At 33.0% G+C, this 57,671-nt stretch carries 64 protein-coding genes and 5 pseudogenes (1 of these 69 cut by a window edge); 28 read left to right on the forward strand and 41 right to left on the reverse strand.

From position 1 onward, the window contains the following. Positions 1–23: 23 nt before the first annotated feature. Positions 24–434 (reverse strand): annotated as a pseudogene (locus AAHN00_RS00980) (integrase core domain-containing protein); the annotation flags it as partial. Between the two features lie 190 nt (positions 435–624). Here AAHN00_RS00980 and AAHN00_RS00985 point away from each other — a divergent pair. Then, positions 625–825, forward strand: a complete 201-nt coding sequence (locus AAHN00_RS00985) for a hypothetical protein (RefSeq protein WP_342271840.1) — start codon at positions 625–627, stop codon at positions 823–825. Positions 826–893: 68 nt separating this feature from the next. Here AAHN00_RS00985 and AAHN00_RS00990 read toward each other — a convergent pair. Both AAHN00_RS00990 and AAHN00_RS00995 read right to left on the reverse strand, forming a co-directional pair. Beyond that, positions 894–1,010: pseudogene (locus AAHN00_RS00990) on the reverse strand (IS481 family transposase); the annotation flags it as partial. A 28-nt stretch (positions 1,011–1,038) separates the two neighbouring features. Then, positions 1,039–1,620: a transposase gene (locus tag AAHN00_RS00995; RefSeq protein ID WP_342271841.1), complete on the reverse strand. Its 582-nt coding sequence runs from the start codon at positions 1,618–1,620 to the stop codon at positions 1,039–1,041. Between AAHN00_RS00995 and AAHN00_RS01000 the strand changes: the two genes are divergently transcribed. Next, positions 1,606–2,790, forward strand: coding sequence for an IS3 family transposase (locus tag AAHN00_RS01000; RefSeq protein ID WP_342270912.1), 1,185 nt, complete (start codon positions 1,606–1,608; stop codon positions 2,788–2,790). The genes AAHN00_RS00995 and AAHN00_RS01000 overlap by 15 nt on opposite strands. A 62-nt stretch (positions 2,791–2,852) precedes the next feature. Here the strand turns inward: AAHN00_RS01000 and AAHN00_RS01005 are convergent, their stop codons facing one another. After that, complete coding sequence (locus AAHN00_RS01005; RefSeq protein ID WP_342271842.1) at positions 2,853–3,446, reverse strand: transposase; 594 nt, start codon at positions 3,444–3,446, stop codon at positions 2,853–2,855. 78 nt (positions 3,447–3,524) lie between these two features. Then, positions 3,525–4,106: pseudogene (locus AAHN00_RS01010) on the reverse strand (helix-turn-helix domain-containing protein); the annotation flags it as partial. A gap of 194 nt (positions 4,107–4,300) precedes the next feature. Here AAHN00_RS01010 and AAHN00_RS01015 point away from each other — a divergent pair. Further along, the gene (locus AAHN00_RS01015) at positions 4,301–4,474 is read left to right on the forward strand and encodes a hypothetical protein (RefSeq protein ID WP_342271843.1); all 174 of its coding nucleotides are present in this window, start codon (positions 4,301–4,303) and stop codon (positions 4,472–4,474) included. Here the strand turns inward: AAHN00_RS01015 and AAHN00_RS01020 are convergent. After that, positions 4,400–5,347: a DUF4158 domain-containing protein gene (locus AAHN00_RS01020; protein WP_342271844.1), complete on the reverse strand. Its 948-nt coding sequence runs from the start codon at positions 5,345–5,347 to the stop codon at positions 4,400–4,402. The genes AAHN00_RS01015 and AAHN00_RS01020 overlap by 75 nt on opposite strands. Before the next feature lie 27 nt (positions 5,348–5,374). Beyond that, positions 5,375–5,958, reverse strand: a pseudogene (locus AAHN00_RS01025) (plasmid pRiA4b ORF-3 family protein). A gap of 535 nt (positions 5,959–6,493) precedes the next feature. Between AAHN00_RS01025 and AAHN00_RS01030 the strand changes: the two are divergent. The 4 genes from AAHN00_RS01030 (at position 6,494) to AAHN00_RS01045 (ending at position 8,855) form a co-directional block, all read left to right on the forward strand. Then, positions 6,494–7,768, forward strand: coding sequence for an IS5 family transposase (locus tag AAHN00_RS01030; RefSeq protein WP_342271846.1), 1,275 nt, complete (start codon positions 6,494–6,496; stop codon positions 7,766–7,768). An 82-nt stretch (positions 7,769–7,850) separates the two neighbouring features. Beyond that, a complete protein-coding gene (locus tag AAHN00_RS01035) occupies positions 7,851–8,300 on the forward strand; it encodes a helix-turn-helix domain-containing protein (RefSeq protein WP_342271056.1) in 450 nt (149 codons plus the stop codon). Beyond that, a complete protein-coding gene (locus tag AAHN00_RS01040; RefSeq protein ID WP_342271847.1) occupies positions 8,294–8,479 on the forward strand; it encodes a hypothetical protein in 186 nt (61 codons plus the stop codon). The genes AAHN00_RS01035 and AAHN00_RS01040 overlap by 7 nt, the downstream gene beginning before the upstream one ends. After that, entirely contained in the window at positions 8,406–8,855 is a 450-nt protein-coding gene (locus tag AAHN00_RS01045; protein ID WP_342271848.1) for a transposase, read from the forward strand. Before AAHN00_RS01040 ends, AAHN00_RS01045 begins: the two co-directional genes overlap by 74 nt. A gap of 350 nt (positions 8,856–9,205) precedes the next feature. On the opposite strand, the gene AAHN00_RS01050 is transcribed toward AAHN00_RS01045, so the two are convergent. Further along, complete coding sequence (locus tag AAHN00_RS01050) at positions 9,206–10,468, reverse strand: IS256 family transposase (protein WP_342270914.1); 1,263 nt, start codon at positions 10,466–10,468, stop codon at positions 9,206–9,208. Between the two features lie 44 nt (positions 10,469–10,512). Further along, positions 10,513–11,415, reverse strand: a complete 903-nt coding sequence (locus AAHN00_RS01055; RefSeq protein ID WP_342271849.1) for a transposase — start codon at positions 11,413–11,415, stop codon at positions 10,513–10,515. Between the two features lie 181 nt (positions 11,416–11,596). On the opposite strand from AAHN00_RS01055, the gene AAHN00_RS01060 reads away from it, so the two are divergent. Continuing rightward, entirely contained in the window at positions 11,597–11,752 is a 156-nt protein-coding gene (locus tag AAHN00_RS01060) for a hypothetical protein (RefSeq protein WP_342271850.1), read from the forward strand. Here the strand turns inward: AAHN00_RS01060 and AAHN00_RS01065 are convergent. Continuing rightward, positions 11,721–12,983, reverse strand: a complete 1,263-nt coding sequence (locus AAHN00_RS01065; RefSeq protein WP_342270914.1) for an IS256 family transposase — start codon at positions 12,981–12,983, stop codon at positions 11,721–11,723. The two genes, AAHN00_RS01060 and AAHN00_RS01065, sit on opposite strands and share 32 nt — an antisense overlap. Before the next feature lie 99 nt (positions 12,984–13,082). Between AAHN00_RS01065 and AAHN00_RS01070 the strand changes: the two genes are divergently transcribed. Beyond that, positions 13,083–13,268, forward strand: coding sequence for a hypothetical protein (locus AAHN00_RS01070; protein WP_342271851.1), 186 nt, complete (start codon positions 13,083–13,085; stop codon positions 13,266–13,268). 89 nt (positions 13,269–13,357) lie between these two features. Here AAHN00_RS01070 and AAHN00_RS01075 read toward each other — a convergent pair whose 3' ends face one another. The 3 genes from AAHN00_RS01075 to AAHN00_RS01085 all read right to left on the reverse strand — a co-directional run bounded on the left by AAHN00_RS01075 (position 13,358) and on the right by AAHN00_RS01085 (position 15,474). Continuing rightward, positions 13,358–14,029: a hypothetical protein gene (locus AAHN00_RS01075; RefSeq protein ID WP_342271852.1), complete on the reverse strand. Its 672-nt coding sequence runs from the start codon at positions 14,027–14,029 to the stop codon at positions 13,358–13,360. Positions 14,030–14,075: 46 nt separating this feature from the next. After that, positions 14,076–14,966, reverse strand: coding sequence for an IS982 family transposase (locus AAHN00_RS01080; protein WP_342270981.1), 891 nt, complete (start codon positions 14,964–14,966; stop codon positions 14,076–14,078). A 187-nt stretch (positions 14,967–15,153) separates the two neighbouring features. Then, entirely contained in the window at positions 15,154–15,474 is a 321-nt protein-coding gene (locus tag AAHN00_RS01085; RefSeq protein ID WP_342271853.1) for a hypothetical protein, read from the reverse strand. 139 nt (positions 15,475–15,613) lie between these two features. Between AAHN00_RS01085 and AAHN00_RS01090 the strand changes: the two genes are divergently transcribed. The 3 genes and pseudogenes from AAHN00_RS01090 (at position 15,614) to AAHN00_RS01095 (ending at position 17,503) form a co-directional block, all read left to right on the forward strand. Next, positions 15,614–16,798, forward strand: a complete 1,185-nt coding sequence (locus AAHN00_RS01090; protein ID WP_342270888.1) for an IS3 family transposase — start codon at positions 15,614–15,616, stop codon at positions 16,796–16,798. Positions 16,799–17,203: 405 nt separating this feature from the next. Next, a pseudogene (locus AAHN00_RS14920) lies at positions 17,204–17,254 on the forward strand (hypothetical protein); the annotation flags it as partial. A gap of 3 nt (positions 17,255–17,257) precedes the next feature. Then, complete coding sequence (locus tag AAHN00_RS01095) at positions 17,258–17,503, forward strand: hypothetical protein (protein WP_410521401.1); 246 nt, start codon at positions 17,258–17,260, stop codon at positions 17,501–17,503. 21 nt (positions 17,504–17,524) lie between these two features. Here AAHN00_RS01095 and AAHN00_RS01100 read toward each other — a convergent pair whose 3' ends face one another. The 6 genes from AAHN00_RS01100 to rimP form a co-directional block, all read right to left on the reverse strand. Continuing rightward, positions 17,525–17,992 (reverse strand): GNAT family N-acetyltransferase, encoded by a 468-nt coding sequence (locus tag AAHN00_RS01100; protein WP_342271854.1) that lies wholly within the window; start codon positions 17,990–17,992, stop codon positions 17,525–17,527. 7 nt (positions 17,993–17,999) lie between these two features. Beyond that, the gene (rbfA, locus tag AAHN00_RS01105; RefSeq protein ID WP_341755660.1) at positions 18,000–18,395 is read right to left on the reverse strand and encodes a 30S ribosome-binding factor RbfA; all 396 of its coding nucleotides are present in this window, start codon (positions 18,393–18,395) and stop codon (positions 18,000–18,002) included. Further along, the gene (gene infB / locus AAHN00_RS01110) at positions 18,396–20,885 is read right to left on the reverse strand and encodes a translation initiation factor IF-2 (protein ID WP_342271855.1); all 2,490 of its coding nucleotides are present in this window, start codon (positions 20,883–20,885) and stop codon (positions 18,396–18,398) included. It lies immediately after the preceding gene. A gap of 143 nt (positions 20,886–21,028) precedes the next feature. Then, on the reverse strand, positions 21,029–21,187 hold the full coding sequence (locus AAHN00_RS01115) for a hypothetical protein (RefSeq protein ID WP_342271856.1): 159 nt from the start codon (positions 21,185–21,187) through the stop codon (positions 21,029–21,031). Between the two features lie 558 nt (positions 21,188–21,745). Next, entirely contained in the window at positions 21,746–23,242 is a 1,497-nt protein-coding gene (gene nusA / locus AAHN00_RS01125; protein WP_341747730.1) for a transcription termination factor NusA, read from the reverse strand. A gap of 649 nt (positions 23,243–23,891) precedes the next feature. After that, a complete protein-coding gene (gene rimP, locus AAHN00_RS01135) occupies positions 23,892–24,380 on the reverse strand; it encodes a ribosome maturation factor RimP (RefSeq protein ID WP_342272713.1) in 489 nt (162 codons plus the stop codon). Positions 24,381–24,690: 310 nt separating this feature from the next. Here rimP and AAHN00_RS01140 point away from each other — a divergent pair, with 310 nt between their 5' ends. The 4 genes from AAHN00_RS01140 to AAHN00_RS01155 all read left to right on the forward strand — a co-directional run bounded on the left by AAHN00_RS01140 (position 24,691) and on the right by AAHN00_RS01155 (position 27,785). After that, entirely contained in the window at positions 24,691–26,007 is a 1,317-nt protein-coding gene (locus AAHN00_RS01140) for a porin (protein ID WP_342271858.1), read from the forward strand. Between the two features lie 195 nt (positions 26,008–26,202). Continuing rightward, positions 26,203–26,382 carry a hypothetical protein gene (locus AAHN00_RS01145; protein ID WP_342271859.1) on the forward strand — a complete coding sequence of 60 codons (180 nt, stop codon included), beginning with the start codon at positions 26,203–26,205 and terminating at the stop codon, positions 26,380–26,382. Between the two features lie 36 nt (positions 26,383–26,418). Beyond that, positions 26,419–26,901 carry a transposase gene (locus AAHN00_RS01150; protein WP_342271860.1) on the forward strand — a complete coding sequence of 161 codons (483 nt, stop codon included), beginning with the start codon at positions 26,419–26,421 and terminating at the stop codon, positions 26,899–26,901. Further along, complete coding sequence (locus tag AAHN00_RS01155; protein ID WP_342271532.1) at positions 26,868–27,785, forward strand: transposase; 918 nt, start codon at positions 26,868–26,870, stop codon at positions 27,783–27,785. The genes AAHN00_RS01150 and AAHN00_RS01155 overlap by 34 nt, the downstream gene beginning before the upstream one ends. A 250-nt stretch (positions 27,786–28,035) precedes the next feature. Here AAHN00_RS01155 and AAHN00_RS01160 read toward each other — a convergent pair whose 3' ends face one another. The 12 genes from AAHN00_RS01160 to tnpA all read right to left on the reverse strand — a co-directional run bounded on the left by AAHN00_RS01160 (position 28,036) and on the right by tnpA (position 37,312). Next, a complete protein-coding gene (locus AAHN00_RS01160) occupies positions 28,036–28,179 on the reverse strand; it encodes a hypothetical protein (protein ID WP_342271861.1) in 144 nt (47 codons plus the stop codon). A 174-nt stretch (positions 28,180–28,353) separates the two neighbouring features. Beyond that, positions 28,354–29,085, reverse strand: coding sequence for an N-acetylmuramoyl-L-alanine amidase (locus AAHN00_RS01165; RefSeq protein ID WP_342271862.1), 732 nt, complete (start codon positions 29,083–29,085; stop codon positions 28,354–28,356). A gap of 10 nt (positions 29,086–29,095) precedes the next feature. Further along, positions 29,096–29,989 (reverse strand): FAD-dependent thymidylate synthase, encoded by an 894-nt coding sequence (gene thyX, locus AAHN00_RS01170; RefSeq protein ID WP_342271863.1) that lies wholly within the window; start codon positions 29,987–29,989, stop codon positions 29,096–29,098. 11 nt (positions 29,990–30,000) lie between these two features. Then, positions 30,001–30,999, reverse strand: a complete 999-nt coding sequence (locus tag AAHN00_RS01175; RefSeq protein WP_342271864.1) for an FKBP-type peptidyl-prolyl cis-trans isomerase — start codon at positions 30,997–30,999, stop codon at positions 30,001–30,003. A 195-nt stretch (positions 31,000–31,194) separates the two neighbouring features. Continuing rightward, the gene (locus AAHN00_RS01180; RefSeq protein ID WP_342270961.1) at positions 31,195–31,755 is read right to left on the reverse strand and encodes an IS630 family transposase; all 561 of its coding nucleotides are present in this window, start codon (positions 31,753–31,755) and stop codon (positions 31,195–31,197) included. Beyond that, the gene (locus tag AAHN00_RS01185) at positions 31,749–32,198 is read right to left on the reverse strand and encodes a helix-turn-helix domain-containing protein (RefSeq protein ID WP_342271865.1); all 450 of its coding nucleotides are present in this window, start codon (positions 32,196–32,198) and stop codon (positions 31,749–31,751) included. The genes AAHN00_RS01180 and AAHN00_RS01185 overlap by 7 nt, the downstream gene beginning before the upstream one ends. Positions 32,199–32,452: 254 nt before the next feature. Further along, positions 32,453–33,436 carry a Holliday junction branch migration DNA helicase RuvB gene (ruvB, locus tag AAHN00_RS01190; RefSeq protein WP_342271866.1) on the reverse strand — a complete coding sequence of 328 codons (984 nt, stop codon included), beginning with the start codon at positions 33,434–33,436 and terminating at the stop codon, positions 32,453–32,455. Then, entirely contained in the window at positions 33,429–34,031 is a 603-nt protein-coding gene (gene ruvA / locus AAHN00_RS01195; RefSeq protein ID WP_342271867.1) for a Holliday junction branch migration protein RuvA, read from the reverse strand. Before ruvA ends, ruvB begins: the two co-directional genes overlap by 8 nt. Positions 34,032–34,034: 3 nt before the next feature. Then, positions 34,035–34,277: a Holliday junction ATP-dependent DNA helicase RuvA gene (locus AAHN00_RS01200; RefSeq protein ID WP_342271868.1), complete on the reverse strand. Its 243-nt coding sequence runs from the start codon at positions 34,275–34,277 to the stop codon at positions 34,035–34,037. An 83-nt stretch (positions 34,278–34,360) separates the two neighbouring features. Beyond that, a complete protein-coding gene (locus AAHN00_RS01205) occupies positions 34,361–35,224 on the reverse strand; it encodes an Rpn family recombination-promoting nuclease/putative transposase (protein WP_342271869.1) in 864 nt (287 codons plus the stop codon). A 310-nt stretch (positions 35,225–35,534) separates the two neighbouring features. Continuing rightward, complete coding sequence (locus AAHN00_RS01215) at positions 35,535–36,425, reverse strand: IS982 family transposase (protein ID WP_342271500.1); 891 nt, start codon at positions 36,423–36,425, stop codon at positions 35,535–35,537. Between the two features lie 452 nt (positions 36,426–36,877). Beyond that, positions 36,878–37,312 carry an IS200/IS605 family transposase gene (gene tnpA / locus AAHN00_RS01220; RefSeq protein WP_342271870.1) on the reverse strand — a complete coding sequence of 145 codons (435 nt, stop codon included), beginning with the start codon at positions 37,310–37,312 and terminating at the stop codon, positions 36,878–36,880. Here tnpA and AAHN00_RS01225 point away from each other — a divergent pair. From AAHN00_RS01225 to AAHN00_RS01245, 5 genes are all read left to right on the forward strand, one after another. Next, on the forward strand, positions 37,286–37,471 hold the full coding sequence (locus AAHN00_RS01225) for a hypothetical protein (protein ID WP_342272734.1): 186 nt from the start codon (positions 37,286–37,288) through the stop codon (positions 37,469–37,471). The two genes, tnpA and AAHN00_RS01225, sit on opposite strands and share 27 nt — an antisense overlap. Positions 37,472–37,507: 36 nt before the next feature. After that, complete coding sequence (locus AAHN00_RS14925) at positions 37,508–37,897, forward strand: DUF2674 domain-containing protein (RefSeq protein WP_410521402.1); 390 nt, start codon at positions 37,508–37,510, stop codon at positions 37,895–37,897. A 2-nt stretch (positions 37,898–37,899) separates the two neighbouring features. Further along, a complete protein-coding gene (locus tag AAHN00_RS01235) occupies positions 37,900–38,880 on the forward strand; it encodes a transposase (protein ID WP_342271025.1) in 981 nt (326 codons plus the stop codon). Between the two features lie 286 nt (positions 38,881–39,166). After that, positions 39,167–40,717, forward strand: a complete 1,551-nt coding sequence (locus AAHN00_RS01240) for a DUF3857 domain-containing protein (protein ID WP_342271871.1) — start codon at positions 39,167–39,169, stop codon at positions 40,715–40,717. 17 nt (positions 40,718–40,734) lie between these two features. Further along, positions 40,735–40,908: a hypothetical protein gene (locus AAHN00_RS01245; RefSeq protein ID WP_342271872.1), complete on the forward strand. Its 174-nt coding sequence runs from the start codon at positions 40,735–40,737 to the stop codon at positions 40,906–40,908. A 529-nt stretch (positions 40,909–41,437) separates the two neighbouring features. Here AAHN00_RS01245 and AAHN00_RS01250 read toward each other — a convergent pair. Continuing rightward, positions 41,438–42,760: an IS5 family transposase gene (locus tag AAHN00_RS01250; RefSeq protein ID WP_342271031.1), complete on the reverse strand. Its 1,323-nt coding sequence runs from the start codon at positions 42,758–42,760 to the stop codon at positions 41,438–41,440. A 106-nt stretch (positions 42,761–42,866) separates the two neighbouring features. On the opposite strand from AAHN00_RS01250, the gene AAHN00_RS01255 reads away from it, so the two are divergent. Continuing rightward, complete coding sequence (locus tag AAHN00_RS01255) at positions 42,867–43,049, forward strand: hypothetical protein (RefSeq protein WP_342271873.1); 183 nt, start codon at positions 42,867–42,869, stop codon at positions 43,047–43,049. A gap of 419 nt (positions 43,050–43,468) precedes the next feature. Here the strand turns inward: AAHN00_RS01255 and AAHN00_RS01265 are convergent, their stop codons facing one another. After that, positions 43,469–43,624 (reverse strand): Sec-independent protein translocase subunit TatA, encoded by a 156-nt coding sequence (locus AAHN00_RS01265; RefSeq protein ID WP_341747719.1) that lies wholly within the window; start codon positions 43,622–43,624, stop codon positions 43,469–43,471. Positions 43,625–43,843: 219 nt separating this feature from the next. Between AAHN00_RS01265 and AAHN00_RS01270 the strand changes: the two genes are divergently transcribed. The 3 genes from AAHN00_RS01270 to AAHN00_RS01280 all read left to right on the forward strand — a co-directional run bounded on the left by AAHN00_RS01270 (position 43,844) and on the right by AAHN00_RS01280 (position 45,615). After that, positions 43,844–44,530, forward strand: coding sequence for an aminoglycoside phosphotransferase family protein (locus AAHN00_RS01270; protein WP_342271875.1), 687 nt, complete (start codon positions 43,844–43,846; stop codon positions 44,528–44,530). Positions 44,531–44,612: 82 nt separating this feature from the next. Then, a complete protein-coding gene (locus tag AAHN00_RS01275) occupies positions 44,613–45,089 on the forward strand; it encodes a helix-turn-helix domain-containing protein (RefSeq protein ID WP_342271876.1) in 477 nt (158 codons plus the stop codon). Next, on the forward strand, positions 45,055–45,615 hold the full coding sequence (locus AAHN00_RS01280; protein ID WP_342271877.1) for an IS630 family transposase: 561 nt from the start codon (positions 45,055–45,057) through the stop codon (positions 45,613–45,615). Before AAHN00_RS01275 ends, AAHN00_RS01280 begins: the two co-directional genes overlap by 35 nt. On the opposite strand, the gene AAHN00_RS01285 is transcribed toward AAHN00_RS01280, so the two are convergent. After that, the gene (locus AAHN00_RS01285; RefSeq protein WP_342271025.1) at positions 45,612–46,592 is read right to left on the reverse strand and encodes a transposase; all 981 of its coding nucleotides are present in this window, start codon (positions 46,590–46,592) and stop codon (positions 45,612–45,614) included. The two genes, AAHN00_RS01280 and AAHN00_RS01285, sit on opposite strands and share 4 nt — an antisense overlap. 76 nt (positions 46,593–46,668) lie before the next feature. Here AAHN00_RS01285 and AAHN00_RS01290 point away from each other — a divergent pair, with 76 nt between their 5' ends. Further along, complete coding sequence (locus AAHN00_RS01290) at positions 46,669–46,944, forward strand: aminoglycoside phosphotransferase family protein (RefSeq protein ID WP_342271878.1); 276 nt, start codon at positions 46,669–46,671, stop codon at positions 46,942–46,944. 129 nt (positions 46,945–47,073) lie between these two features. Here AAHN00_RS01290 and AAHN00_RS01295 read toward each other — a convergent pair whose 3' ends face one another. From AAHN00_RS01295 to AAHN00_RS01305, 3 genes are all read right to left on the reverse strand, one after another. Further along, a complete protein-coding gene (locus AAHN00_RS01295) occupies positions 47,074–48,822 on the reverse strand; it encodes a hypothetical protein (protein ID WP_342271879.1) in 1,749 nt (582 codons plus the stop codon). A 220-nt stretch (positions 48,823–49,042) separates the two neighbouring features. Next, positions 49,043–49,723: an IS982 family transposase gene (locus AAHN00_RS01300; protein WP_342271880.1), complete on the reverse strand. Its 681-nt coding sequence runs from the start codon at positions 49,721–49,723 to the stop codon at positions 49,043–49,045. 209 nt (positions 49,724–49,932) lie between these two features. Beyond that, a complete protein-coding gene (locus AAHN00_RS01305) occupies positions 49,933–50,778 on the reverse strand; it encodes a transposase (RefSeq protein ID WP_342271881.1) in 846 nt (281 codons plus the stop codon). Positions 50,779–50,817: 39 nt separating this feature from the next. Here AAHN00_RS01305 and AAHN00_RS01310 point away from each other — a divergent pair, with 39 nt between their 5' ends. Next, positions 50,818–51,798: a transposase gene (locus AAHN00_RS01310; RefSeq protein ID WP_342271025.1), complete on the forward strand. Its 981-nt coding sequence runs from the start codon at positions 50,818–50,820 to the stop codon at positions 51,796–51,798. A gap of 78 nt (positions 51,799–51,876) precedes the next feature. Here the strand turns inward: AAHN00_RS01310 and AAHN00_RS01315 are convergent, their stop codons facing one another. After that, on the reverse strand, positions 51,877–52,371 hold the full coding sequence (locus AAHN00_RS01315) for a transposase (RefSeq protein ID WP_342271882.1): 495 nt from the start codon (positions 52,369–52,371) through the stop codon (positions 51,877–51,879). Between the two features lie 287 nt (positions 52,372–52,658). After that, on the reverse strand, positions 52,659–52,883 hold the full coding sequence (locus AAHN00_RS01320) for a hypothetical protein (RefSeq protein ID WP_342271883.1): 225 nt from the start codon (positions 52,881–52,883) through the stop codon (positions 52,659–52,661). A 325-nt stretch (positions 52,884–53,208) separates the two neighbouring features. Here AAHN00_RS01320 and AAHN00_RS01325 point away from each other — a divergent pair, with 325 nt between their 5' ends. Continuing rightward, complete coding sequence (locus tag AAHN00_RS01325; protein ID WP_342271884.1) at positions 53,209–54,060, forward strand: DsbA family protein; 852 nt, start codon at positions 53,209–53,211, stop codon at positions 54,058–54,060. 482 nt (positions 54,061–54,542) lie between these two features. Here AAHN00_RS01325 and AAHN00_RS01330 read toward each other — a convergent pair whose 3' ends face one another. Both AAHN00_RS01330 and AAHN00_RS01335 read right to left on the reverse strand, forming a co-directional pair. Continuing rightward, positions 54,543–56,072 carry an HlyD family type I secretion periplasmic adaptor subunit gene (locus tag AAHN00_RS01330; protein WP_342271885.1) on the reverse strand — a complete coding sequence of 510 codons (1,530 nt, stop codon included), beginning with the start codon at positions 56,070–56,072 and terminating at the stop codon, positions 54,543–54,545. Between the two features lie 9 nt (positions 56,073–56,081). Beyond that, positions 56,082–57,671, reverse strand: the 3' portion of a protein-coding gene (locus AAHN00_RS01335; RefSeq protein ID WP_342271886.1) for a type I secretion system permease/ATPase. It continues 168 nt past the right edge of the window; 1,590 of the gene's 1,758 nt are visible here — the last part of the coding sequence; its start codon lies beyond the right edge, outside the window — the gene reads right to left on this strand; its stop codon occupies positions 56,082–56,084.

The raw sequence follows: 57,671 nt of genomic DNA on the forward strand, positions 1-57,671 counted from the left end.
TTTGATCTTACAGACCCCATAAATTAACTTATTAGATTGTCAGATAAATTTTGACTGTCAGATAAGTGTTCAAGATACAAGATATCATTATTTTTTTCAAACGCTAATTTTTTACTATCTTTAAAGGTTTGCATTGGAGTTTTACCATAGCAATACTTGCCGGAATGAGGGCGTTCGTTATTATAATAATGTAACCAGGTATCAAGATCTTTTTGCAATTCAAAAAGTGAATTGTAAATCTTTTTACGCATTGCAGTATCATAAAACTCATTTTTCATGGTTTTATGAAACCTCTCACATATCCCGTTAGTTTGAGGGGAATATGCTTTTGTAACGGTGTGTTCTATTCCTTCAATACTTAAAAACAATTCAAAGGCATGATGTTCTATATTTCCTTTATATTCAGTACCACGATCAGTTAATATACGTAGTATAACCCGAGTTGCCAATTAATTTATAAGAGCAGAGCTAGGTTTTATAAACGTTTGAGGTTAATTTGTAACATTAAAACACTCAGTTAACCACTCTGCACTGCAAGTGCAGAGCTTAATATTACGGCATGAATGCCTAATGTATGTACTAACTTAAAAGTTAGAAACTATTTGTATATGGCTCATTTAGAAAGTGTCACAACACAAAAAGAATATATCTGTGAAGTGTAAGATTTTGTTAAAAAATATCTGTATGATTCATTCTTATCTTTTCTTGATAAGATATTTAAAATTTATGTTGAAACGACGCACTGCAAGTGCGGGGTTTTTCTCCCAAAGTGGGACAATAAAAACTATATTTTTTAGAAATATGTTTGTATTGAAAATGTTTTAGTATCGAATCTCACATGGAATCAGCTTTAAATATAGCTTTTGCCAGTATAATTAATTGGCAACTCGGGTTAGTATAGGAATACCTTGTTCTTCGTACCAAGGTAGAACTCTATCATTTAACATATCAGCAGAGGTTATAGCTGTTTTGTCTGTGTATAATTTGGCATCCGTCACCCTGGAATAGCTATGAGTCAATCATTTAATTTGTGTAAGTTCATTTTTTATTTTCCAATAAATCATATTTAAAATCTCCACAAAGTATTTCAAATTGATTTAAAGCTAAAGACCAATCTTTAATAGGCATGGTCCATTTTTTGGCTGCATTTTGTAGGGATAAAAATATTATTTTTTGAATTGACTTATCATCTGGAAACACCCCCTTATTTTTGATAATTTTTCTAATTTGACGATTTACAGATTCTATAGTGTTAGTAGTATAAATTACCTTTCTGATCTCTTCAGGAAAGGCAAAAAACGGTATTATCCCAGACCAATTACGTTGCCAAATATCAGAAATTACCGGATATTTTTTATCCCATTTTACACCAAATTGCTGAAGTTTTAAACGTGCCATTTCGTCATTATTAGCTGTATAAATTTGTTTTAGATCTGATGTGACCTCTTTTAAATCTTTATATGACACATACTTTACTGAATTGCGAACCATATGTACAATACATAATTGTACTATAGTATAATGGACTGAAAAAATTAGACAAAGAAGCAGGTATTTTTGTTTCTCAATAAGTATAGAATAATAAATAAAATTAAAGAGAAACAAATGGGTAAAAAACAAATTAAAAATTTTAGTGCAGAAGCAAAAACTAAAATAGTATTAGAGATGTTAAAAGAAGAATCAACAATAGGTCAGTTATCGGTCAAATATGAAGTAACGGCTAAAACTATGCAAAACTGGAAACGACAATTTTTAGATAATGCGTCATTGGCATTTGAGCCAGCAAAAGCTGTTAGTGAGTACAAAGGGCAGATTAGTGAACTTAAGAATCAAAACGATGAACTTGCAAAAGCATTAGGTAAGGCTACAGTCGAGAGGGACTGGGCGGTGGGAAAGCTAAACAGCTTGGACTTATCAAATAAGAAAAGTCTTGTCGACCCCAAGCTGAGTACGTTAGCAAAGACAAGGCAATGTGAACTATTAAAGATAAGCAGATCTGGAGTATATTATAAAGCTAAAGTAATGAGCTTATATAATCTTGATATTTTAAATAGAATAGATGAAATATATACGGATAACCCTGAGTATGGTTATCGTTATATATACAAACAATTATTGGAAGACGGCTTTAATGTGGGCAGAGATAGGGTGCTTAAATATATGGGAATAATGGGTATAGAAGCTATTCATCCTCATAAAAAGCAATCTACTTCTGTGAAGGATGGTCAACATAAAATTTATAGCTATTTGCTTGAGCCGTACTGGCACAAATCAGGAACGAATAGAACTATTCATGTACCTTATGTTAATCAAGTGTGGAGTGGTGACATTACTTATATTAGAACTAACGGAGGATTTATGTATCTTGTGGCGATTATAGATTGGCATAGTAAGGCAATACTAAGTTATAAAGTATCTAATTCTATGGATGCATCACTTGTAACCGATGTATTAAAAGATGCACTGAATAAATACCCTGCACCACAAATATTCAATAGTGATCAGGGTAGTCAATATACTGGACATGAGCATACGGGAATTCTAAAAGAGAATAATATACAAATCTCAATGAACGGTAAGGGTAGAAGCATTGATAATATTGTGATTGAAAGATTTTTTAGAACTTTAAAATATAATTGTATATTTATAAATGATTTTAAAAATATCGCAGAACTTAAAGATGGTATTGATAAATACATGGATAAATATAACAATCAAAGATTCCATTCAAGTATTGGTTATAAAAAACCGATGAACGTGTATCTTGATTACTTACAAAATGCAGCTTAAAAATTATGTAAAATGGGAAACAAAATTAGTGAAAAATTTGTCTTGAAAAATCAGTCCAGTTTCTATACTGCTTTATTTATTACTATGTGATTGTCTCTAGATTTTACATAGATACAGTCCAAGTATAATATTGGATACACCCTATCTAAACAACGATTTTGCCACCTAGTTACTTCTTCTATCACCCCATCTGTTATGGTGGATATCAAGTCACCAGATACATCAGTTTGATATATTTCTTCTAAATGCCCTCGGATCTCGCTGACTGTCATACCGCGACCATAAAGGGATATCACTTTCTCATCAAATCCATTAAATCTCCTCAGCCCTTTTGGTATTAATTGAGGATTATACTCTCCTTCCCGATCTCTTGGTACTTCTACTGTCAGCTTACGACCATCCCCATCAATTACTGTCTTCTCATAGCTACCATTACGACGATTATTATCTACTTTTGGCATCTTGCTATGTTTTGAATATCCTAATTCATGATCCAACTCACTTGCTAATATTTTCTCAACTATTTGCTTCTTTAGCTGTTGAAATAAACCATCTCGACCAAATAACTCCGATGGATCTGCTTTTGATAATAATTCTTCTACTAGCTGATTACTGATGTCTAATGTATCTTTATCTGTATCTAATTTTTTAGCCATAATTCCTCCTTGCTTGCTTAAGTTACTTTTTTTACAGTAATCTCTTACTGCTTTCTTTGCAACTTACACAAACTATAGGACAGACTCATAGCTATCGATAAAAGTTTGACCATAAACCTTACCTATTCCTTTAAAGTTGCCAACATAGTAAACATCTTGACAACCAAGATAGCCTGGATGTTCTGTCTCTATTTCCCCATGTGCCTCTTTAAGATTCTTACGATTCTCCAAGACACGTAATTGAGCTTCCTTAAGTATAATGCCATCCTGAGCCATTTTAGTTTCTAAAGCTACTAGCCGTTTCTTAAGATTATTGAGATCGTTCCTAAGCCAGATAGATCTAATGCCGCCGGGAGATACTAAAATCCCATCTTTTTTTAATTCGTTCGATACACGAAGTTGACCATAAGCGGGGTACTCTATTGCCATGTCTAATACCGCTTTCTCTACAATAGGATCAACTCTATTAGCCAATATGGGTTTCTTACGGCTTATTTCATACAAGGCTTCATCGCCACCATTCTCATATAATTCCTTGAATCTATAATAACTATCTCTGCTATACCCCATTGTCTTACATGCACTAGATACATTTCCTAAGCTTTTTGCTAGTTCAAGTAATCCTATTTTTGGTCTTATTATTTTCTGATTTAAATTCATTTTAATCTCCATTTAATAATTTGTTTATTTTACTAAATGTAAGATTAAATCTCAACTATTTCAAATAATTATAACATTCTATTCCTTATGATATTGCACCTAGTTAACCACTCTGCACTGCAAGTGCAGAGCTTAATATTACGGCATGAATGCCTCATGTATGTACTAACTTAAAAGTTAGAAACTATTTGTGTATGGCTCATTTAGAAAGTGTCACAACACAAAAAAATATATCTGTGAAGTGTAAGATTTTGTTAAAAAATATCTTATCTTATCTTTTCTTGATAAGATATTTAAAATTTATGTTGAAACGACGCACTGCAAGTGCGGGGTTTTTCTCCCAAAGTGGGACAATAAACGGTTATTAATTCACAACGAACATGACAAAATATTGCCATAGTGGAATAACAAATTTGTGGCTGGTGTTTTCTAATCTCACTTGGCAATTCAGCACAAATCCTAGTGTAATATTTTTTCTTAAGTTTTCTTGGAACTGAGTTTAATTTCTCAGGTAAACTCAATCTTCTTAACCATTTAAGCTTATCTATTTCGTTACTGACATTTTTTAATTTAGCTCCGGCTATATCTTTCTTTAGACAGCTTAATGTTATTATTGCTAACCTACTTTCCTCACTATCCTCCTTGTTTTGCTCCTCATTATCACTGATTTCATCACTCTTAGGTAATAACTCATTTATTAACTTTATTGTGGCAATAGATAACTGCTTAGAAATGTCCAAGAAAAACTTTCGCTCAAATCTAGAACATGCCGTAGCAATATAACGATCTAACTGCCTTGGTTTAAATGGTTCTAATCTCTGATTGCCACAAAATTGATAGGCTTGCTCTAATATTTGCGGTAATGTTGGAACTTGTGGTAAGCTGTGTTCTATTAGCCAATCAATTAACTTTTTACTATCCTCTATATTAGCTTTTCGATAGTCTAATAATAACCGAATTTCTTGACGAAATCGTTTTGAACTTCTGTTATGCCAATCATAATTATCAAGATTCATATCACAGCAATCTAGTTGCATAGCCAGGCTATTAATCATCGTTTGCTGGATAACATCGCTAGGAGTTGGATATCGTCCTTCTACTTGAAAAAACTTGAGCATTACAGCAAATGCTAATCTATTTTCTTTAGTATTCTTACTACTAGCTAAAATAATTTCCTCACTATCTAACGTAAAAAAAACATCGCTACCAAGAATATTATTTTCGGATAAATTATTTTGCATTTATATATTTTCAATCCATACGTAAATTTATTTATGATCACCAAATTCAACTAATATGGGATCAAACTCTTCTGAATTAAAATCATCCCTTAGCCATTTCATACGTTCTTCGTATTCTTCATGATTGGGGTTGGAAATAATTCCCAGAAGATGCTCATAACCCCCAACCCCACCACAATCCTCCGGTGGGCAAGCCCGTTCACCAGCTATACATTGAGGATAATCAGTACCTACAACTGACGGTAAAATCTTTTCCAACATAACTTCATGTTGCCATCCATCACCAAAATCATATTCATAAATGGCTTTATCTTTAGGGGTCAGAAAATACTTAGCTATTTTTGCTTTATCCTCAGAAATCAGATCACAAAAACCTTCATCATCTGGCATACTAATAATATCTTTTTGCCCAGTCTTAGGATTGATCATTTCAAATTGATGCATATGAAATTTTCCCATCCCATAACATCTTGAATGGCTAAATGCAAATCTTTAAAACTGTATTTTTCCAGTACTTGGATGCGACGCCAAATTTTGGGTTTACTATATTTTAAGGTAATTTTAAACTGATAAATATTTGAGATTTTTGCTATCATATTTAGTTGTTCCATAAATTTTTAGAAAGTTCTTAGAATGGTCAATGTCGGTACTTAATGATCAAAATAGACTATAGCAAGTCTGTCCAGCAAAACTCTATAAGTCTTATAGATAATAGGGTTTAATGGCAGAAAATAATAAAGAAATCCATAAGAAAATGTTAAAATATGCTACTCAATAACAACCAGCTGAAGCTGGTGGGTTGATATCTAGACTAGAAGTCGCTATTACTCTAAAGAGATATTACTAATGCCTGTGCTATCTCTCTGATCCTAATTCTTATAAGTTACCCTGCAATACTTTGTAGCGATATTTAGTGATCCAAACAACATGAAAGCGATGGTAAAATACAGTGTGGCTAGTCTTGTTATAATCTGTCATATATGATATTTTAATATACATAAGAGCAAGCTCTTCATGTATATTAAAATATCATATATTCAAGTTATAGTGAATTGAAATATTAGAACAAGGACTGAAGTCTTTCCCAGCTGAAGCTGGGGGTTTTAACCAAAAAGGTGACTATAAACCTTATGGATTTCAGTCAATATGCCAATAGAAAATATTATCAAATCACAAAAACAAGGAAAACTTTTTGGTTATAAATTAAAAGAAGAATTAAACTCAAATAATAAGCTATATAAATTAAGAGAATTAATAAATTGGTCTGGTCTAGAAGAATGGTTATCAAAAAATGTTTCTATTAAGAGATTTGGTAGAAATAGAAAATGTCATAGAGTGATGCTTGGTGTAACGATGCTACAAGCAATGTATAATTTTTCAGATTCATTAGCAGAGGAAGAACTAAAAGAAAACATGTATTGGCAATATTTCTGTGGGTGGGAATATATAGAAACAGATATAGCGATGTCGGAAACTAGCATAAGAAGATTTCGTAATTTATTAGGTGAATCTGGATATAACGAGATATTAGCAGAGTTGATAAGAGTTGGAATAAGAACTAACACAATTAAAAAAAAAGATTTGGAATTGATAATTGCTGATACAACGGTACAAATTAAGAATATCAAGCACCCACATGATGTTTATTTAATGGATAAAGCTAGGCTTAGTATTGTGAAGCTTTGCCAAAGTTTGGGTATAAGTTTAAACGAAACCTACGCTAGAACCTATAAGCGAGATATAATAAAGCTCTGGAAGTATAAAGAGCATAGCAAAGCCAAGAAGCGTTGGAAAATAATGAAGCATTTAAAAACGTTACTTGGTCGTTTGGTTAGAATATGTGAGCGTGAGATAAAAAATCAGAAATTAAACTTATCTATCAGAGATCAAGAAGTATTGAAAAAAGTAAAACAAATACATAGCCAATCTGTTTTAAAAAGAGAAGAGAAAAAGCAATACAAAGAACAGAATAAAATATTGTATAGTTTTCATGCCCCTGAGGTAGAGTGTATAGGGAAGGGAAAACGAAACAAGCCATATGAGTTTGGCAATAAAGTTGCGGTAGTAGTCAGTGGTCGTAGAAATTTTGTACTGTCAGCAAAATCGTTTCATAATAATCCTTATGATGGTCATACATTGCAGCAGAGTTTTGAAGCGGTAGAAAATGTAACTGGAATAAAGATAAAAAAATCGTTTGTTGATCTTGGTTATACTGGCAGCAATGTTAAAGAGAAGAGTAAGGTATATACCCCAAAAACTCGGAAAAAGTTATTGAAAGAAGACAAGTGTATGATCAGGAGACGCAGTGCTATAGAACCAATAATAGAGCATTTGAAACAATATGGCAGGATGGGCAGAAACTTCTTGAAGGGTGTGATAGGAGATGTGATACCAATTGCAATAATTAACGCAGTGTTATAAAATGGTTTTTTAACTGATAAAAGGTAATCAAATAGCTAGGTTAATATTACCGCAAGGTTTTGAAGGTCATGATTTTATAAAAATGATGAAACATGAGCCGCATGGTCGAAATCGTATACGTTTATTGGCGATGTATCACCTTCAATTAGGCAAATCTTTTAAAGCCATATCTGAAATAGTGAAGTCACACTGGAAAACTGTGCAATCATGGCTCAGAAGATTTAGGAATCATGGTTTTGAAGGATTATTTGAATCACAAAGAAGCGGTGCCCCTAGGAAGATTAACACTATACAAGAGTCTGCTCTTTTTGATAAAATCAATACGCTCAGTGAAAGTAAAACTGGTGGGTATATAACTGGAAAGGAGTTACATATCATGTTACTTGAGGAATATGGTGCTAAATGTGCTTTAAAAACAGTCTACAATACTATGCACCGCCTTGGTTTTAGCTGGATTACTTCTCGTTCAATGCATCCAAAGTCAAATCAAGAGACTCAAAATACATATAAAAAAACTTTCCAGATATGTTAACAGAATTATTACCAAAAAATATCGATAGATGTAAAGTTGATATATGGTCTCAAGATGAAACTCGAGTTGGGCAACAAGGTAGCTTAACTCGTATATGGGCTAAGCGTGGCACTAGACCCCGTAAAGTTCGGCAACAGCAATTCAATTTCAACATATATTTATGGAGCTGCTTGCCATGATACAGGAGAAGCTTTTGCATTAATTTTACCATATGCAAACACACAGGCAATGAATAAATTCTTAGAAGACCTTTCTCGCAGTATTCAAGGCAACCGACATATAGCTTTACTAACGGATAATGCAGGTTGGCACACAGCCAAAAAACTAACTGTGCCAAGCAATATCACTTTGATACCGCTTCCGCCCTATGCACCGGAACTTAATGCAATGGAACAAGTTTGGGAATGGATCAAGAATCATTACTTGTCTAACCAATGTTATGGTGTATATGAAGATATCGTCACTATGGCTTGTTACGCTTGGAATCAACTTGCTCATAATGTAGATTTAGTAAAATCAATTATGTATAGAGACTGGATAAATACACCGTGTTAATTATTGCAATTGGTATGATCAATCCAATAATCTCTGCTATAGGTTTGAATTTACGATGTATTGCCAATCATTTACACATCATACCTAACTCTACATAAAAAAATTATCATTAAAAAACTTGCTAAACGATTAAAAAAAATCGTTAACAATAAGCTCATGTAAAAATTTTACTAAAACAGAACAGGAGTTTCGCAGTTAGCAAAATTGCGAATCAGCTAAAAGGCATCTAATGTTGTTCTGAATTGATGTTTTTATAACTTCCCAAGTTTGTTGATATAAAGTAATTTTTTCATTTATCCTCCTTTTGTTCATATCGAGCCAAGCGAGTCAATCATTTAATTTGTGTAAGTTCATTTTTTATTTTCCAATAAATCATATTTAAAATCTCCACAAAGTATTTCAAATTGATTTAAAGCTAAAGACCAATCTTTAATAGGCATGGTCCATTTTTTGGCTGCATTTTGTAGGGATAAAAATATTATTTTTTGAATTGACTTATCATCTGGAAACACCCCCTTATTTTTGATAATTTTTCTAATTTGACGATTTACAGATTCTATAGTGTTAGTAGTATAAATTACCTTTCTGATCTCTTCAGGAAAGGCAAAAAACGGTATTATCCCAGACCAATTACGTTGCCAAATATCAGAAATTACCGGATATTTTTTATCCCATTTTACACCAAATTGCTGAAGTTTTAAACGTGCCATTTCGTCATTATTAGCTGTATAAATTTGTTTTAGATCTGATGTGACCTCTTTTAAATCTTTATATGACACATACTTTACTGAATTGCGAACCATATGTACAATACATAATTGTACTATAGTACTCGGGAATACACTGCTTATAGCTTCTGGAAAGCCCTTTAAACCATCCACACAAGCAACATAAATTTGTTCAATTCCTCGATTCTTTAACTCAGTAACTACTTGCATCCAAAATTTAGCACCTTCATTTTTGCCTATCCAAATGCCAAGTAACTCCTTTTTCCCTTCTATATTTACAGCAAGTGCTAAATATACTGCTTTATTTATTACTATGTGATTGTCTCTAGATTTTACATAGATACAGTCCAAGTATAATATTGGATACACCCTATCTAAACAACGATTTTGCCACCTAGTTACTTCTTCTATCACCCCATCTGTTATGGTGGATATCAAGTCACCAGATACATCAGTTTGATATATTTCTTCTAAATGCCCTCGGATCTCGCTGACTGTCATACCGCGACCATAAAGGGATATCACTTTCTCATCAAATCCATTAAATCTCCTCAGCCCTTTTGGTATTAATTGAGGATTATACTCTCCTTCCCGATCTCTTGGTACTTCTACTGTCAGCTTACGACCATCCCCATCAATTACTGTCTTCTCATAGCTACCATTACGACGATTATTATCTACTTTTGGCATCTTGCTATGTTTTGAATATCCTAATTCATGATCCAACTCACTTGCTAATATTTTCTCAACTATTTGCTTCTTTAGCTGTTGAAATAAACCATCTCGACCAAATAACTCCGATGGATCTGCTTTTGATAATAATTCTTCTACTAGCTGATTACTGATGTCTAATGTATCTTTATCTGTATCTAATTTTTTAGCCATAATTCCTCCTTGCTTGCTTAAGTTACTTTTTTTACAGTAATCTCTTACTGCTTTCTTTGCAACTTACACAAACTATAGGACAGACTCAGCCAAGCAAATACGGCAAGGCAAATATGATTTCTCTGAGCTCGACCCGTGCGTGCCTGACAGCGTTCAATACCACAAGTTTGTTTTAATTCTCGATGATAAACTTCTATAGACCACCGTGCCTTAACAATTTTCTCTATTTGTTCACGTGTTGGATTTTCTAAGTTAGTTGTTATGTAATCAATGCGACCATTTTTTGCCACAAACTTAAATACCGTAACCCAACCGTATCCACGTAGGTGAATTTTTAGTCCCTCATCAGGAATCTCTAAACTTTCTAAGCTAACATTATGATTAACTTTTCTATTTTTTCTTAGGTTACTAACCCATGTCCAACCTAAATTACGTATATGTTTCAAATTCTCCAAACCGCTATACCACGCATCCATTACTACTGCATCAGGATTGATCCCTCTTTCCTTAGCTAAAGTAAGCATATCACAAAAATGCTCATTCTTTGTTTTTCCATCAGTTTCTTTATCATATATTCTATAATCTACAGGGGTAGATTGATCAGTTTTAGCATTGTAATGCAGTAAGTTGACCATCCCTATACCAGGTATAACATCATGTACAGCTCCAGAATATTGATAATGTACAAGCTCAATTTTCTTACTGTATTGCTTTGACAATAACGTGTCATCTCCCACTAATAAACAAGAAGCTTCCCTATCAATATATTTTGACACTTCTCTGTAGATCCCGCTAGGGCGGAAATCCTTACTATTTAACCATCGACTTGCACTATCATGAGATAGGTTTATTGGACTTACTTCAGATAATGCTTTACCACTATATCTTACGCTACTTGCTTGTAAAAATGATTTATATAAGTCTTTGCTACATTTTGATCTTGCCATGCTTAACTAAAACTCTTTCTTGCTAGATTAACATATTTTTTGCTAAGTGCGAAACTCCTGCAGAAATTTTTCAGTTAACCACTCTGCACTGCAAGTGCAGAGCTTAATATTACGGCATGAATGCCTCATGTATGTACTAACTTAAAAGTTAGAAACTATTTGTGTATGGCTCATTTAGAAAGTGTCACAACACAAAAAGAATATATCTGTGAAGTGTAAGATTTTGTTAAAAAATATCTGTATGATTCATTCTTATCTTTTCTTGATAAGATATTTAAAGAGTCAATCATTTAATTTGTGTAAGTTCATTTTTTATTTTCCAATAAATCATATTTAAAATCTCCACAAAGTATTTCAAATTGATTTAAAGCTAAAGACCAATCTTTAATAGGCATGGTCCATTTTTTGGCTGCATTTTGTAGGGATAAAAATATTATTTTTTGAATTGACTTATCATCTGGAAACACCCCCTTATTTTTGATAATTTTTCTAATTTGACGATTTACAGATTCTATAGTGTTAGTAGTATAAATTACCTTTCTGATCTCTTCAGGAAAGGCAAAAAACGGTATTATCCCAGACCAATTACGTTGCCAAATATCAGAAATTACCGGATATTTTTTATCCCATTTTACACCAAATTGCTGAAGTTTTAAACGTGCCATTTCGTCATTATTAGCTGTATAAATTTGTTTTAGATCTGATGTGACCTCTTTTAAATCTTTATATGACACATACTTTACTGAATTGCGAACCATATGTACAATACATAATTGTACTATAGTACTCGGGAATACACTGCTTATAGCTTCTGGAAAGCCCTTTAAACCATCCACACAAGCAACATAAATTTGTTCAATTCCTCGATTCTTTAACTCAGTAACTACTTGCATCCAAAATTTAGCACCTTCATTTTTGCCTATCCAAATGCCAAGTAACTCCTTTTTCCCTTCTATATTTACAGCAAGTGCTAAATATACTGCTTTATTTATTACTATGTGATTGTCTCTAGATTTTACATAGATACAGTCCAAGTATAATATTGGATACACCCTATCTAAACAACGATTTTGCCACCTAGTTACTTCTTCTATCACCCCATCTGTTATGGTGGATATCAAGTCACCAGATACATCAGTTTGATATATTTCTTCTAAATGCCCTCGGATCTCGCTGACTGTCATACCGCGACCATAAAGGGATATCACTTTCTCATCAAATCCATTAAATCTCCTCAGCCCTTTTGGTATTAATTGAGGATTATACTCTCCTTCCCGATCTCTTGGTACTTCTACTGTCAGCTTACGACCATCCCCATCAATTACTGTCTTCTCATAGCTACCATTACGACGATTATTATCTACTTTTGGCATCTTGCTATGTTTTGAATATCCTAATTCATGATCCAACTCACTTGCTAATATTTTCTCAACTATTTGCTTCTTTAGCTGTTGAAATAAACCATCTCGACCAAATAACTCCGATGGATCTGCTTTTGATAATAATTCTTCTACTAGCTGATTACTGATGTCTAATGTATCTTTATCTGTATCTAATTTTTTAGCCATAATTCCTCCTTGCTTGCTTAAGTTACTTTTTTTACAGTAATCTCTTACTGCTTTCTTTGCAACTTACACAAACTATAGGACAGACTCTATTTAAAATTTATGTTGAAACGACGCACTGCAAGTGCGGGGTTTTTCTCCCAAAGTGGGACAATAAAATTGAAAACAATTTTTAATTTTAGTGCAAATATTAGAATTTTTTTTGTAAAAATTTTATTCAATCATAGATTATGGGGGGCTTTAAATATTTTTGGCGGACGTACTAGCAATAATTTTGCAAGCTTATAAATGCGTTCTATTATAAAAATAATTTATTTGCTTTTTAGTGCTATTCTATCACCGAATTATATTCGGCACTTTGTAAATTGCAACATTTTTTAGCATATTTTGCCAAAGTGGCACTTCATCGCACGTTCCCTAACACTCCGCCATATAGTACCAATTCGCCTTTTCCCATCATAAAGTTTCCAATGGCTACCTCCATGCCCTCCACTTCCACTACCCCGTCCAAAATCTGGTTCTAAATATTGACCACTTTTTGGATCTCTTAGTTTTGTTTTTTCAAATCTTTCTGTAAAACGATGCAATCCAATATCATCACCTTTTTCGTAATTAGATTTTTTATATTTTATCTCATCTTTATTTTCAACATTTTTTTCATCATCATCAGGCTCGAGGTCACCCGGGTCAGGTATGAAGGAAGCAGCAGACACCTTCTGCTGTTGTTTGCTTGTAGATGGTTTATTACTATTATCATCATGTTTTCTTTTTTCAAACTCGCTTGATAGATTATACTCATTTATTGACGGTGCACTAAGTGCAATAAGTGTAGTTAAAAGCATTCCACCATCCATATGCTCAACTAGCCATTTAATCGCCTCTTCTTTAGGATTAGCCAGCATCCTACTAAACGTAGGGGCGACAACTGGCTCACCCTTACCAATTTCAGTGCTACCAAGAAGCCCTATACCTTGACGGGCAACAGAACTTGCCTCTGCCTCTTGTATACCAAACAATTCCTTAATGCCAAAGCTAATTTTATCTTTCAAACTATCAGCTTTAGTCTCATTTTGTTTTTGGGATGCTACTTTAACCTCAGTTTGATGTAAGAGGAAGGTTGAGATTGTTTAATTTTCCAAAAGCTACAGAAATTTTATTAGGCTTAAAAACATAGGCAAGCAGTCCAGCTAATACGTTAGTTTGAAAATTCATAACAGATCTGTGCCTTGTATGGTCTATATGACAAAGGTTTTTTAGTTGATCGTTAATGGTTTCAATAATATACCTTTTATTTAAAAACCGCTTTTTAATAGGATCTATTATTTTTTCTTTCATATTACTTTTAATTTTTGTTATTAGTTCTAAACCTTGATTAGCAAGGGATTGAGTGAGTTTTTTACTGATATACCCACGATCACCAAAAAGCCAGCCTTGTAATTTATCTACTAAATTTTCCACCACTGCTCTATCATCAACATTTCCTGGAGTTAAAGAAAAACTCATAATCTCTCCGCAACTGTTAATGACAATATGTAGCTTACAACCAAAGAACCACCCAGTGGAAGTCTTACCTCTTTTTGCTATGTCTTTGAATACTTTATGTCTATTAATTCTTAAATTATGGCAAGCAGGAAGTTTAGTAGAGTCGATATAATATTGACCAGTTTGTTTTCCTGATAGGCTTTTTAGCAGTAACACCATGGGCATGAAGCTCATTGGCATTAACTGAATAAAACGACTATAGCTCACAAGTTTTGGAAATTCCTTTCTATAACTTTGACATAGGCAGCATAAATAAAAATCTTTAAAGGTACGGTAGTGACTCAAGTGAAACATTACTATAATAGTAATAATCTCTGAGAGTCCTATACTGCAAACTACTTTACGCTTACGGTTAGGATTTGGTAATATATATTTATTTTGCTCCGTATCAAAATGCTTGCAAAAATCATCAATTAAGCAGAAAATCTCCGTAAGAGGGATCATAATATATTCTCCAATTTTGTTGTTATTATTCGAGAACTTTATAATCCCTCCCTTCTTACTTTTCAAATATTCTTTCTCCTAACACACTAGTTTAAAAGAAGGTTTTATTTTTACCATAGCTCACCACCAACAGTTTGTTTATGTTATTACATAATGCTTAGCATTTTGTTTGGTGCTTACGTCAAACTCAGGTTACTTTAGCTGCTTCTATCAATTGCTGCTTAAATTTCTCGTAACCTATTTCCTCTACTTTTTTAGCAATTTCCTGATTATCTCGAATAAATTCCTTTAATTTACTGTCTAGCTTATCTTCCTGAATGCGATGCTCATCCTTGGTTTGACTAGCTCCTGAAACGCCTTTATGATCTACTTCACTCGGCAGTAATGTGCTAGTAGTAGATGTAGGAATAGAGAAATTACTACCTTCTAGCTTTCTTGTTATTTCCTTTGTTGCCCAATCAGAACCACCAGCAGTAGTGCTAGAGCTAGGTACTTGTTGGAAGGGCAAGATAGCTTTTAATAATGCAGCAGTGTCCGGAGATAATTTTGGTTCTTTAGATATAATGGACTGAAAAAATTAGACAAAGAAGCAGGTATTTTTGTTTCTCAATAAGTATAGAATAATAAATAAAATTAAAGAGAAACAAATGGGTAAAAAACAAATTAAAAATTTTAGTGCAGAAGCAAAAACTAAAATAGTATTAGAGATGTTAAAAGAAGAATCAACAATAGGTCAGTTATCGGTCAAATATGAAGTAACGGCTAAAACTATGCAAAACTGGAAACGACAATTTTTAGATAATGCGTCATTGGCATTTGAGCCAGCAAAAGCTGTTAGTGAGTACAAAGGGCAGATTAGTGAACTTAAGAATCAAAACGATGAACTTGCAAAAGCATTAGGTAAGGCTACAGTCGAGAGGGACTGGGCGGTGGGAAAGCTAAACAGCTTGGACTTATCAAATAAGAAAAGTCTTGTCGACCCCAAGCTGAGTACGTTAGCAAAGACAAGGCAATGTGAACTATTAAAGATAAGCAGATCTGGAGTATATTATAAAGCTAAAGTAATGAGCTTATATAATCTTGATATTTTAAATAGAATAGATGAAATATATACGGATAACCCTGAGTATGGTTATCGTTATATATACAAACAATTATTGGAAGACGGCTTTAATGTGGGCAGAGATAGGGTGCTTAAATATATGGGAATAATGGGTATAGAAGCTATTCATCCTCATAAAAAGCAATCTACTTTTGTGAAGGATGGTCAACATAAAATTTATAGCTATTTGCTTGAGCCGTACTGGCACAAATCAGGAACGAATAGAACTATTCATGTACCTTATGTTAATCAAGTGTGGAGTGGTGACATTACTTATATTAGAACTAACGGAGGATTTATGTATCTTGTGGCGATTATAGATTGGCATAGTAAGGCAATACTAAGTTATAAAGTATCTAATTCTATGGATGCATCACTTGTAACCGATGTATTAAAAGATGCACTGAATAAATACCCTGCACCACAAATATTCAATAGTGATCAGGGTAGTCAATATACTGGACATGAGCATACGGGAATTCTAAAAGAGAATAATATACAAATCTCAATGAACGGTAAGGGTAGAAGCATTGATAATATTGTGATTGAAAGATTTTTTAGAACTTTAAAATATAATTGTATATTTATAAATGATTTTAAAAATATCGCAGAACTTAAAGATGGTATTGATAAATACATGGATAAATATAACAATCAAAGATTCCATTCAAGTATTGGTTATAAAAAACCGATGAACGTGTATCTTGATTACTTACAAAATGCAGCTTAAAAATTATGTAAAATGGGAAACAAAATTAGTGAAAAATTTGTCTTGAAAAATCAGTCCAGTTTCAGATTCAGGTTTTGCAAGGAATAACATCGAATAATCAAATGGCTTATCATCGACAGTTGTTGTTGCTTTTGGCTTATCTTCCTTGGTTTGACCAGCTCCTGAGACGGGTTGACCATCTACTTTGCTTGATTTTATACTATTTTCATCTCCTGAAATAAATTTAGGATGATGGGTAGTTTTATCTTCAGGGTAATTGCTATGTTGGTCAGCATGATTTCTACCGTCGACTTTCTCAACGCTACAGCGAGTTTCGAAAGAGGCCTATTTTAATAATACCAAAGATCAGAAGCAGGAAGGGCTTTAGAACATTACGTATTTACTGAGTTACAAGCATATATAAAGCTGAATGATTTAGATCATCGTATAAATTATTGGCGTACTAAAACAGGTGTAGAGGTGGATTTTATAATTAGCACTATTACTGGTAAGTCATTACCAATTGAAGTAAAAATATCTTCGAATACCCATAAGACTGAACTAAAAAGTATAAAATCTTTTATGGAAGAGCATCAAGTGGAACAAGGATATGTAGTTTGCTTAGAAGATAATTCAAGGAAAATATGCCTAGATAATCGAGAAATAAATATATTACCAATAGAAGAATTTTTTAAAAAATTATGGAATCATGAGATTTTTAAGTGAATATTTAAAATAATAACGCTATTATTCATTAGAACTATATAATTTCATTCCTTCATGTGTTGCTTCAAAACCAAGTCTTTCATAGAACTGTTTGGCTCTTGGACGTTTTTTATTAGTTGTAAGTTGAACAATGGAGACACCTTTTGATTTGCCATATTTCATTGCAATACTCATCATCCATTCACTGAAATGTTTTCCTCTATACTTTTCTGAGATACGAACAGCTTCAATTTGCATCCTAGTTGAACCTATGAAAGTTAGCGATGGCATGATAGTCAGGTGGCAAGTGCCAACTATTTCTTTATTCATTTCAACTATCATCAAATATTGATGTGGATCACTATCTATCTTGTAGAACGCATCAATATAAGCTTGATCCAATTCTGCTGAAAACTGTTTTGTTTGTCCAAGTTCATCTTCTAAAAGAAGGTTAACAATTGTTCTTAAGTCAGCAATTGTGGCTTTGCGATGAGTAAGGTTTTGATTCATTGTAATCCTAGTTCACTCGATTAGTTTCAACTTGCTTCAATAATTCCTCAACTTTGTAAGCATTATCAAATCCGTGATCATAATGAAAACGAATTTCCGGTGAGTATTTTAAATTAATTTTAGCAGTTATAAAGTTTCTTATAGCATATTTTGAATTATTTAAAGACTCAGTAAGTTGTATCTCATTAAAAGTAGTATTAAATGGTAAAAAGTAACAATCTGCTATTTTTAAATCAGAGGTAACTAAGACTTTAGTAATAGTTACTGGACAATTAATCAGACGTTCATCTAACATCTTACCACGCCTTAGTACTTCCACTAATGCTTCATTTATTAATATTGCCACTTTTTTTTGCCTTTGTGACCTATTTTGTGACTTGTCTTTATCAGAAAGTTTTTGCATTTACAATAACTGTTTTTTTTCTTCAATAATTTCAAAGACTTCTACTATATCACCTTCTTTTATATCATCATAATTTTCAAAAGCGATACCACATTCAAAATTCTCATGAACTTCTTTGACATCATCTTTAAAACGTTTTAGAGTCTTAAGTTTTCCTTCGTGAATAACAATATTATCTCGTAACAAGCGAACTCCAACACCTCTTTTAATAGTACCCTTGGTAACATAACTACCTGCAACTTTACCAACTTTTGAGACAGTGAAGAGCTGTCTAATCTCTGCTGTACCAATATATTGTTCACGAATAATTGGCGAAAGCATACCACTCATTATTGATTTAATATCATCTAACAAATTATAGATAATGGAATAATATCTAATATCCACTTTTTCTCTTTCTGCCATAGCCAAAGCATTATTATTAGTTCTAACGTTAAAACCAACAATAATAGAGTTGGATGCTTTAGCTAAAGTAACATCTGATTCCAATATTCCACCTACTGCATGATGTAAAATCTTTAAACGAACTTCATCATTTGGCAACTTTAATAGACTAGTGATAATTGCTTCAATTGAACCTTGCACATCGCCTTTAACAATTATCGGTAATTCTTTTACCATACCACTATTACCGGAGGCTTTTAGGAATAATGCTTCTAGACTTGATCTTTGGGTAACAGAAATTTTCTTTTCTTTTGCAAGGCGTTCACGATACTCTACAATATCTCTAGCCTGCTTTTCATTCTGTACTACATTAAACTGATCTCCTGCTCGCGGAACTTCATTTAAACCATAAATCTCTACTGGTAAAGTTGGTTCTGCCTCGGTAATATCTAATCCTTTATCATTATTCATCCTCTTAATTCTACCATATTTCGTTCCAGCAACTACTATATCTCCATTTCTTAGAATACCGCGTTGTACCAATATAGTAGCAACCGCTCCTTTACCTTTATCAACTCTTGCCTCTATGACTACCCCAGCAGTGAGTCCGCTAAAGTTAGCCTTAAGATCCTGCATTTCTGCAACCAATAATATAGCCTCTTCTAACTTATCTAAATTAGTTTTCTTTAAAGCTGAAATTGGTACAACTATAGTATCACCTCCCAACTCTTCACTAACTAAATCATAAATTAATAGGTCATTTTTAATTCGGTCAAGATTAATATCCGGTTTATCTATCTTATTTATTGCAACGATTATAGGAACATTTGCCGCTTTAGCGTGATTAATTGCTTCAATCGTTTGCGGCTTTATTCCATCATCTGCAGCAACTATTATAACCACTATATCTGTTACCTTTGCCCCTCTAGTTCTCATATCTGAAAACGCTTCATGTCCTGGAGTATCAATGAAAGTAATAGCCCTACCATCAGCCAAGGTTACTCGATAAGCACCAATATGCTGGGTGATCCCACCTGTTTCCTGACTTGCCAAATCAGTTGACTTTAAAGCATCAAGTAACGAAGTTTTACCGTGGTCGACATGTCCCATAATCGTTACAATAGGAGCCCTATGCTTTAAATCTTCTTCTTTATCAGCTTCACTAATCAATATATTTTCAACATCGGACTCTTGAACCCTTTTTACTGTATGCCCTAAGGTCGTAGCAACAAGCTCTGCTGTATCTGCATCAATTGTTTGGACGGTCGTAGCCATGATACCGAGCTTCATCAATTCTTTTATAACATCTGTGGCTCGCTCAGACATTTTATTGGCTAGATATCCTACAGAAATAGCTTCCGGAATAATAACTTCCCTATATACTTTATCTGGTGTTTGTTGGTCGGCTTTACGTTTTTCTTTTTCTCTAGCTCTTTTTATTGATGCAAGGCTTCTAGTTCTACCAGTATTATCGCTTCCATCTGCATCAAGCATATTGAAGATATCTGCCTTTTTTAATTTTTTAGGTTCTTCAATTTTAACCTTTGGCACTACTGCTTTATTATCACCAGCCTTGTCTATTGAAGAAATATCTTCAAGTGCAACACCAAAATGGCTCTGAGAACCAATCAGTGTTGATCTAACAAAAGACTTGGAGGGGTTGCTATCCTGTGAAGATGTAGGTGCTAATGTAGTAGGTGGTATTTCAGAATCATTTTCGATATCTTGTAACTCATCCTGAACATTTTCTTCAATATCGTCTTTTTTCACAGGTTGATTGATAGTTGCAAGTTTACTCAGAGTGCTAATCTTACTATCAGTACTCTGAGATTTTGCATCTTCTGCTGCTTTTTTTAAAATAGTTAAGCGTCTGTTAAATTCTTCTCCAGCAGTAGATTCGCCGCCTTGAGAAGTAGAACCACTAGACCAAAGTTTGTTAAAAGACAAAGTATTAGCTGGAGTGCTACTCTTCCTAACTTCTACAATTGTTTTTGCAGAACTAACAAAACCTCTAGTAACATTGGTGGGTTGGGCTGGCTTACTAAGCGATAGTTTAGGACCACCAAGTGTTAGTTTTTTTGGTTTAGGTTCTTGGTTATTCGTCATAAATATTAAACCTTTAAATAGCAATTATATTTGTGATAAAGTTTTTTAAATAATTTTGCTATGTGATTAATGATTAACAGATATACTCTTCTGCTTTAAAGAATTGGCTTCTGCAAATATTTGTGGGGAATAGTAAGGTACACTCACCCCTTGTTTATTGTCCGACTTTGGGAGAAAAACCCCGCACTTGCAGTGCGTCGTTTCAACATAAATTTTAAATATCTTATCAAGAAAAGATAAGATAAGATATTTTTTAACAAAATCTTACACTTCACAGATATATTCTTTTTGTGTTGTGACACTTTCTAAATGAGCCATACACAAATAGTTTCTAACTTTTAAGTTAGTACATACATGAGGCATTCATGCCGTAATATTAAGCTCTGCACTTGCAGTGCAGAGTGGTTAACTGTCTCCATTCTTCAAATCATTTGAGTATATCGAATAATTTACAAATTTCTAATTTACCGTTAGACCTTTTGTAGAATTCACCCCTGCTAGGGAATTTGTAGGAGACACGAAACCTCGACCCACAACGTACTCTAAAGTACGTGAGGAGCAGAGTACCGGTATCACACACAAATTACCAGTAGAAGTAGAATTATGCAAGAGGTCTATTAGATTTTCTTTTGCACTTGACTTGCATCTCATGCTTACACTATAATACCATTTTTTTTAAGGGAATTGTTAATTTTTTCTTTACCCAAAATTAAATTACCAAAATGCTAAATTTTTTAAAATTTTCTTGCTTTGACTGACAACTAATTAAACATTTTAGAACTCCGTCTACGCACATGGGTGTCAACTTAAGTAGTTTAGGTAGCATCCCCTGTCAGGATTGATACTGAGGTTGCTTAAATTTATTCATCTTCACGAGTACGAGCTGTACGAATCAGTAATTCTATATCATCATCTACCATGTTAGAATTAGGAGCTAATGATTTAAATTCATTAACTGTCAACTCTCCCAAATCTTCTATAGTCTTTACACCATACTCAGCTAATTTTAATATGAATTCTGGTTGTAAATCCAATACATCAATTAATTCTTGTTCAACACCTAAAGCTTCGAGTTTAATAATAATTTTTTCATTTTTAGCATTTACATAATTTATTGCTCGTTCTCTTATCTCAGTTGCTAATTCTTCTTCAAAGCCTTCAATATTCATTAAAGTTTCAATTTTACTGGAAGCTAACTGTTCTAGAGAGGTAAAACTTTGTGCAGATAACAGTTGTGCTATCACTTCTTCAACATCTAAGGTCTCCATAAATAACTCAGTAGCAGAGCAAAACTCATCATTTCTCCGTTTGGATTCTTGATCTTCCGTCATTACATTAATATTCCAGCCAGTAAGTTTAGAGGCTAAACGAACATTTTGACCTCTTCTACCAATTGCAAGACTCAAATTATCTTGAGACACAACTACATCAACTATATTCTTATCTTCATCAATAACAATTTTTGCAATTTCTGCAGGAGCAAGTGCATTCATAATAAATTGGGCAATATTCTTGCTCCATAATATTACATCTATTTTTTCGCCATTAAGCTCATTAGTAATAGCCTTAATCCTATTGCCTCTAATTCCTACACATGAACCTATAGGATCAACACTAGAGTCAGAAGCAAAGACTGCAACTTTTGCCTTTGATCCAGGATCACGAGCTATAGCTCGCAATTCAATTATATTATCATAAATCTCTGGAATCTCTAATTCAAATAATTTTATTAGCATTTGGTCGTCAGTTCTAGATAGAAAAATTTGTGGTCCTTTAGACGATAATCTTACGTCTTGTACATAAGCTTTAATACGATCATTAACCTTAAAGCTTTCTCCTCTAATGAGCTGCTCCTTTTTAATCATTGCTTCAGCACGACCACCAAGGTCAACTATGATATTATTAAACTCTACTCTCTTAACAGTGCCGTTTAAAATCTCACCTTTCTTATCTTTAAAATCTTCATATTGTTTTTCTCTTTCCACTTCACCAACGCGTTGTATTATTATTTGCTTAGCTGCCTGAGCTGCAACACGTCCAAGATCAATAGGCGGTAAGAATTCATAAATCTCATCACCAATTTTAGCATCGACTTTCTTTTCAACAGCATCCTTTAAAGAAATTTGAGTAAAATAATTCTCCACATCATCCACTACATCAAGGATTCTAAAAAGATTAATATTACCATTTTTCCTATCAATCTCAGCTTTTATATTATGTTCATTTCCATATTTTCTGCGTCCTGCAATCTGTACAGCCTGTTCCATTGCCGAAAGTAGTGCTTCCTTAGGAAGATTCTTTTCTCTAGCTACAGAATCTATGATCTGCAGAATTTCTATGTTACCAATATTAATCATAAATTCACTGCCTTTTAATATTAAACTTCTTGCATCTACTTGCTACTGATAATTTGTGCGTCGGTATACTCCTTCTGCTCCTACGAATTATTTTTTGAAAATATCATGGATTCGCATGCTCATGTACTATATGTACACCTAGCATCATAGTACCCTACATTTTCTATATAACCACTATTAAAATGGCTGCTGTTCGTCTATAGCGAGGAGCCGCGAAAAAGCAGCGGCACGGCAATCTAGGATACACGAAGCGTTACTCTAAAAAAACAGCTTTGCTGTTTACCTAGATCACCACAGCATCTAAAGATGCCTTGCTATGACGATTATAGAAAAAATGTATGGTACTCTATGACCTAGCATGCTCACCATTCATTAGACCTCTTTCGAAACTCTACTTCTGCTAGTGATTTGTACGTCGATGCGGTACTCGAATCCTCACGTACATTTAAGTACGCTGCGGTTCTGCGTTCCGCCTCTCCTTCAAATCCCTCAGCATAAGCGAGTTTCGAAAGAGGTCTATTTTCAAATCTAATTCGTAGGATCATTTGAGTATACTAGACTCGAATCTGTAACGGAATTTGAGCACGCTGTGGGTCGAGGTTTTGATCCTCCTACAAATTCCCTAGCAGAAGCAAATTATCCAAGAAGTCTATTTTTTATTCATTAAATTCCTAAACATTTCATCTGTTAATACCAAAGAGGCTTTTTTTATCATATTAAATGAAAACACTATGTCTTCACCATGGTTATTCAGATGAATTTTATTATCTTCAACTTTAACTATCTTTCCCTGATATCGAGTTTGACCATTTAATAATTCTTTTAATTTTATGGTAGCCTCTCTACCAAGGAATCTAGTATAATCTTCAAATTTTATTAATGGGCGTTCAATACCTGCTGAAGAAACTTCTAAAAAATATTTATCACTAATTATATCTTCAACATCTAAAAGGGCTGAGATAATTCTACTGCTATTCCGACAATCTATTATAGTAACCTTTTTACCATCCAACCTATCTATTAGTATTTCAAGTACTTTATGGGTTGAACCCTTTAAAGTTACTTTTACTAAGTCGAAACCAATATCTTTCAGGTTATCTTGCACCGTATCAATAATTTGTTGCTCTATAGTTTGCATTACAACATAAATATTTAAAGATTTTAATAAAAAAGGTGGGGTTAACCCCACCTTTGTTTTTTCAACTTTATTTACAAAAATTTCAACCCGCAAAGCTAGAATACAATATTTTTATGATATTAGCAACAATTAAAAAAATGTTATATTTAGTTGTAATTTTACCATTAAAATAATAAAATTTGTCTGACTAATCATAGTTATTTACGAAAATTTGTTACATTATGGTTTATCTTCTGCTATAAATACTTAAATAGAAATGTATTATGTTCAATGAACTCGACTACATAATAATGAAAGTTATGGTATTACTATGAAAAAATTAATAATGTTGCTTTGTGTCTCTTGTTTGTCTAGCACAGCCTTTAGCAGGTCTACTCCTTCAGCTGAAGCTGCTTCAGATACTGAAATAAAATTAGAAGGATTTTTTGGTTTCCAAGCTGGTTATAGTACTCAAGGCAAATTGTCGTCAGAACAAAGTAAATATATTACTGATAATAAGAAAAAGCTTGGATTTTATAGTGAAGCAGCTTTCTCTGCCACTGCTAAGCAAGAATTTAATGATGTAATAGCTGGAGTTAAAATGGTTTTACTACCAACAACTAAACCAAAGGGTTCTGCAAGTGTCAATGGCTCTTTCATATTCTTAGAGACAGATTATGGTAAAGTAGAGCTAGGCTCTCCTTATGATGCTGCAAATAAGATGGGTGTTAGTGGTGCTAAAGTTGCAGCAGCTAGTTGTGGTTTTGGTTGGAGTAAGTATGTCTCACTAGACGATAGCGGTATGCAATATAAAGGTATGAAGCCACAATTTGAGGTAGTCCCACCCTCTGTCATAGACTCATTTACCAATGGCTTCGATGACATAAATAAAGGAACAGAGCCAGCTAGAAAAGTATCTTATTATACACCAGAGATGCAAGGCTTTCAGTTTGGTATTTCTTATATTCCTGATTCAGCAAATACTGGTGGTCATCGTAATATAAAAAATTTAGATAGTAAAACAGGTCGTAGTACATTAAAGACAGGTATAACTGAAGTAGAACTACCTGGTATAGATGGTGGTAAAGGTGATACAGTAATTTATAATTACAATGTCAAAGATGCGATTTCTGCAGGGATATCCTATAAGTATGAGATTTTAGATGATATGGCAGTAGAAGTTGGTGTTACAGGAGAACATGCTAAGCCAGCTCGCAAACTTATAGTATTAGATCCTAATGGAAAGATACTATCTAGCAACAAGCTATCAGATCTAAATGCTTACAATTTAGGTGCAGTCTTAACTTATGGTAATATTTCTTGTGCTGCTTCTTATGGTAGTTTAGGTAAAAGTTTAACTTCAAAAACTTACCATAAAGTTGGTCGTGATACGAAATATTATAATGGTACAATTGCTTATGGGCAAGGTCCTATAAAAACAAGTCTTTCTTATTTTAAATCACTAAAGTATAAAAATACGGTGGATACAGTAAGCTTAGGTACTGAATATAAGATAACACCAGGCTTGTTGCCTTATGCTGAAATCTCTTATTTCCAAGCTAAGGGTAAGCCAGTTTACCTTATTGAAGCTCCTAAGAAAAAAACTAAAGGTACAGTTGCCCTTATTGGTGCAAAGCTTAAATTTTAACCTTTAATAAGCCTTCGTTGTCATTCAGCTAAAAGCTGGAATGACAACGTTTTTGGTTATGTAAGTATCATTACTTAGTCTCCCCGTCAAAAGTCTAGAAGGATAATATATAATATGCTTAGCAGATAAAAATATATAGAGAATCCATAAGAAAAAGCTATAATATTGGCAAAAAACTTAAGGATTATCTGATTAATGCCGATAGAAAATATAACAAAGTTGCAAAGACAAGGACAACTTTTTGGTTACAAACTGACCGCAGAATTAAACCACAATAATAAATTATATAAATTAAGATCATTAGTTAACCACTCTGCACTGCAAGTGCAGAGCTTAATATTACGGCATGAATGCCTCATGTATGTACTAACTTAAAAGTTAGAAACTATTTGTGTATGGCTCATTTAGAAAGTGTCACAACACAAAAAGAATATATCTGTGAAGTGTAAGATTTTGTTAAAAAATATCTGTATGATTCATTCTTATCTTTTCTTGATAAGATATTTAAAATTTATGTTGAAACGACGCACTGCAAGTGCGGGGTTTTTCTCCCAAAGTGGGACAATAAATTGGTCTAGTTTAGAGGAATGGTTGTCAGCAAATGTTGATATTAAGAAATTTGGTAGGAATCGCAGATGTCACCGCCTGTTACTTGGGGTGACTATGCTGCAAGCGATGTATAACCTGTCAGATGCAGCGACTGAGGAAGAGTTAAGAGAGAACGTATATTGGCAGTATTTTTGTGGTTGGGAATATTTGCAGAAAGATGCTGAAATATCAGAAGCTAGTATCCGTCGGTTTCGTACTATATTAGGAGAAGATGGCTACAATGAGATATTAAAGGAGCTGATAAGAATCGGATGCAAAGCAGGTGTAGTAAAAAAAAAGACTTAGCATCGATAATAGTTGATACTACTGTACAAATTAAGAATATTAAGTATCCCCATGATGTGTACTTGATGGATAAGGCAAGAATAGAGCTAGTAAAGCTATGTCATGCCTTAGGCATCAAGTTAAATGAAACATATGCCAAGCAATATAAAAGAGATATATTAAAATTATGGAAATATAAGGATAATAGTAAAGCCAAGAAGCGTAAGAAAATAATGAGGCATTTAAAAGTATTACTGGGTCGTTTAGTTAGGATATGTCAGCGAGAAATAGCTAAAGCAAAGTTAAGTTTATCGGCAAGACAACAAGAAATACTGAATAAGATAAAAAAGATACAAGTACAATCTATATTGAGTAAAGCAGAAAAAGAACAATATAAAGAAGAGAATAAAATATTATATAGTTTTCATGCACCGGAGGTAGAGTGCATTGGTAAAGGGAAATTAAACAAGCCATACGAGTTTGGTAATAAGGTTTCGATAGCAGTAAGTGGTCGGGGTAACTTTGTATTAGGGACAAAATCTTTTCATGGCAATCCATATGATGGGCATACATTATCGGAGACTGTAGAGATTGTAAAAGAATTAACAGGAGTTGAAGTAGCAAGAACCTTTGTTGACTCAGGGTACAAGGGGAATAATTTTAAGGAGAAGGGCAAAGTGTATAGCCCATATTGCAAGAAGAAACTATCGTCAGATGATAAGGCAATGCTCAAGAGACGGAGTGCCATAGAACCGATAATAGGGCATCTTAAAAGTTATGGTAGAGTTGGCAGAAACTACCTGAAAGGGGTAATAGGAGATGTCATTAATCCGTTAATTTCCGCTGTAGGATTGAACTTACGGTGTATTGCGAATCATTTACTCAAAACAAATTTTTCTACATAGAAATTAGTCAGTAAAAAAATAATCAAATAATTACAAAATCGTTAATAAATCATCATGAAAAAATTCTCTAAAAATCATCTTTTTGTACCAAAAATTTAAATCAAAAAAATTAAACTCTCAAATTTTATACAAGAATTTTTGGCTAAGGTATTAAATTTTGAATTTTTCTTAATTTTTAGCACTTTTGACGGGGAGACTACTTAGTCCGTCCGCCAAAAATATTTAAAGCCCCCCATAATCTATGATTGAGTTAACCACTCTGCACTGCAAGTGCAGAGTGGTTAACTAATTCTCTTAATTTATATAGCTTATTATTTGAGTTTAATTCTTCTTTTAATTTATAACCAAAAAGTTTTCCTTGTTTTTGTGATTTGATAATATTTTCTATTGGCATATTGACTGAAATCCATAAGGTTTATTAGCATATTTTAACATTTTCTTATAGATTTCTTTATTATTTTCTGCCATTAAACCCTATTATCTATAAGACTTATAGAGTTTTGCCGGACAGACTACTTACGTTGGTTTTTTGCTCCACACGGGCAAAGGTTTCGCAGGGACAGCTTTTTTACATAAGATATTTTTGTAATAATGCTTCTAAAATTGCCACGGTCTCGACATCTAATTTTCCAGAAAAATTCTTTGGGCGGAAATGCATTTGGAACGATACTACAACATCCGTTGTTTGTTGATCAATTATTCCTGTTGGCTGCAACACATAACCATATCTGCTAAATTGTTCTTGGATTAACTTTATATTAGACAGGTCTACCTTGGGTATTAGAGCATTAACAGTATCTTGATCATACCAAGCTCCGATATTGTTATCATATAATTGTTTCCATGGAAATAATGGACCTGGGTCTTGTTTCCTTCCCGGGGAAGCATCAGAATGACCGATCACACAAGTGGAGTCAATATCATAGCGAGCTATAATATTCTGACAAAGTTCCATTACTGCTATAATTTGGTCTTCGGGATAAGGATACCAATGAATCTTTCCTTGAGCATCTGTAGTACCACCAAGATTTACTATTTCAATACCTATAGAAGTATCATTGAGATTCTGACGCCCCTGCCAACCACTAACACCAACATCCCAAGCTCGTCTAGACTCTTCCACTAATTGGAATATATGATTCGGATTAGAGTCAGAAACTAGATAGTGTACACTAACTTTTGGACCTAGTAGGTCTCTTAGGGATACTTCTAAGTTTTCGTTAGTGTAATGCAGCACCAAAAATCTAACTCTCTCATTAAAAGATGGCGCTCGGTAGGTTGTTCTATCAATTGTAATCATTTTATAATACCTATTTTATAAGTTGCATTAATTCATCCCATTCTCTTTTATTTATGCCACTAGATTCTTGAGTAATTTCTTCATTATTGAGTAGTTTTTTTATAACAGCCAGTCCTTTTTTAGAAATATTACTACCTTCTATCCTATATTCCTTAAAAGCATCATAAGTAAAAGGTACCCAAGCTTTTACTATTTCTAGCATCTTCTCTGCATATACTCTGATTTCATACTGGGCATGAGAATCCCCACGTAACAGTAGAAAATGTAATAGATTATGCAAATTAATCTTCCAATACCATTCTGTATAATAGTTTAAGGTTAAATTCATTCTCGCAAGTTCCCTAGTAATACCTATGGTATTTTCATCGATAATATTGCCATGTTCATCCTGGTTCATCATTTCAGTATAATGCTGATAACATAGTTTAGCATCTTTTTCTAGTAGCACTAAGACTTTATCTGCAATTTCTTTTGGGATTTCTTCATCACTTCTTCCTTGTTTATTTATTGTGGATTGAGCAGCAAGATTCTGTTTTTCTGGTAAATAAAATTCATTTCCTAATATAGAATATCTAGCTGAATATTCATTAACACTAGCAGTTCTGTGACGTATCCATTGTCTTGCAACGAAAATAGGCAGTTTAATATGAAATTTGATATCACACATTTCAAATGGTGTTGTATGGTGGTAACGCATTAGGTAATTGATTAAACCTTTATCTTGGCTTAGTTGTTTTGTACCTTTACCATATGATACTCGTGCTGCTTGGACGATGCTACTATCATCACCCATATAATCAATAATTCTGATAAAACCATGATCTAGTATTTTTATAGGTTCAAATAATAATTCTTCTAGAGCTGGTACTGTAGCTCTTTTTGTCTTGTAATTATTGTCGTGCATTCTTTTCTCTATTATTCTGTTTGAAAATTTGTTAATTCCAGCATCAAATATTCATCCATAGGAATCTTATCTTGATTAAGCATTTTGTTGATATTAGAACCAAGTGCCTTAAATGACTTACCTTTGGCAATTACTGTTCTAGTGCCAACTGGCACTTTACCATGTAGAGCATATGAAACAATTAATGGATAATTAATATCACCAATTTTTATATCTAATTTCTTACCTTTCTGTACTGAATCATAAATTACCTGACCATTCGATAATTTAGTAATCTTTACGTCAACCCCTACTTTATCTCCGCATAATAATGGTATTCTATAAGCTATTTCATCATCAAATATCTTTACTTCATTACTATCAACAAAATTATTAGGTAATATTGAATTTAAGACAATATTAACTCTATAAGGTGTATCATGCTCTCTATCTTCTTCTTTATATTGCTGGTTAAAATATGCATATTTTGCAGGAAGCACCGCTTGTCTTGTTTGTCCAACCATCATACCTACTACTACAGCATCAAGACCTAGCATGATCGCTCTAGAACCAAGTGTAAAGGTTTTGGTATTTTCGCTAAGTAAATTATTGTTAATATCCAATAATTGATAACGTAATGTGACTACGTGACCACAAGTAGCTGGTCCAACAGTTCCATTACCAAAGCTATTAATCTTAAACATTGGTTGTATTAAGTCTTTATTAACCTCTATAGTATATTTACCATCAGTAATAGGTTTGTTTGTTGGTTGTAGTAAATGCTCAAAAAATAGTCGACCTTCTTCTGTCTTAAGAGCATTTATCAAAACCTTTGAAACAGTTTTTTCAAGAAAATTACCAGTTAATGGTATATTTGCTTGTTCAGGAGCAGCGGTAGTATTTTTATTATTTTCAGCATCATTAGTTGTCTGAACTTTAGGGTCTTTGTCCTCGGGAGGAGAGAGCATCTTCATTTGGACAATAGAGTAAATAATTGCTGCAGCAATTATAAGACTTAAAGCTTTTTGCATATAATATTTCTTTCTTAAGTATTTCTTAGTTTGTTTTTAAAATATATAGCTAACTCCGATTAGCATTACTCCGACTATTATCGAGGAGTACATAAATCCTAGTGTCATTGCGAAGAGGCGTGAGCCGACGAAGCAATCCATTTCTATCACTTTTTTGGATTGCTTCTTCGTTGCCACTAATACCAATTGCAATAATTAACACGGTGTATTTATCCAGTCTCTATACATAATTGATTTTACTAAATCTACATTATGAGCAAGTTGATTCCAAGCGTAACAAGCCATAGTGACGATATCTTCATATACACCATAACATTGGTTAGACAAGTAATGATTCTTGATCCATTCCCAAACTTGTTCCATTGCATTAAGTTCCGGTGCATAGGGCGGAAGCGGTATCAAAGTGATATTGCTTGGCACAGTTAGTTTTTTGGCTGTGTGCCAACCTGCATTATCCGTTAGTAAAGCTATATGTCGGTTGCCTTGAATACTGCGAGAAAGGTCTTCTAAGAATTTATTCATTGCCTGTGTGTTTGCATATGGTAAAATTAATGCAAAAGCTTCTCCTGTATCATGGCAAGCAGCTCCATAAATATATGTTGAAATGAATTGCTGTTGCCGAACTTTACGGGGTCTAGTGCCACGCTTAGCCCATATACGAGTTAAGCTACCTTGTTGCCCAACTCGAGTTTCATCCTGAGACCATATATCAACTTTACATCTATCGATATTTTTTGGTAATAATTCTGTTAACATATCTGGAAAGTTTTTTTATATGTATTTTGAGTCTCTTGATTTGACTTTGGATGCATTGAACGAGAAGTAATCCAGCTAAAACCAAGGCGGTGCATAGTATTGTAGACTGTTTTTAACGCACATTTAGCACCATATTCCTCAAGTAACATGATATGTAGTTCCTTTCCAGTTATATACCCACCAGTTTTACTTTCACTGAGCGTATTGATTTTATCAAAAAGAGTAGACTCTTGTATAGTGTTAATCTTCCTAGGGGCACCGCTTCTTTGTGATTCAAATAATCCTTCAAAACCATGATTCCTAAATCTTCTGAGCCATGATTGCACAGTTTTCCAGTGTGACTTCACTATTGCAGATATGGCTTTAAAAGATTTGCCTAATTGAAGGTGATACATCGCCAATAAACGTATACGATTTCGACCATGCGGCTCATGTTTCATCATTTTTATAAAATCATGACCTTCAAAACCTTGCGGTAATATTAACCTAGCTATTTGATTACCTTTTATCAGTTAAAAAACCATTTTATAACACTGCGTTAATTATTGCAATTGGTATAAAGTAGCTCCTCGCTAATAGCCGGAGTAATGTTACTCGGGTTAGCTATATATTCTCTAATTTTTAATGTTTTTTTCTAGGAAGCTGTTGGAGATAACTAATTAATTATTTTCATAAACTACCTCTTTGTAACTGTAAATTACGATATTCCAAGATGATCAAAGGCATTTTTAGTAATAACTCTACCTCTTGGAGTACGTTGTAATAACCCTATTTGTATTAAATATGGTTCTATAGTCTCTTCAACAGCATCACGTTGTTCTGATAGAGCTGCTGCAATTGTCTCTATACCAACCGGACCACCAGCATAATTATCAGCTATAAATTTTAAGTATCTATAATCATTACTATCTAAACCTATTTTGTCAACTTCTAATCGATTTAGGGAGATATTGGCAATATTTTTATCAATTTCTAGCTTATCATCGACAGAAGCAAAATCTCTCACTCGTCTAACTAGCCTAAGGGCAATTCTTGGAGTTCCTCTACTACGCCCCGCTATCTCTTCTAATGCCTCATCGGTTAAATTAATTGCTAACAATTTACTAGCTCTACTCAAAACAAGTTTTAATTCAGCCACGTTATAAAAATGCAAACGCAATGGTATACCAAATCTATCTCTCAAAGGATTGCTGAGTAAACCGAGCCTAGTAGTTGCTCCAACTAAAGTGAAATTGGGTAGATTGATTTTTACTGACCTTGCTGAAGGCCCTTCACCAATAACTATGTCTAAAGCAAAATCTTCCATTCCTTGGTACAATACTTCTTCAATATTTGTACTAAGACGGTGAATTTCATCAATAAATAACACATCATTATCTTGCAAATTAGTAAGTATAGCAGCTAGGTCAGCTGCTTTTGATATAGCAGGTCCTGAGGTGGATTTAAAATTTACTCCCATTTCCTTAGAAATAATTTGTGCAAGAGTGGTTTTACCAAGTCCAGGAGGACCGTAAAATAATGTATGATCTAAATGTTCAGACCTATTTTTAGCTGCTTGGATAAAAATGGATAAATTCTCCTTAATTTGTTGTTGTCCGACAAATTCTCTTAAATAGCTAGGTCGTAGAGAAAATTCTTGATCGCTCGGAAGTATATCAGCTGACAAAATATTTTTAGACATTGGATCTACGTGCTTTTAATGCAAGTTTAATTAGTTCATTAATAGAGAGATTAGAATTTTCTGCAATAATTCCCTGTACTAAATTTTGTGCTTCAGTTTTACCAATACCAAGCGAGGTTAACACTAATGTGGCATCAGATGATATCTTAGCTAAGTCAGTATCATTGTTATCCATGGTAAGGTTGTTAGTAAAATTAGTTAAGACTTTATCCTTTAACTCTATGATAATTCGTTCAGCTACTTTTAGCCCAACACCGGAAACGGCTTTAAAAGCTTCTTTGTCTCGTTTGGCTATCGCTGATTGGATTTGCTCGGGTGATAAATTTGATAAAATAGCTAAAGCCATTCTTGTACCAATACCGTTTACCGATTGTAATAAATTAAAAAAAGCCTTCTCTTCGAGAGATAAAAATCCGTAAAGATTAATATGATCTTCTCTTACATGTGTTTCAATAAATAATTGACAAAACTCATTAACCACTAACTTATTTAAAGTTTTACTAGAACAATACACTAAATATCCAACACCACTAACATCAATAATGACATAATCATTAAAACATGCATCTATTTTACCTTTTAATTTACCAATCATAATTTATTTAGTATCAGATTTTACTTTTGGTTTACGATTTTTTGTACATATATGTGCTATTATTGGTAATATAGTTACTATCGAAGCTAAAATATAATGCAGTAAAGTTGGAGTTTCAGTGCAATGGCATTGACCATCATCAGAAAATGTTGATATAAGTATAATTTTCGCAGCAATCCAAGTAATCACTATATATATAAGCAAGTATACTACATATTTAAGCTTTGCCCAAATACTCTTAATCATAATTTCCTCTTCTGCTATAGCTAACCATTATATAACAATAATGGAATATGTTAGTAAATCATAAATTTGAGGATCGTAAGTCATTATTTTAGATTTTCTATTTGAGATTTACTTAACTTAGTGTATTTAATAATTTTTTCCATCGGCTCATTGTTTAATAGCATTTCTTTTGCTATAGCTATTATACCTTCCTCTCTACCTTTCGCTATACCTTTTTCTAGTTGTTTTTTCAGAGTATTAGCTTCGATACGCAGCCATTTAAGATGATCTTCATAAGCCTCTCTTTCTTCGTCAGTAAAGTTCATAACATCTAGCACTGTTAGAGCTTTTTTTAAGGCAACATTGTCTAATTCTTTAGGCAAATTATCTTTGTTCAGTAGATCATGTCTTGTTAGAAAAGCCGTCCACATATCTAAAGAGTTTTTTACTTTTTTCAGTATATCAGGTAATTCTTCATGGGAATTATCAGTAAACTTATTAAGCTCAATAGTGTGTAATTCGAGATCCTTGAAATACAACAATCCACTATCTTTTTTGACTATATGGAAAACATTGTGATATTTAGTTACATTCGGAATAGAAGTGAAGTTTAGAATATGAATACCAATGGCTTTGCTTAGGGTAGAATAGTCCTGAGCTGCCTTTAATTGCTCAGTATATAATTTAGCCCAATAATATAAAGCTCGCTTATCATAATCAGCTTCATCGCTAATTTGAATTTCAATATTAAACCTTTTGCCATCAACAGATTTGGCTTTAACATCTAATATTGAGAGTTTATCATTCTTAAAGTTCTTTGGATTATATGGATTAAGCAGCGTTACCTCTGCCACTTGATCCTCTTGTCCAACGATAGAATTAATCAAGGATATCAGCAAGTCCTTATTCTCTTCAACACCAAATATCTTTTTGAAAGCTAAATCCACGCGAGGAGTTATTTTATCCATATATATGCTGCTATTAGTAGTTATCAATTATAAAGTTAGTATAGCACAGAAATTATAAAGCACTAAGTAATATAATGTAGAAAATATAATAGATATCTTTGCAAACTCTACTTCTGCTGGTAATTTATTCGTGCTACCGGTACTCTGCTCCTCACGTACATCATCGTCCGCTGTGAATCGAGGTTTCGTGGCTTCTTTAAATCCTTGCACATAAGCGAATTTCGAAAGACATCTAATACAGAAATTGTGCTAGTATTAAGAAGGAGTTGTTTTGCCGCCACTTGAAGTACTGAAAAGCAATGTATACACGTTAATTTGGGATAAGGATATTGTGAACATGTAGATTAAAATCAAATTTTGTTGAAGGTTTATTTTTCTTTAATGAGTAAGCAACAAGAGTAGATAATATATGGACAAAGGAATTTATTGGTGATCTATGTCTAGTATGTTCAAGGTTCATTTTATTTTTTAGATAATCAAAAACTGTTTCAATTAAGTTACGCTTTCGAAGTAAGATTTTTTCTTTCAAATCCATTAATTTATTTTCCATATTCTTCTTAATTCCATGAATCATTTTTAAGCCTCTTTCATATAAATTTAAGAACAAATTTTGCTTAATATAACCTTTATCAGCTGCTATAATTCCAGTTAATCTTTTTGTTAACTCCGGTACTGGAACCCTATCATCTACATTGCCTTTGGTCACTTTTAATGCCATAAACTCCCCTTTATTATTGATTATTACATGTAATTTAAAACCATAAAAATACCCCATAGAGGATTTACTATGTTTGGCTAATCCTTTAAAAACTTTATTGCTATAACGCCTTTTATTGTGACAAGCTTTAATCGTTGTAGAGTCAATAAAATAAATACCTGTTTCCTCACCAAACAACAAATGAATCAACATATTTAGCGGTATGAATAATCGTGCCATTAATTCAACAAATCTATTATAACTCAAGGCTTTGGGAAAATCATCCTTATGCATGCACTCTATATAACTTTTATAGAAAAATTTAAAATTCTTAGCATAGGATGTATGAAACATAATTATTATTGTTAACATTTCACTTAGACTCATGCTACAACAGCGATTTCTTTGCTTATTTGATGGTAATAACTTTCTCTGTTCATACTCCAAATAAATTTTACAAAAATCATCTATAAAACTATATAATTCTGTGATATCTTTTTTCATGCCTGTAGTTTGTTTTTTTGTTTAAAAATATAAATACTGCAGGCACTCCTTTTTGACAATCCTTTTATCTATTACTATTTCATCTATATCTTATCCCGAACTGACGTGTATACATATTATACGCGAATTCGGGATAAGAATTTGTCAATTATTATGTATTTAAAATAAAAGAAAATGTTGCAATAATTAGTTATCTAGGATAAATTGGTGTTAAAAGATACTGACACCGTGATGCCGAACTGTGAATTCTAGGAACAGATAAAAATACATATACTCTCCTGCTCCTACGAATTGTTTTTTGAAAATATCATGGATTCGTATGCGTACTATACTATATGTACGCTACGCCTTCTCACCATTCATTTTCAAAATCAAAAGATTTAGTAATAGTTAACCACTCTGCACTGCAAGTGCAGAGCTTAATATTACGGCATAAATGCCTTTAGCCTCAGCTAATTTTCAACTTGAAAGTCTCCCACAACATCATCTTTACCTTCATGCTTTTCTATGTAGGCTTTGATCATCTGATCTGTGACATTACCTGTAGTTCTTACAAAATATCCTGTAGCCCATAAATGTTTACCCCAATATCTCTTTTTTAATTCCGGAAATTCTTGCTGAATCTTTCTAGAACTCTTACCCTTCAAATATTGTACCAGCTTGCTAACACTTTGATATGGAGGTATTGATACATATATATGCACGTGATTAGCGGCAACCTTGCCTCTTATTATTTCAACTCCATTATCTTTACATATCTCCTGTACTAGATCTTTGGTGCGTCTCCCAATATCTCCTATTAATACTTTATATCTATACTTCGTTACCCAAACTATATGATAGGTACAGTCGTATATTGTATGACTTGTTTTCTTATAATACTGCATTTCTACATATTATATGTTAAAACGATGCACTGCAAGTGCAGGGTTTTTCTCCCAAAGTGGGACAATAAATATAAGAAATTAAAATTAGTTAACCACTCTGCACTGCAAGTGCAGAGCTTAATATTACGGCATGAATGCCTAATGTATGTACTAACTTAAAAGTTAGAAACTATTTGTGTATGGCTCATTTAGAAAGTGTCACAACACAAAAAGAATATATCTGTGAAGTGTAAGATTTTGTTAAAAAATATCTGTATGATTCATTCTTATCTTTTCTTGATAAGATATTTAAAATTTATGTTGAAACGACGCACTGCAAGTGCGGGGTTTTTCTCCCAAAGTGGGACAATAAAAAATAAGATTATGACAAGGGTAAAAACCCATCAAAAAATTATATCTTTCGCTGAAAACAAATCTGATTTAGATAAAATTACTCAATTTATTATGGACGGTTGGGCAATAGTAAAACTAATGCCACATGGTAATTATTTTATTGGTGTCATGGAAAAAATGAATTATGACAATAACAGGAGTTTCGCACTTAGCAAAAAATATGTTAATCTAGCAAGAAAGAGTTTTAGTTAAGCATGGCAAGATCAAAATGTAGCAAAGACTTATATAAATCATTTTTACAAGCAAGTAGCGTAAGATATAGTGGTAAAGCATTATCTGAAGTAAGTCCAATAAACCTATCTCATGATAGTGCAAGTCGATGGTTAAATAGTAAGGATTTCCGCCCTAGCGGGATCTACAGAGAAGTGTCAAAATATATTGATAGGGAAGCTTCTTGTTTATTAGTGGGAGATGACACGTTATTGTCAAAGCAATACAGTAAGAAAATTGAGCTTGTACATTATCAATATTCTGGAGCTGTACATGATGTTATACCTGGTATAGGGATGGTCAACTTACTGCATTACAATGCTAAAACTGATCAATCTACCCCTGTAGATTATAGAATATATGATAAAGAAACTGATGGAAAAACAAAGAATGAGCATTTTTGTGATATGCTTACTTTAGCTAAGGAAAGAGGGATCAATCCTGATGCAGTAGTAATGGATGCGTGGTATAGCGGTTTGGAGAATTTGAAACATATACGTAATTTAGGTTGGACATGGGTTAGTAACCTAAGAAAAAATAGAAAAGTTAATCATAATGTTAGCTTAGAAAGTTTAGAGATTCCTGATGAGGGACTAAAAATTCACCTACGTGGATACGGTTGGGTTACGGTATTTAAGTTTGTGGCAAAAAATGGTCGCATTGATTACATAACAACTAACTTAGAAAATCCAACACGTGAACAAATAGAGAAAATTGTTAAGGCACGGTGGTCTATAGAAGTTTATCATCGAGAATTAAAACAAACTTGTGGTATTGAACGCTGTCAGGCACGCACGGGTCGAGCTCAGAGAAATCATATTTGCCTTGCTGTATTTGCTTGGCTCGATATGAACAAAAGGAGGATAAATGAAAAAATTACTTTATATCAACAAACTTGGGAAGTTATAAAAACATCAATTCAGAACAACATTAGATGCCTTTTAGCTGATTCGCAATTTTGCTAACTGCGAAACTCCTGAATAATATAAATGACCAAGAAAAAATTGTTTATATTCCTCCAAGAAAAAAGATCATTTTTACTTAGTGGTCTCTATTTTTTAGTGTATAAAATCTTATAATGTTGGTATATTCTTCTGCTTTAAAGAATTGTTTTTTGAAAATATCATGGATTCGCATGCGTAATTATACTATATGTATACCTAGCATGCTTACCATTCATTTTCAAATCCAATTCTTCAAATCATTTGAGTATAACTAAGTGGTATTTTTTTATTTTTAGGATTATTTATAATGACTTATTTAAAATTTTGTATTCGTTTAATATTATTGGTATTTTTAATAAACCATTCCGCTCAAGCTAGATGGAGTAAGTACGAAGATGCTCCTGTTGAAATTAAATTTTATAACAACGATATTAGTATTAATCAAGATGGCACTTCTGAAGAAATAACGGAAATGCACGCAAAAATACTAAAAGAATCAGGACGTAGTGATTTCTCTCAATATAGATTAACTTATAATAACTATAGTTCCCAAATCTCTATATTAGAAGCCAAGACTATTTATAATGGGCAAGAATATGTAGTTTCTAAAGATATGATTGAGGATAAACCACTAGCTAGTTTTGGACAAGGTTTTGATCAACTAAATCAGATAACTATCTCATTCCCTAAAGTGGAACTTGGTGCAGAAATATACTTAAAATATAAGTATGTTGAAACAAAAGTTGCCATAGACCATTTTTATGGTGATACCATATTCTATGGTAGGGAAGGTTACTTGCAAGCAAGTAGTACTAAGATCAATTCTAAATTACCCCTAAATATCAAAGTAAACGACCCAAAAGGTGTATTAAAAGTTATTACTGATGCTGAAAGTGACTTTCATTCGGCAGAGATTATCCTAGAGAAACCTGTTTATAATCAATTGACTAATGAATCAAGTGAGGGGATATTAAATGTTAAGCAAAAAACTTGGGTATCTTTATCAAGCTTAACTAAATGGCAAGATTTTGCCAAGCAACTAGCTCCTGACTATTCTAAGGTAATCAATCAACCACTTCCTACAACTCTCATGAGTATAGCAGAATCTGCTCTAAATAAAAATACCGATGAAGAAAAAATTAATTTTGTTACTTCTTCATTAGCTGAAAAAATCCAATATATGGGTGATTGGCGAACAGTATCAGGTCGGTATTTTCCTAGAGATTTAGAAAAGATTGCTACTTCTCAAATTGGTGATTGCAAAGATTTTTCTGCAAGTACTGCTGCTATCTTACAAAAGCTTGGGTTTAAGGTTCAACCTATTTTAGTAATGCGAGGTATTACTAATTTTTCTAATCCAAAAGCACTACCTACTATAGGAAATTTTAATCATGTGATGCTTAAAGTAGCTAATAAAAATGGAAAAATATATTGGATTGACCCAACAAACTTTGTCAGTATGGCACAAGGAATTTTTCCGGATGTTGCAGGTAAGTTAGCCTTGGTATTAGATCTTCAACAAGCAGGTTATACCAAAATTCCTGAAATAGATCATCAAAATTCACAAGCTATAATACACAATGAGTTGGTAATAAGAGATAATATTGTAGATGTGCATGGTCAGCTTGATTTGAAAGGAGAAGTAGCAGTAAATATAACAGGTGCTGGGTTATATCAATCAAATGAACAGCTAAGGGATTTTACTTTCTACATGTTAACAGGAGTGTATCTTGATAAAGAAGACAAGAAATTGTTAGAATTACCTGATCTTACTTCTCGTATTGTTAAGGATCTTACAATTAAGTACGCATATCAGCAAAAAAACGAATTTTTAAAACCAATAAAGGGTTTGGTTTAAGGTTAAGATTATATGGAATGGAGGATATTACAAATACAGCTTTTGACCAAGTATCAGACCTTTTTATAGGTATACCTAACACTAACACAAGACATGTAATTATAAAAAATATTACAATTAAAGATTGTAAAAAATTAAACTTTGAAGTTGATACTCCGTGGGTATATGGTCCGTCCGCCAAAAATATTTAAAGCCCCCCATAATCTATGATTGACTCAATAACAACCAGCTGAAGCTGGTGGGTTGATATCTAGACTGGAAGTCGCTATTACTCTAAAGAGATATTACTAATGCCTGTGCTGTCTCTCTGATCCTAATTCTTATAAGTTACCCTGCAATACTTTTGTAGCGATATTTAGTGATCCAAACAACATGAAAGCGATGGTAAAATACAGTGTGGCTAGTCTTGTTATAATCTGTCATATATGATATTTTAATATACATAAGAGCTTGCTCTTATGTATATTAAAATATCATATATTCAAGTTATAGTGAATTGAAATATTAGAACAAGGACTGAAGTCTTTCCCAGCTGAAGCTGGGGGTTTTAACCAAAAAGGTGACTATAAAATTTTTACAAAAAAAATTCTAATATTTGCACTAAAATTAAAAATTGTTTTCAATTTTATTGAAAAATTTCTGTTTTAGTAAAATTTTTACATGAGCTTATTGTTAACGATTTTTTTTAATCGTTTAGCAAGTTTTTTAATGATAATTTTTTTATGTAGAGTTAGGCATGATGTGTAAATGATTGGCAATACATCGTAAATTCAAACCTATAGCAGAGATTATTGGATTGATCACATCTCCTATCACACCCTTCAAGAAGTTTCTGCCCATCCTGCCATATTGTTTCAAATGCCCTATTATTGGTTCTATAGCACTGCGTCTCCTGATCATACACTTGTCTTCTTTCAATAACTTTTTCCGAGTTTTTGGGGTATATACCTTACTCTTCTCTTTAACATTGCTGCCAGTATAACCAAGATCAACAAACGATTTTTTTATCTTTATTCCAGTTACATTTTCTACCGCTTCAAAACTCTGCTGCAATGTATGACCATCATAAGGATTATTATGAAACGATTTTGCTGACAGTACAAAATTTCTACGACCACTGACTACTACCGCAACTTTATTGCCAAACTCATATGGCTTGTTTCGTTTTCCCTTCCCTATACACTCTACCTCAGGGGCATGAAAACTATACAATATTTTATTCTGTTCTTTGTATTGCTTTTTCTCTTCTCTTTTTAAAACAGATTGGCTATGTATTTGTTTTACTTTTTTCAATACTTCTTGATCTCTGATAGATAAGTTTAATTTCTGATTTTTTATCTCACGCTCACATATTCTAACCAAACGACCAAGTAACGTTTTTAAATGCTTCATTATTTTCCAACGCTTCTTGGCTTTGCTATGCTCTTTATACTTCCAGAGCTTTATTATATCTCGCTTATAGGTTCTAGCGTAGGTTTCGTTTAAACTTATACCCAAACTTTGGCAAAGCTTCACAATACTAAGCCTAGCTTTATCCATTAAATAAACATCATGTGGGTGCTTGATATTCTTAATTTGTACCGTTGTATCAGCAATTATCAATTCCAAATCTTTTTTTTTAATTGTGTTAGTTCTTATTCCAACTCTTATCAACTCTGCTAATATCTCGTTATATCCAGATTCACCTAATAAATTACGAAATCTTCTTATGCTAGTTTCCGACATCGCTATATCTGTTTCTATATATTCCCACCCACAGAAATATTGCCAATACATGTTTTCTTTTAGTTCTTCCTCTGCTAATGAATCTGAAAAATTATACATTGCTTGTAGCATCGTTACACCAAGCATCACTCTATGACATTTTCTATTTCTACCAAATCTCTTAATAGAAACATTTTTTGATAACCATTCTTCTAGACCAGACCAATTTATTAATTCTCTTAATTTATATAGCTTATTATTTGAGTTTAATTCTTCTTTTAATTTATAACCAAAAAGTTTTCCTTGTTTTTGTGATTTGATAATATTTTCTATTGGCATATTGACTGAAATCCATAAGGTTTATTAGCATATTTTAACATTTTCTTATGGATTTCTTTATTATTTTCTGCCATTAAACCCTATTATCTATAAGACTTATAGAGTTTTGCCGGACAGACTATATGTCAATAGATCATGTAAATATCAAAATAAAGATACTGAATTTACAGATATAATCTCCATAAGAAAAAGTTTGATTACCAATAAAGAGTTAAAAACTCCTCAATATAAAAACCTTAAAAGCAACTTAGAAAATAAATTTGAGCGAGCAGCGATAATTATTGAATGAATAGATATCTTTCGAAACTCGCTTATGCTAGGGAATTTGTAGGAGACACTTCACCTTGAACCGCAGCGTACTAAATGTACGTGAGGATTCGAGTACCGGATCGACGCACAAATTACCAGCAGAAGTAGAGTTTCGAAAGATATCTAATATAATTATTCTTTGCTGTCAAGGTAAGGGCATTCTCGCTTCAGTATACTAGTGCTTGGTTTAAGTAGACGTCATCTCTTAGGCAAATGAACCCTTTCGATGTGAATGCTCGAACTGGGATTCTCTAGATTTCAAATTGTCGTATTAAAGCCAATACGGGATAAGAATTAACTCATTCTTATCCCGTATTGAGGTGTTACGGATTCGAGAACAAAAATAACGTTCGATAAAGACCATTAGATAGAAATCTTCACATCACCTAGCAAAACAGGTTATTCATCTTTTTTCTTATCAATGTCTTTCATTCCTTCCTTAAAAGCTTTAAGACCTTTTGCAAGATCTGACATCACTTGAGGCAACTTACCAGCTCCAAACAACACTAAGATGATTAATAAGATCACTAATAAGTGGCTGAAGCTCATTCCCATAATATCAATTTTATAAGTTTTAAGTTAGAATTACCTATAATATTATAGCAAATAGTTAATTTGATCTAGCATAAAAAAATACAAATTTATCATCAACATCAATTTCGGATTAATTTGATTAATCCGAAATTGGAATGAGAATGTAAACAATTAGGCTTAAAGCGGTTTGACGCATAATTGTTAAATATTTTATTAGCGATAATAGATTAAAATGCATTTGTGCCAGCCGCTTCAAGAATGCATCTTTCTGAGGTCATTATGAAAACATTTGAAACTAACATTACTAATATCTATGGCGTGCAAGGTAAGGTTTGGTTAGAGGATTTGCCAAAAATTGTCCATAAATTGACTAAGGCGTACGGTTTATCTAGCTTAAATCCAGTTAAGAACTTGAGTTACCATTATGTCCTAGCAGGCTTCCAAGGTTATCAGCCAATTATCTTAAAGTTAGGGCTAGACATTGATGATCTTAAGAGAGAATCAACAGCTTTAAAAGTTTTTTCTAAATTTGGAGGTGTGAAGGTTTTAGCTGAAAGCACCGGCTTACTGCTAGTTGAACAGGCTATTTCTAATATATTATTAAAATCCTATTTTCCTGTAAAAGATTACGAGGCTATTAAAATAGCATGTAATGTAATGAAAAGATTACACTATGCACCTTTGCCATCAGAAGGTTTTCCTTATGTCACAGATTGGTTGGTAGTATTAGATAAAGAATGGGATGTGCCAAATTACTACTTAGAAAAAGCTAGACAATTGCGAGATAAATTACTAGGCACATCGTCAATGTTAGTTTTACTTCATGGTGATTTACATCATGATAATATTCTGCAAAGTGGTGATAATTGGGTGGTTATTGATCCCAAAGGAGTTATACCAATTGCAATAATTAACGCAGTGTTATAAAATGGTTTTTTAACTGATAAAAGGTAATCAAATAGCTAGGTTAATATTACCGCAAGGTTTTGAAGGTCATGATTTTATAAAAATGATGAAACATGAGCCGCATGGTCGAAATCGTATACGTTTATTGGCGATGTATCACCTTCAATTAGGCAAATCTTTTAAAGCCATATCTGAAATAGTGAAGTCACACTGGAAAACTGTGCAATCATGGCTCAGAAGATTTAGGAATCATGGTTTTGAAGGATTATTTGAATCACAAAGAAGCGGTGCCCCTAGGAAGATTAACACTATACAAGAGTCTGCTCTTTTTGATAAAATCAATACGCTCAGTGAAAGTAAAACTGGTGGGTATATAACTGGAAAGGAGTTACATATCATGTTACTTGAGGAATATGGTGCTAAATGTGCTTTAAAAACAGTCTACAATACTATGCACCGCCTTGGTTTTAGCTGGATTACTTCTCGTTCAATGCATCCAAAGTCAAATCAAGAGACTCAAAATACATATAAAAAACTTTCCAGATATGTTAACAGAATTATTACCAAAAAATATCGATAGATGTAAAGTTGATATATGGTCTCAAGATGAAACTCGAGTTGGGCAACAAGGTAGCTTAACTCGTATATGGGCTAAGCGTGACACTAGACCCCGTAAAGTTCGGCAACAGCAATTCATTTCAACATATATTTATGGAGCTGCTTGCCATGATACAGGAGACGCTTTTGCATTAATTTTACCATATGCAAACACACAGGCAATGAATAAATTCTTAGAAGACCTTTCTCGCAGTATTCAAGGCAACCGACATATAGCTTTACTAACGGATAATGCAGGTTGGCACACAGCCAAAAAACTAACTGTGCCAAGCAATATCACTTTGATACCGCTTCCGCCCTATGCACCGGAACTTAATGCAATGGAACAAGTTTGGGAATGGATCAAGAATCATTACTTGTCTAACCAATGTTATGGTGTATATGAAGATATCGTCACTATGGCTTGTTACGCTTGGAATCAACTTGCTCATAATGTAGATTTAGTAAAATCAATTATGTATAGAGACTGGCAGGAGTTTCGCAGTTAGCAAAATTGCGAATCAGCTAAAAGGCATCTAATGTTGTTCTGAATTGATGTTTTTATAACTTCCCAAGTTTGTTGATATAAAGTAATTTTTTCATTTATCCTCCTTTTGTTCATATCGAGCCAAGCAAATACAGCAAGGCAAATATGATTTCTCTGAGCTCGACCCGTGCGTGCCTGACAGCGTTCAATACCACAAGTTTGTTTTAATTCTCGATGATAAACTTCTATAGACCACCGTGCCTTAACAATTTTCTCTATTTGTTCACGTGTTGGATTTTCTAAGTTAGTTGTTATGTAATCAATGCGACCATTTTTTGCCACAAACTTAAATACCGTAACCCAACCGTATCCACGTAGGTGAATTTTTAGTCCCTCATCAGGAATCTCTAAACTTTCTAAGCTAACATTATGATTAACTTTTCTATTTTTTCTTAGGTTACTAACCCATGTCCAACCTAAATTACGTATATGTTTCAAATTCTCCAAACCGCTATACCACGCATCCATTACTACTGCATCAGGATTGATCCCTCTTTCCTTAGCTAAAGTAAGCATATCACAAAAATGCTCATTCTTTGTTTTTCCATCAGTTTCTTTATCATATATTCTATAATCTACAGGGGTAGATTGATCAGTTTTAGCATTGTAATGCAGTAAGTTGACCATCCCTATACCAGGTATAACATCATGTACAGCTCCAGAATATTGATAATGTACAAGCTCAATTTTCTTACTGTATTGCTTTGACAATAACGTGTCATCTCCCACTAATAAACAAGAAGCTTCCCTATCAATATATTTTGACACTTCTCTGTAGATCCCGCTAGGGCGGAAATCCTTACTATTTAACCATCGACTTGCACTATCATGAGATAGGTTTATTGGACTTACTTCAGATAATGCTTTACCACTATATCTTACGCTACTTGCTTGTAAAAATGATTTATATAAGTCTTTGCTACATTTTGATCTTGCCATGCTTAACTAAAACTCTTTCTTGCTAGATTAACATATTTTTTGCTAAGTGCGAAACTCCTGACTGGATAAATACACCGTGTTAATTATTGCAATTGGTATTATCGGTGAAAAAGCATATGAGGTAGCAGCATTTATTCGTAATCCTCTCCCTGAACTCCTTGCTTTAGAAGATGTTGAAAGTATTATTGCAAATCGCATCATTAAGTTTGCAACTCTCTTGGATTTAGATACGGAGCGAATTAGCGATTGGTGTTTTGTCCAATCTGTATTTTCTTGGGTTTGGGCTTTAGAAGATAGTTCTGACGTACGTATGTTAGCAAAGCTTACAAAAATTTTTGATATAATCAATTGATGAGAATTTGGTAACGTCGTCTTCGATCGCTCGCCTATTATCTATAGGCTTCGCTCCATCCTAGCATCAAATTCTTCTGAATTGGCTTTAATATAAGGAGAAATGCCCCCTAAAAAAGGGTTCTTATATCTAATTGAGGTTAGTATATTCATTTAGAATTCTCTTGATATTATTGAGCATGGTAAGTTCATTTTTCTTTCTAGTAAATACACAATATATTACTTTACTTATAGTGGTGCGTTTTTTAACTTGCATAACCAACTCTTGTTGAACGATTGTTCGAATTGTCATTAGATTACCATTAATTAAAAATTGTGATAAAAGTTGAAGCTGTTCAACACTAAAATTTGTTAGTAATATTCTAATAATTACCGTAACATAACCTGAAGGAGTTGTTATACTAGTTCTCCTGACATGTTTTTTAAAACTTAAACTAGATGTTTTATTTAAATATTTGTCACTAAAAATTTCTACAAAATTTATTTCACATAATTGTTTTTTTACTTCTAACCTTTCTTGTTCAATTAGTCTTAACGTTTTAACTGAAGTAACATTACTATTTATCTTATAATCAGCTGCGATTTTGCATGTTATTACCTGTTGTACAAACTCTGCATAATTTAGCTCTTTTTTTAATAATGAAGTAATATTTTTAAATAATAACTGATACCTAGTTTTTAAAGCATTTTTAGTAAAACTATCTAAAGAAGCATATCGTTTAATAATTTTAACTTCAAGTTTTGCAGAAAATTTAGACTCAATAGAAGAAATCATTAAAGAAATAGTATGACCACTTTGGATATTTTGAGTTAACCTTTTTCTAATCTGAGCTAGTATATAATTCAGATCAGAATCTTCTGTTATATTGAGCATCCTGATAGCATCTATATGCTTTGTAATATTAATTAAAATTTCATGCATAAAGACATTTTGCCGGAGTAAAAACCTTTCTATTATAGCGAACTCTGCATTTTCTATCTGATGTATTATTGCATTATAATTTTCAAATAATACTGAAAGCTCATATCCTGAATTATTAAGTTTACTGAAACTCTTCCTAAATTTTGATTCATCATGTATTCTTAGTAAAATATGGTTTATGGTCTGAGATTTAATAGATAAATCTTTTAGCCTATTATATAAGCAAATTAACTTAGCATTGGTTAACTCCATCAATACATTGTGATCATCTATTAAAAAATTAGTAATTTTTTTTAAAATGTATGTGTAATCTACAGTGTTTTCTTTTTTCAGTGTTAATAATATATTGGTATGAAATAACAATGGAACAGATTCTTTCTTTATGTCAATAGTAGAATCAATCTGCCATAATTCTTTAATGAGCAACAATTGATCTAAAAGTAGATTTTGTTGCTCAAGCGATAAATTATCTAAATTCAAAACAATTGCAGTTGCCTGTAGATTATTTATAACATCTTGATTTTTAACATCTTCAGTTATTAATATACAACAATGTTGTACAAAGTTTCTAGCTAAATCCATTACAGGTTTTAGTGCCTTATTATTTTCTTCATGATGTAAAGTGGAAGAACTTTTTAGGCAATCAACCAATTGATTAAGAGAGGTAACAAAATTTGTTACCTCTTCCATTTGATATTTTTGTTGCTTTAACGTTTCAATAGAGAGAGGTCCGTAATGCTCAAGAACAGAGAGCAAGTTCTTTTGACTATCTAGACTAAGATAATCAAGCAAGTCACTATTCTGTTGTAGAATCTTTATAATATTAAAAGTACGCAAAGACCTTTTTAAAGTACTAGGATATTTACAAGATACAATGCATTCAGAGCTTAAAGAGACAAAACAGCCTTTTAATCTTTCTGTATACTTACTAATGACCTTAGTATTAAAATCTTTCATAATTAATTTTCTTATCGTGTTATTCAGTATCTAGGGAGGAAAGTCAATTAACTAATCGGAACATAAGTTTTACGGATGTATACCCATTTCATGCTGCCATCAAGCATTATATCAGTATCATCATAGTATCCAAATATATTTCTTACTTCTTCTTGGGTTGTGACCTTATTTGCAAATAAGACTTAATTATCACGAAAGTTACGAAGGGATTCAAATCACGTCAATTTGGGATAAGGATATTGTGAACATGTAGATTAAAATCAAATTTTGTTGAAGGTTTATTTTTCTTTAATGAGTAAGCAACAAGAGTAGATAATATATGGACAAAGGAATTTATTGGTGATCTATGTCTAGTATGTTCAAGGTTCATTTTATTTTTTAGATAATCAAAAACTGTTTCAATTAAGTTACGCTTTCGAAGTAAGATTTTTTCTTTCAAATCCATTAATTTATTTTCCATATTCTTCTTAATTCCATGAATTATTTTTAAGCCTCTTTCATATAAATTTAAGAACAAATTTTGCTTAATATAACCTTTATCAGCTGCTATAATTCCAGTTAATCTTTTTGTTAACTCCGGTACTGGAACCCTATCATCTACATTGCCTTTGGTCACTTTTAATGCCATAAACTCCCCTTTATTATTGATTATTACATGTAATTTAAAACCATAAAAATACCCCATAGAGGATTTACTATGTTTGGCTAATCCTTTAAAAACTTTATTGCTATAACGCCTTTTATTGTGACAAGCTTTAATCGTTGTAGAGTCAATAAAATAAATACCTGTTTCCTCACCAAACAACAAATGAATCAACATATTTAGCGGTATGAATAATCGTGCCATTAATTCAACAAATCTATTATAACTCAAGGCTTTGGGAAAATCATCCTTATGCATGCACTCTATATAGTCTCCCCGTCAAAAGTGCTAAAAATTAAGAAAAATTCAAAATTTAATACCTTAGCCAAAAATTCTTGTATAAAATTTGAGAGTTTAATTTTTTTGATTTAAATTTTTGGTACAAAAAGATGATTTTTAGAGAATTTTTGCATGATGATTTATTAACGATTTTGTAATTATTTGATTATTTTTGTACTGACTAATTTCTATGTAGAAAAATTTGTTTTGAGTAAATGATTCGCAATACACCGTAAGTTCAATCCTACAGCGGAAATTAACGGATTAATGACATCTCCTATTACCCCTTTCAGGTAGTTTCTGCCAACTCTACCATAACTTTTAAGATGCCCTATTATCGGTTCTATGGCACTCCGTCTCTTGAGCATTGCCTTATCATCTGACGATAGTTTCTGCTTGCAATATGGGCTATACACTTTGCCCTTCTCCTTAAAATTATTCCCCTTGTAACCTGAGTCAACAAAGGTTCTTGCTACTTCAACTCCTGTTAATTCTTTTACAATCTCTACAGTCTCCGATAATGTATGCCCATCATATGGATTGCCATGAAAAGATTTTGTCCCTAATACAAAGTTACCCCGACCACTTACTGCTATCGAAACCTTATTACCAAACTCGTATGGCTTGTTTAATTTCCCTTTACCAATGCACTCTACCTCCGGTGCATGAAAACTATATAATATTTTATTCTCTTCTTTATATTGTTCTTTTTCTGCTTTACTCAATATAGATTGTACTTGTATCTTTTTTATCTTATTCAGTATTTCTTGTTGTCTTGCCGATAAACTTAACTTTGCTTTAGCTATTTCTCGCTGACATATCCTAACTAAACGACCCAGTAATACTTTTAAATGCCTCATTATTTTCTTACGCTTCTTGGCTTTACTATTATCCTTATATTTCCATAATTTTAATATATCTCTTTTATATTGCTTGGCATATGTTTCATTTAACTTGATGCCTAAGGCATGACATAGCTTTACTAGCTCTATTCTTGCCTTATCCATCAAGTACAGGAGTTTCGCACTTAGCAAAAAATATGTTAATCTAGCAAGAAAGAGTTTTAGTTAAGCATGGCAAGATCAAAATGTAGCAAAGACTTATATAAATCATTTTTACAAGCAAGTAGCGTAAGATATAGTGGTAAAGCATTATCTGAAGTAAGTCCAATAAACCTATCTCATGATAGTGCAAGTCGATGGTTAAATAGTAAGGATTTCCGCCCTAGCGGGATCTACAGAGAAGTGTCAAAATATATTGATAGGGAAGCTTCTTGTTTATTAGTGGGAGATGACACGTTATTGTCAAAGCAATACAGTAAGAAAATTGAGCTTGTACATTATCAATATTCTGGAGCTGTACATGATGTTATACCTGGTATAGGGATGGTCAACTTACTGCATTACAATGCTAAAACTGATCAATCTACCCCTGTAGATTATAGAATATATGATAAAGAAACTGATGGAAAAACAAAGAATGAGCATTTTTGTGATATGCTTACTTTAGCTAAGGAAAGAGGGATCAATCCTGATGCAGTAGTAATGGATGCGTGGTATAGCGGTTTGGAGAATTTGAAACATATACGTAATTTAGGTTGGACATGGGTTAGTAACCTAAGAAAAAATAGAAAAGTTAATCATAATGTTAGCTTAGAAAGTTTAGAGATTCCTGATGAGGGACTAAAAATTCACCTACGTGGATACGGTTGGGTTACGGTATTTAAGTTTGTGGCAAAAAATGGTCGCATTGATTACATAACAACTAACTTAGAAAATCCAACACGTGAACAAATAGAGAAAATTGTTAAGGCACGGTGGTCTATAGAAGTTTATCATCGAGAATTAAAACAAACTTGTGGTATTGAACGCTGTCAGGCACGCACGGGTCGAGCTCAGAGAAATCATATTTGCCTTGCTGTATTTGCTTGGCTCGATATGAACAAAAGGAGGATAAATGAAAAAATTACTTTATATCAACAAACTTGGGAAGTTATAAAAACATCAATTCAGAACAACATTAGATGCCTTTTAGCTGATTCGCAATTTTGCTAACTGCGAAACTCCTGAAGTACACATCATGGGGATACTTAATATTCTTAATTTGTACAGTAGTATCAACTATTATCGATGCTAAGTCTTTTTTTTTACTACACCTGCTTTGCATCCGATTCTTATCAGCTCCTTTAATATCTCATTGTAGCCATCTTCTCCTAATATAGTACGAAACCGACGGATACTAGCTTCTGATATTTCAGCATCTTTCTGCAAATATTCCCAACCACAAAAATACTGCCAATATACGTTCTCTCTTAACTCTTCCTCAGTCGCTGCATCTGACAGGTTATACATCGCTTGCAGCATAGTCACCCCAAGTAACAGGCGGTGACATCTGCGATTCCTACCAAATTTCTTAATATCAACATTTGCTGACAACCATTCCTCTAAACTAGACCAATTTATTAATGATCTTAATTTATATAATTTATTGTCCCACTTTGGGAGAAAAACCCCGCACTTGCAGTGCGTCGTTTCAACATAAATTTTAAATATCTTATCAAGAAAAGATAAGATATTTTTTAACAAAATCTTACACTTCACAGATATATTCTTTTTGTGTTGTGACACTTTCTAAATGAGCCATACACAAATAGTTTCTAACTTTTAAGTTAGTACATACATGAGGCATTCATGCCGTAATATTAAGCTCTGCACTTGCAGTGCAGAGTGGTTAACTATTGTGGTTTAATTCTTCGGTCAGTTTGTAACCAAAAAGTTGTCCTTGTCTTTGCAACTTTGTTATATTTTCTATCGGCATTAATCAGATAATCCTTAAGTTTTTTGCCAATATTATAGCTTTTTCTTATGGATTCTCTATATATTTTTATCTGCTAAGCATATTATATATTATCCTTCTAGACTTTTGACGGGGAGACTATATAACTTTTATAGAAAAATTTAAAATTCTTAGCATAGGATGTATGCAACATAATTATTATTGTTAACATTTCACTTAGACTCATGCTACAACAGCGATTTCTTTGCTTATTTGATGGTAATAACTTTCTCTGTTCATACTCCAAATAAATTTTACAAAAATCATCTATAAAACTATATAATTCTGTGATATCTTTTCTCATGCCTGTAGTTTGTTTTTTTGTTTAAAAATATAAATACTGCAGGCACTCCTTTTTGACAATCCTTTTATCTATTACTATTTCATCTATATCTTATCCCGAACTGACGTAAATCATTATAACAGTATTTTTATTTTAACTAATAGTATTTTTATATTTATTAGAAAAAATATTTTTAGTATACAAATTAATTATTTTGTTACGAATAAGTAAAAATTTTTATTGCTTAAATATCAGTAAAACCTTATTTTTATAAGGGCTTCTCATAAGGAATATAAAATCCTGAAGAGTAAAGTATTTAATTTAACTTAAAACTACATCCAAACTTATGCATAATATCCTTATTATTATAATTTCATTATTGTTAATATCATGTTCGGAAGAAAGTGATAAATCTAATAATAAAAACGAACAACCTGATAATAAGGTTGAAGTGATGCAGGAAAAAGCTCCACAAGAAGAAAATAATGAGAATCTTGCCAATGATAAATGGAATACCATAGTAAATCCTCAAGACAGTATGGCTTCAACTAATACGGAAGAATCTCTAGAGACGGTAGAGGATTCTGCTAATAACTCTACTGATATAAATGATGTTAGCTTGAAACAGATGCCTTATAAACCAACTTTCAATGTTAGCCAAAATGATATAGTTCTTGGTAATGTTAAGGCAACTGTAGTGGTAGTTGAGTATTTTTCTCCAACTTGCCCACATTGTGCTTATTATCATGAAAAAATTCTACCTGAACTTAAAAAGAAATATATTGATACCAATAAAATTGCTTACATAATTCGTGAATTTATCGGTAATAAGCAAGATTTAGATGCAGCAATTTTGGCACGTTGCCCAAATGATCTAGATAGTTTTCTTAAATTCCAAAGTGTAATACTAGCACAACAAGATAAATGGGGCAGTAGCAATAGATATCGTGAATTACTAACAAATATAGCTCAAATTGGTGGAGTATCCGCAGAAACTTATGCTAAATGTCTTAATGATAATAAAATTGTCGAAACATTACTTGCTAATACTAACCTTGCTGCTAGTTCACAAGGTTTTGTTGGTACACCCGCATTTTTTGTTAATGGCATACTAATAACAAATGGGTATAGTTTAGAAATCCTTTCTAGGGTAATTGATAAAACGTTAGAAAACTCTAGTATCAAATCCGAAAATTAATACACTTACTTAATCTCAACGATCTTTGATTTATGCAGCAAGTCTGATGTAACAAGTTAATACTAGGTTCAGTATCATCCCTCTCGTGGGGGTGATGGCTTTGCCCACGTGAATCACTAGTATACTCAGGTAGAACTTCAAGAATTGGCGTCGTCGCGATCAAAGATCGAAGCTGCCTAGTTACTCATATACGCTCCGCTGCTCGACTTTGCTACTGCCTAGCTCTTCTTGAAGTTATACTATCGTCTACCAACTCTTCATTTACGAGCAGTATACTCAAATCCGTAACGGAATTAGAATACGCTGCCGTTCGAGGTGAAGCGTCTCCTTCAAATCCCTCAGCACACAAGCGAGTTTCGAAAGAGCTCTAATGGCGGTGATATTACCATACGCGAGAATGACAGCGTTTTGTGACGTTAGTACTATAGTTATAGTACTAGGATGACATCGTTTTTGGCTAAAACCTTTTCGGGGTAACTGTATCATTTCTCTTTAAATGCTCTAAACATCGTATCAGTAATAGGATCAAGTAAATATCTCAGGAGAGTCCTTGTGCCAGTAACAATTTGAACTTCCGCTTGCATACCAGGATGTAACTCTAACTTTCTAGCTTTTGCAATCTTATTAAACTCATCCATATCAATCTCAATTCTAGCGATATAATAAGTGGTAGGATCTTGGCTTGGAGTATTTCTGTCTTGTACAATATCAGGAGATATTTTAACAACTTTGCCAGTAAATAACGGCGTTGTTCTAGATTTAAAAGCACTGAAGCGAATTTTTGCTACCAAGCCTTCATGCACTGAATCTATATTCTTGCTTGGAACTTTTGCTTCTATTATTAAATTATCATCAGTTGGAGAAATCTCTAGAATCGGATAACTTGGTGAAATCACCTGTCCTATTGTATGATAGTTCAATACATTTATAATACCATCAACTGGTGATTTAATAACCACTCGATTTAAAGAGTCCTGATGTGCATTAAATGCTTCTTTAAAACGAGCTACTAGCTCTTGTGCCTCTTTTAGTTCAGTCAGAGTTTTCTCTGTATATTTATTCTGTAAGTTAATAATGCTAATCTCACACTCTGTAATCGAATGCTTAATAGATGCAATCTCAGCTTCTGCCATAGCTATCTCACTTTTGTACTGTGCTTCCTTAGCTTCTAAGTCTAATAAAGCGGCTTTATTGGCAAAACCTTTTCCATGCAATGTACCCATTGCCTTTAAACGATCCTTAACAACCTCTAGAGTTTTTACATTTGCAACTTTTTTAGCCTGCGTCCCTTCGATTTTTTTATTTAATTGCTCGATCCTTTGATGTAAGGCATTTTTTTCACTTTTATATACTTCTTTTTTAGACTGAAATAAATTTTCTTGGGTATGTATAATCCTTGCTACTTCTGGTAAATTGATATCTTTGGTTAATAATTCTGGAAATTCAATCTGAGCTTGATTATCTCTCTCGGCAATTAAACGACTTTCCGTTGCTAAAGCATGTCTATATTGGCTTAAATTACTTTCATATGCTGACTTAATTCTTGTATCTTCTAGCTCTATTAATTTATCTCCTTCTTTAACTTGATCACCTTGTTTAACAAAAATATTAGCTATAATTCCACCTTCTTGGTGATTAATTGTTTTCTTATTACCACTCGTTATAACAACACCCAATGCTGTAGCAGCACTATCAAGAGGAGCAAAACTGCCCCATACCCCTCCAACTAATACAAAAAAGATTATTACATATACCCCAAAAAGAATTGGGGATCTAGCAATTTGTACTACATCATTGCGATCAACATCATTATTTTTAGTAACAAAATTGACGAAACGATCAAGATAATATAATGTATTTTTAATGGCATTAGAAATCTTTACTATTACCTTTTGTGATACAATAGCTCCCTTTGTTTTTTTTGTGTGTGTTAAATCATTTTGTAGCGACAAAAGCTGTTTAAGTTGCTCCGCTGTAAATGCCGGCTTATTGTTATTTGACTTTTCTTCCATATTTAAAACTTATTCATTAATGTGGATTACACCATTTTGTAACAGTTTAACTCGATTTTGCATTTCTTCTTGAGTGCCATAAAGAGCTACCGCCCCCTCTTGTAATACCAAAATCTTATCTACCACCGATAATACAGAAGGTCTATGAGAGATAACAACTACAGCAATACCCTTAGATTTTGCTTGCTTTAAGCAATTTGATAGGGCTATTTCACCCGCTTCGTCAAGATTTGCATTAGGTTCATCTAAAATAAGTAGTTTAGGATTACCATAAAATGCTCTAGCAAGACCAACCCGTTGTTTTTGTCCACCAGAAAGATTAGAGCCCGCTGTTCCAATATCTGAATCATAGCCATCTGGTAATCTTAAGATCATTTCATGAGCTCCAGCAATTTTAGCTGCCTCAATTATTTTTTCCGGATCAGCATTTTCAGCCATCCTAGCTATATTTTGCTTTATACTACCACTAAATAACTCTATTCCTTGCGGCAAATATCCTACATGTTTACCAAAGTCTTCCCTGTTCCAACGATAAATTTCTCCACTATCAAGCCTAACAGTCCCTGACGATGCTTTCCATACCCCAACTAAAACTTTTGCTAAAGTTGACTTACCTGCTGCAGAAGGTCCTATAATTGCTAATATCTCACCAGGCTGCACCGCAAAGGACACTCCTTTTAAAATATATCTTGGTACTGGCGGTTGTAGTATATGTGGAGGAATTGGTATCGAATAATAAATATTTTCCACAGTTAAATGTCCTTCAACATTTGGAATTGGCATTGCTTCTTCTCTTGATTTATACGAAGCAAATAGTTGATTGATATTTTTATAAGATTTTATAGCTCCGCTCATACTTTTCCATAACTCAATAGCGTTATCAAAAGGGGCTAAAGCTCTACCAACTATAATAGAACTCATAATCATACCACCAGTAGTCATCTCTCTTCCTGAAGTACTAACAACAACATAAGCCCCAATACCAGTTACCAGCATCTGCATAACATTACGGATAAATCTTGAAAAATTAGAAATAGCACCATTACGGTAGCTAGCAATTGATTGCTTCTCCAAAGAAGCAATATTAAACTGATGCCAATTTTTCGTAACATTTTTCATCATGCCCATAGCTTCTACAACTTCTGAATTTCTATTGGCGATGTCAGCTTGTGTCATACCCTTTATAGAAAATTCACTAGCTTCACCGAGAGTTTTATTAGTCGCAGCTGCATTAAAGAAAGCCGTAGATACAATAATAATAGCCCCAGCTAATGTAAGGATTCCAATATATGGATGAATTAAGAAAATTATTATTATATAGACAACACTCCAAGGAGCGTCAAATAAAGTATTAATACCAGTGCTAGTTAGAAAGGTTTTTACTGTTTGGAAATCACGAAGTAACTGACTAGCACCCATATTAGTACGAGTTGCAGAGGCTGAAATAGAGTGACCAAAAATTACAGGAGCAACTGTTTTATCCAACCATTCACCAACTTTAATTAGGGTGAATGATCTAGCAACTTGCAATAACCCATAAATAAAATAGATCGTACCAATAATAACAGACAACCACATTAATGTAAATAAGTTACCACT

Origin of the sequence: Candidatus Tisiphia endosymbiont of Parasteatoda lunata (assembly GCF_964030955.1) — a bacterium.
Taxonomy (GTDB): domain Bacteria; phylum Pseudomonadota; class Alphaproteobacteria; order Rickettsiales; family Rickettsiaceae; genus Tisiphia.

What these genes read in the sequence shown, in the direction of transcription:
- AAHN00_RS01000 (WP_342270912.1), top strand. Translation starts at nt 1,606, where the DNA reads ATGGGTAAAAAACAAATTAAAAATTTTAGTGCAGAAGCAAAAACTAAA.
- AAHN00_RS01005 (WP_342271842.1), bottom strand. Translation starts at nt 3,446, where the DNA reads ATGGCTAAAAAATTAGATACAGATAAAGATACATTAGACATCAGTAAT.
- AAHN00_RS01015 (WP_342271843.1), top strand. Translation starts at nt 4,301, where the DNA reads ATGGCTCATTTAGAAAGTGTCACAACACAAAAAAATATATCTGTGAAG.
- AAHN00_RS01020 (WP_342271844.1), bottom strand. Translation starts at nt 5,347, where the DNA reads ATGCAAAATAATTTATCCGAAAATAATATTCTTGGTAGCGATGTTTTT.
- AAHN00_RS01030 (WP_342271846.1), top strand. Translation starts at nt 6,494, where the DNA reads ATGCCAATAGAAAATATTATCAAATCACAAAAACAAGGAAAACTTTTT.
- AAHN00_RS01035 (WP_342271056.1), top strand. Translation starts at nt 7,851, where the DNA reads ATGATGAAACATGAGCCGCATGGTCGAAATCGTATACGTTTATTGGCG.
- AAHN00_RS01040 (WP_342271847.1), top strand. Translation starts at nt 8,294, where the DNA reads ATGTTAACAGAATTATTACCAAAAAATATCGATAGATGTAAAGTTGAT.
- AAHN00_RS01050 (WP_342270914.1), bottom strand. Translation starts at nt 10,468, where the DNA reads ATGGCTAAAAAATTAGATACAGATAAAGATACATTAGACATCAGTAAT.
- AAHN00_RS01055 (WP_342271849.1), bottom strand. Translation starts at nt 11,415, where the DNA reads ATGGCAAGATCAAAATGTAGCAAAGACTTATATAAATCATTTTTACAA.
- AAHN00_RS01065 (WP_342270914.1), bottom strand. Translation starts at nt 12,983, where the DNA reads ATGGCTAAAAAATTAGATACAGATAAAGATACATTAGACATCAGTAAT.
- AAHN00_RS01070 (WP_342271851.1), top strand. Translation starts at nt 13,083, where the DNA reads ATGTTGAAACGACGCACTGCAAGTGCGGGGTTTTTCTCCCAAAGTGGG.
- AAHN00_RS01080 (WP_342270981.1), bottom strand. Translation starts at nt 14,966, where the DNA reads ATGATCCCTCTTACGGAGATTTTCTGCTTAATTGATGATTTTTGCAAG.
- AAHN00_RS01090 (WP_342270888.1), top strand. Translation starts at nt 15,614, where the DNA reads ATGGGTAAAAAACAAATTAAAAATTTTAGTGCAGAAGCAAAAACTAAA.
- AAHN00_RS01100 (WP_342271854.1), bottom strand. Translation starts at nt 17,992, where the DNA reads ATGAATCAAAACCTTACTCATCGCAAAGCCACAATTGCTGACTTAAGA.
- rbfA (WP_341755660.1), bottom strand. Translation starts at nt 18,395, where the DNA reads ATGCAAAAACTTTCTGATAAAGACAAGTCACAAAATAGGTCACAAAGG.
- infB (WP_342271855.1), bottom strand. Translation starts at nt 20,885, where the DNA reads ATGACGAATAACCAAGAACCTAAACCAAAAAAACTAACACTTGGTGGT.
- nusA (WP_341747730.1), bottom strand. Translation starts at nt 23,242, where the DNA reads ATGATTAATATTGGTAACATAGAAATTCTGCAGATCATAGATTCTGTA.
- rimP (WP_342272713.1), bottom strand. Translation starts at nt 24,380, where the DNA reads ATGCAAACTATAGAGCAACAAATTATTGATACGGTGCAAGATAACCTG.
- AAHN00_RS01140 (WP_342271858.1), top strand. Translation starts at nt 24,691, where the DNA reads ATGAAAAAATTAATAATGTTGCTTTGTGTCTCTTGTTTGTCTAGCACA.
- AAHN00_RS01145 (WP_342271859.1), top strand. Translation starts at nt 26,203, where the DNA reads ATGCCGATAGAAAATATAACAAAGTTGCAAAGACAAGGACAACTTTTT.
- AAHN00_RS01155 (WP_342271532.1), top strand. Translation starts at nt 26,868, where the DNA reads ATGCAAAGCAGGTGTAGTAAAAAAAAAGACTTAGCATCGATAATAGTT.
- AAHN00_RS01160 (WP_342271861.1), bottom strand. Translation starts at nt 28,179, where the DNA reads ATGCCAATAGAAAATATTATCAAATCACAAAAACAAGGAAAACTTTTT.
- AAHN00_RS01165 (WP_342271862.1), bottom strand. Translation starts at nt 29,085, where the DNA reads ATGATTACAATTGATAGAACAACCTACCGAGCGCCATCTTTTAATGAG.
- thyX (WP_342271863.1), bottom strand. Translation starts at nt 29,989, where the DNA reads ATGCACGACAATAATTACAAGACAAAAAGAGCTACAGTACCAGCTCTA.
- AAHN00_RS01175 (WP_342271864.1), bottom strand. Translation starts at nt 30,999, where the DNA reads ATGCAAAAAGCTTTAAGTCTTATAATTGCTGCAGCAATTATTTACTCT.
- AAHN00_RS01180 (WP_342270961.1), bottom strand. Translation starts at nt 31,755, where the DNA reads ATGTTAACAGAATTATTACCAAAAAATATCGATAGATGTAAAGTTGAT.
- AAHN00_RS01185 (WP_342271865.1), bottom strand. Translation starts at nt 32,198, where the DNA reads ATGATGAAACATGAGCCGCATGGTCGAAATCGTATACGTTTATTGGCG.
- ruvB (WP_342271866.1), bottom strand. Translation starts at nt 33,436, where the DNA reads ATGTCTAAAAATATTTTGTCAGCTGATATACTTCCGAGCGATCAAGAA.
- ruvA (WP_342271867.1), bottom strand. Translation starts at nt 34,031, where the DNA reads ATGATTGGTAAATTAAAAGGTAAAATAGATGCATGTTTTAATGATTAT.
- AAHN00_RS01200 (WP_342271868.1), bottom strand. Translation starts at nt 34,277, where the DNA reads ATGATTAAGAGTATTTGGGCAAAGCTTAAATATGTAGTATACTTGCTT.
- AAHN00_RS01205 (WP_342271869.1), bottom strand. Translation starts at nt 35,224, where the DNA reads ATGGATAAAATAACTCCTCGCGTGGATTTAGCTTTCAAAAAGATATTT.
- AAHN00_RS01215 (WP_342271500.1), bottom strand. Translation starts at nt 36,425, where the DNA reads ATGAAAAAAGATATCACAGAATTATATAGTTTTATAGATGATTTTTGT.
- AAHN00_RS01225 (WP_342272734.1), top strand. Translation starts at nt 37,286, where the DNA reads ATGACTTGTTTTCTTATAATACTGCATTTCTACATATTATATGTTAAA.
- tnpA (WP_342271870.1), bottom strand. Translation starts at nt 37,312, where the DNA reads ATGCAGTATTATAAGAAAACAAGTCATACAATATACGACTGTACCTAT.
- AAHN00_RS01235 (WP_342271025.1), top strand. Translation starts at nt 37,900, where the DNA reads ATGGCAAGATCAAAATGTAGCAAAGACTTATATAAATCATTTTTACAA.
- AAHN00_RS01240 (WP_342271871.1), top strand. Translation starts at nt 39,167, where the DNA reads ATGACTTATTTAAAATTTTGTATTCGTTTAATATTATTGGTATTTTTA.
- AAHN00_RS01245 (WP_342271872.1), top strand. Translation starts at nt 40,735, where the DNA reads ATGGAGGATATTACAAATACAGCTTTTGACCAAGTATCAGACCTTTTT.
- AAHN00_RS01250 (WP_342271031.1), bottom strand. Translation starts at nt 42,760, where the DNA reads ATGCCAATAGAAAATATTATCAAATCACAAAAACAAGGAAAACTTTTT.
- AAHN00_RS01265 (WP_341747719.1), bottom strand. Translation starts at nt 43,624, where the DNA reads ATGGGAATGAGCTTCAGCCACTTATTAGTGATCTTATTAATCATCTTA.
- AAHN00_RS01275 (WP_342271876.1), top strand. Translation starts at nt 44,613, where the DNA reads ATGATGAAACATGAGCCGCATGGTCGAAATCGTATACGTTTATTGGCG.
- AAHN00_RS01280 (WP_342271877.1), top strand. Translation starts at nt 45,055, where the DNA reads ATGTTAACAGAATTATTACCAAAAAATATCGATAGATGTAAAGTTGAT.
- AAHN00_RS01285 (WP_342271025.1), bottom strand. Translation starts at nt 46,592, where the DNA reads ATGGCAAGATCAAAATGTAGCAAAGACTTATATAAATCATTTTTACAA.
- AAHN00_RS01295 (WP_342271879.1), bottom strand. Translation starts at nt 48,822, where the DNA reads ATGAAAGATTTTAATACTAAGGTCATTAGTAAGTATACAGAAAGATTA.
- AAHN00_RS01300 (WP_342271880.1), bottom strand. Translation starts at nt 49,723, where the DNA reads ATGCATAAGGATGATTTTCCCAAAGCCTTGAGTTATAATAGATTTGTT.
- AAHN00_RS01310 (WP_342271025.1), top strand. Translation starts at nt 50,818, where the DNA reads ATGGCAAGATCAAAATGTAGCAAAGACTTATATAAATCATTTTTACAA.
- AAHN00_RS01320 (WP_342271883.1), bottom strand. Translation starts at nt 52,883, where the DNA reads ATGAGAAAAGATATCACAGAATTATATAGTTTTATAGATGATTTTTGT.
- AAHN00_RS01325 (WP_342271884.1), top strand. Translation starts at nt 53,209, where the DNA reads ATGCATAATATCCTTATTATTATAATTTCATTATTGTTAATATCATGT.
- AAHN00_RS01330 (WP_342271885.1), bottom strand. Translation starts at nt 56,072, where the DNA reads ATGGAAGAAAAGTCAAATAACAATAAGCCGGCATTTACAGCGGAGCAA.